At 45.6% G+C, this 57,671-nt stretch carries 58 protein-coding genes (2 of these 58 running past the window's edge); 31 read left to right on the top strand and 27 right to left on the bottom strand.

The annotated features are described in order from the left end of the window. On the bottom strand, positions 1 to 814 hold the 5' portion of the coding sequence (locus tag H9J30_RS15475; RefSeq protein ID WP_240131799.1) for a transglutaminase-like domain-containing protein. The gene continues 326 nt to the left of window position 1, outside the view; only the first 814 of its 1,140 coding nucleotides appear in the window; its start codon is at positions 812 to 814; its stop codon lies off the left edge, out of view. Between the two features lie 711 nt (positions 815 to 1,525). On the opposite strand from H9J30_RS15475, the gene H9J30_RS15470 reads away from it, so the two are divergent. The 3 genes from H9J30_RS15470 to H9J30_RS15460 are packed head-to-tail and all read left to right on the top strand — an operon-like array spanning position 1,526 to position 3,920. Next, positions 1,526 to 1,909 (top strand): RidA family protein, encoded by a 384-nt coding sequence (locus H9J30_RS15470; RefSeq protein ID WP_240131807.1) that lies wholly within the window; start codon positions 1,526 to 1,528, stop codon positions 1,907 to 1,909. A 22-nt stretch (positions 1,910 to 1,931) separates the two neighbouring features. Continuing rightward, positions 1,932 to 3,206 carry an L-cysteine desulfidase family protein gene (locus H9J30_RS15465; RefSeq protein ID WP_240131798.1) on the top strand — a complete coding sequence of 425 codons (1,275 nt, stop codon included), beginning with the start codon at positions 1,932 to 1,934 and terminating at the stop codon, positions 3,204 to 3,206. Between the two features lie 42 nt (positions 3,207 to 3,248). After that, positions 3,249 to 3,920 (top strand): helix-turn-helix transcriptional regulator, encoded by a 672-nt coding sequence (locus H9J30_RS15460; RefSeq protein WP_240131797.1) that lies wholly within the window; start codon positions 3,249 to 3,251, stop codon positions 3,918 to 3,920. A gap of 55 nt (positions 3,921 to 3,975) precedes the next feature. Here the strand turns inward: H9J30_RS15460 and H9J30_RS15455 are convergent, their stop codons facing one another. Both H9J30_RS15455 and H9J30_RS15450 read right to left on the bottom strand, forming a co-directional pair. Continuing rightward, entirely contained in the window at positions 3,976 to 5,550 is a 1,575-nt protein-coding gene (locus H9J30_RS15455; protein WP_240131796.1) for an RCC1 domain-containing protein, read from the bottom strand. Between the two features lie 199 nt (positions 5,551 to 5,749). Beyond that, entirely contained in the window at positions 5,750 to 6,664 is a 915-nt protein-coding gene (locus H9J30_RS15450; protein WP_240131795.1) for a polyprenyl-phosphate transporter, read from the bottom strand. A gap of 234 nt (positions 6,665 to 6,898) precedes the next feature. Between H9J30_RS15450 and H9J30_RS15445 the strand changes: the two genes are divergently transcribed. The 4 genes from H9J30_RS15445 (at position 6,899) to H9J30_RS15430 (ending at position 9,635) form a co-directional block, all read left to right on the top strand. Next, positions 6,899 to 7,396, top strand: coding sequence for a hotdog fold domain-containing protein (locus tag H9J30_RS15445; RefSeq protein WP_240131794.1), 498 nt, complete (start codon positions 6,899 to 6,901; stop codon positions 7,394 to 7,396). Between the two features lie 128 nt (positions 7,397 to 7,524). Beyond that, positions 7,525 to 7,962: a nucleoside deaminase gene (locus H9J30_RS15440; protein WP_240131793.1), complete on the top strand. Its 438-nt coding sequence runs from the start codon at positions 7,525 to 7,527 to the stop codon at positions 7,960 to 7,962. Continuing rightward, entirely contained in the window at positions 7,952 to 9,154 is a 1,203-nt protein-coding gene (locus tag H9J30_RS15435; RefSeq protein ID WP_240131792.1) for a DUF418 domain-containing protein, read from the top strand. Before H9J30_RS15440 ends, H9J30_RS15435 begins: the two co-directional genes overlap by 11 nt. Beyond that, positions 9,132 to 9,635 (top strand): DUF1294 domain-containing protein, encoded by a 504-nt coding sequence (locus tag H9J30_RS15430; RefSeq protein ID WP_240131791.1) that lies wholly within the window; start codon positions 9,132 to 9,134, stop codon positions 9,633 to 9,635. Before H9J30_RS15435 ends, H9J30_RS15430 begins: the two co-directional genes overlap by 23 nt. 223 nt (positions 9,636 to 9,858) lie before the next feature. Here the strand turns inward: H9J30_RS15430 and H9J30_RS15425 are convergent, their stop codons facing one another. Further along, complete coding sequence (locus H9J30_RS15425) at positions 9,859 to 11,190, bottom strand: short-chain fatty acid transporter (protein ID WP_240131790.1); 1,332 nt, start codon at positions 11,188 to 11,190, stop codon at positions 9,859 to 9,861. 221 nt (positions 11,191 to 11,411) lie between these two features. Here H9J30_RS15425 and bamJ point away from each other — a divergent pair, with 221 nt between their 5' ends. After that, the gene (gene bamJ / locus H9J30_RS15420) at positions 11,412 to 11,882 is read left to right on the top strand and encodes a BamJ family beta-barrel-assembly machinery protein (protein ID WP_240131789.1); all 471 of its coding nucleotides are present in this window, start codon (positions 11,412 to 11,414) and stop codon (positions 11,880 to 11,882) included. 60 nt (positions 11,883 to 11,942) lie between these two features. Here bamJ and H9J30_RS15415 read toward each other — a convergent pair whose 3' ends face one another. Next, positions 11,943 to 12,737 (bottom strand): ROK family protein, encoded by a 795-nt coding sequence (locus H9J30_RS15415; protein ID WP_011071596.1) that lies wholly within the window; start codon positions 12,735 to 12,737, stop codon positions 11,943 to 11,945. Between the two features lie 360 nt (positions 12,738 to 13,097). Between H9J30_RS15415 and H9J30_RS15410 the strand changes: the two genes are divergently transcribed. After that, a complete protein-coding gene (locus H9J30_RS15410) occupies positions 13,098 to 14,903 on the top strand; it encodes an aminopeptidase P family protein (protein ID WP_240131788.1) in 1,806 nt (601 codons plus the stop codon). 76 nt (positions 14,904 to 14,979) lie between these two features. Here H9J30_RS15410 and H9J30_RS15405 read toward each other — a convergent pair whose 3' ends face one another. After that, on the bottom strand, positions 14,980 to 16,227 hold the full coding sequence (locus tag H9J30_RS15405) for an HD-GYP domain-containing protein (RefSeq protein ID WP_240131787.1): 1,248 nt from the start codon (positions 16,225 to 16,227) through the stop codon (positions 14,980 to 14,982). Positions 16,228 to 16,724: 497 nt separating this feature from the next. On the opposite strand from H9J30_RS15405, the gene H9J30_RS15400 reads away from it, so the two are divergent. Both H9J30_RS15400 and H9J30_RS15395 read left to right on the top strand, forming a co-directional pair. Beyond that, positions 16,725 to 18,287: a methyl-accepting chemotaxis protein gene (locus H9J30_RS15400; protein WP_240131786.1), complete on the top strand. Its 1,563-nt coding sequence runs from the start codon at positions 16,725 to 16,727 to the stop codon at positions 18,285 to 18,287. A 311-nt stretch (positions 18,288 to 18,598) separates the two neighbouring features. Next, the gene (locus tag H9J30_RS15395; protein ID WP_240131785.1) at positions 18,599 to 19,900 is read left to right on the top strand and encodes a DEAD/DEAH box helicase; all 1,302 of its coding nucleotides are present in this window, start codon (positions 18,599 to 18,601) and stop codon (positions 19,898 to 19,900) included. A gap of 102 nt (positions 19,901 to 20,002) precedes the next feature. Here H9J30_RS15395 and H9J30_RS15390 read toward each other — a convergent pair whose 3' ends face one another. Continuing rightward, on the bottom strand, positions 20,003 to 20,908 hold the full coding sequence (locus H9J30_RS15390; protein WP_240131784.1) for a hypothetical protein: 906 nt from the start codon (positions 20,906 to 20,908) through the stop codon (positions 20,003 to 20,005). A 462-nt stretch (positions 20,909 to 21,370) separates the two neighbouring features. On the opposite strand from H9J30_RS15390, the gene H9J30_RS15385 reads away from it, so the two are divergent. The 3 genes from H9J30_RS15385 (at position 21,371) to H9J30_RS15375 (ending at position 23,684) form a co-directional block, all read left to right on the top strand. Beyond that, positions 21,371 to 22,018 carry a peroxiredoxin-like family protein gene (locus tag H9J30_RS15385; RefSeq protein ID WP_240131783.1) on the top strand — a complete coding sequence of 216 codons (648 nt, stop codon included), beginning with the start codon at positions 21,371 to 21,373 and terminating at the stop codon, positions 22,016 to 22,018. A 131-nt stretch (positions 22,019 to 22,149) separates the two neighbouring features. Further along, positions 22,150 to 22,785: a DUF2913 family protein gene (locus H9J30_RS15380; protein ID WP_240131782.1), complete on the top strand. Its 636-nt coding sequence runs from the start codon at positions 22,150 to 22,152 to the stop codon at positions 22,783 to 22,785. Positions 22,786 to 22,928: 143 nt separating this feature from the next. After that, a complete protein-coding gene (locus H9J30_RS15375; protein ID WP_240131781.1) occupies positions 22,929 to 23,684 on the top strand; it encodes a substrate-binding periplasmic protein in 756 nt (251 codons plus the stop codon). A gap of 21 nt (positions 23,685 to 23,705) precedes the next feature. On the opposite strand, the gene H9J30_RS15370 is transcribed toward H9J30_RS15375, so the two are convergent. After that, positions 23,706 to 24,014 carry a ribbon-helix-helix domain-containing protein gene (locus H9J30_RS15370; RefSeq protein WP_240131780.1) on the bottom strand — a complete coding sequence of 103 codons (309 nt, stop codon included), beginning with the start codon at positions 24,012 to 24,014 and terminating at the stop codon, positions 23,706 to 23,708. Positions 24,015 to 24,102: 88 nt separating this feature from the next. Further along, positions 24,103 to 24,663 carry a DJ-1/PfpI family protein gene (locus H9J30_RS15365; protein WP_240131779.1) on the bottom strand — a complete coding sequence of 187 codons (561 nt, stop codon included), beginning with the start codon at positions 24,661 to 24,663 and terminating at the stop codon, positions 24,103 to 24,105. Between the two features lie 216 nt (positions 24,664 to 24,879). On the opposite strand from H9J30_RS15365, the gene H9J30_RS15360 reads away from it, so the two are divergent. Continuing rightward, positions 24,880 to 25,671: an IS4 family transposase gene (locus H9J30_RS15360; RefSeq protein WP_275679638.1), complete on the top strand. Its 792-nt coding sequence runs from the start codon at positions 24,880 to 24,882 to the stop codon at positions 25,669 to 25,671. Positions 25,672 to 25,726: 55 nt separating this feature from the next. Further along, positions 25,727 to 26,035: a transposase gene (locus H9J30_RS21650; RefSeq protein ID WP_345796063.1), complete on the top strand. Its 309-nt coding sequence runs from the start codon at positions 25,727 to 25,729 to the stop codon at positions 26,033 to 26,035. Between the two features lie 484 nt (positions 26,036 to 26,519). On the opposite strand, the gene der is transcribed toward H9J30_RS21650, so the two are convergent. From der to rlmN, 8 genes are all read right to left on the bottom strand, one after another. Then, on the bottom strand, positions 26,520 to 27,986 hold the full coding sequence (gene der, locus H9J30_RS15350; protein WP_037420678.1) for a ribosome biogenesis GTPase Der: 1,467 nt from the start codon (positions 27,984 to 27,986) through the stop codon (positions 26,520 to 26,522). Positions 27,987 to 28,065: 79 nt separating this feature from the next. Further along, a complete protein-coding gene (gene bamB / locus H9J30_RS15345) occupies positions 28,066 to 29,253 on the bottom strand; it encodes an outer membrane protein assembly factor BamB (RefSeq protein ID WP_240131778.1) in 1,188 nt (395 codons plus the stop codon). Between the two features lie 11 nt (positions 29,254 to 29,264). Next, the gene (locus H9J30_RS15340) at positions 29,265 to 29,885 is read right to left on the bottom strand and encodes a tetratricopeptide repeat protein (RefSeq protein WP_240131777.1); all 621 of its coding nucleotides are present in this window, start codon (positions 29,883 to 29,885) and stop codon (positions 29,265 to 29,267) included. 12 nt (positions 29,886 to 29,897) lie between these two features. Next, a complete protein-coding gene (hisS, locus tag H9J30_RS15335; protein ID WP_240131776.1) occupies positions 29,898 to 31,175 on the bottom strand; it encodes a histidine--tRNA ligase in 1,278 nt (425 codons plus the stop codon). Positions 31,176 to 31,333: 158 nt separating this feature from the next. After that, positions 31,334 to 32,449, bottom strand: a complete 1,116-nt coding sequence (gene ispG, locus H9J30_RS15330) for a flavodoxin-dependent (E)-4-hydroxy-3-methylbut-2-enyl-diphosphate synthase (protein ID WP_011073188.1) — start codon at positions 32,447 to 32,449, stop codon at positions 31,334 to 31,336. Between the two features lie 42 nt (positions 32,450 to 32,491). Next, positions 32,492 to 33,628 (bottom strand): RodZ domain-containing protein, encoded by a 1,137-nt coding sequence (locus H9J30_RS15325; RefSeq protein WP_240131775.1) that lies wholly within the window; start codon positions 33,626 to 33,628, stop codon positions 32,492 to 32,494. Then, positions 33,625 to 34,413, bottom strand: a complete 789-nt coding sequence (pilW, locus tag H9J30_RS15320; RefSeq protein ID WP_240131774.1) for a type IV pilus biogenesis/stability protein PilW — start codon at positions 34,411 to 34,413, stop codon at positions 33,625 to 33,627. Before pilW ends, H9J30_RS15325 begins: the two co-directional genes overlap by 4 nt. Before the next feature lie 32 nt (positions 34,414 to 34,445). After that, on the bottom strand, positions 34,446 to 35,567 hold the full coding sequence (rlmN, locus tag H9J30_RS15315) for a dual-specificity RNA methyltransferase RlmN (protein ID WP_240131773.1): 1,122 nt from the start codon (positions 35,565 to 35,567) through the stop codon (positions 34,446 to 34,448). A 144-nt stretch (positions 35,568 to 35,711) separates the two neighbouring features. On the opposite strand from rlmN, the gene H9J30_RS15310 reads away from it, so the two are divergent. Further along, entirely contained in the window at positions 35,712 to 36,803 is a 1,092-nt protein-coding gene (locus H9J30_RS15310; protein WP_240131772.1) for a CNNM domain-containing protein, read from the top strand. A gap of 97 nt (positions 36,804 to 36,900) precedes the next feature. Next, the gene (locus H9J30_RS15305; RefSeq protein ID WP_240131771.1) at positions 36,901 to 38,652 is read left to right on the top strand and encodes a bifunctional metallophosphatase/5'-nucleotidase; all 1,752 of its coding nucleotides are present in this window, start codon (positions 36,901 to 36,903) and stop codon (positions 38,650 to 38,652) included. Between the two features lie 67 nt (positions 38,653 to 38,719). Here H9J30_RS15305 and H9J30_RS15300 read toward each other — a convergent pair whose 3' ends face one another. Next, positions 38,720 to 39,613 (bottom strand): LysR family transcriptional regulator, encoded by an 894-nt coding sequence (locus tag H9J30_RS15300; RefSeq protein WP_240131770.1) that lies wholly within the window; start codon positions 39,611 to 39,613, stop codon positions 38,720 to 38,722. A 162-nt stretch (positions 39,614 to 39,775) separates the two neighbouring features. On the opposite strand from H9J30_RS15300, the gene H9J30_RS15295 reads away from it, so the two are divergent. Both H9J30_RS15295 and H9J30_RS15290 read left to right on the top strand, forming a co-directional pair. Beyond that, positions 39,776 to 40,219 carry a DoxX family protein gene (locus H9J30_RS15295; RefSeq protein WP_240131769.1) on the top strand — a complete coding sequence of 148 codons (444 nt, stop codon included), beginning with the start codon at positions 39,776 to 39,778 and terminating at the stop codon, positions 40,217 to 40,219. Between the two features lie 10 nt (positions 40,220 to 40,229). Further along, positions 40,230 to 40,925 (top strand): pirin family protein, encoded by a 696-nt coding sequence (locus tag H9J30_RS15290; RefSeq protein ID WP_240131768.1) that lies wholly within the window; start codon positions 40,230 to 40,232, stop codon positions 40,923 to 40,925. A gap of 111 nt (positions 40,926 to 41,036) precedes the next feature. On the opposite strand, the gene H9J30_RS15285 is transcribed toward H9J30_RS15290, so the two are convergent. The 5 genes from H9J30_RS15285 to H9J30_RS15265 form a co-directional block, all read right to left on the bottom strand. Continuing rightward, the gene (locus H9J30_RS15285) at positions 41,037 to 41,567 is read right to left on the bottom strand and encodes a GNAT family N-acetyltransferase (RefSeq protein ID WP_240131767.1); all 531 of its coding nucleotides are present in this window, start codon (positions 41,565 to 41,567) and stop codon (positions 41,037 to 41,039) included. Between the two features lie 63 nt (positions 41,568 to 41,630). Continuing rightward, positions 41,631 to 42,176 carry a GNAT family N-acetyltransferase gene (locus H9J30_RS15280; protein WP_240131766.1) on the bottom strand — a complete coding sequence of 182 codons (546 nt, stop codon included), beginning with the start codon at positions 42,174 to 42,176 and terminating at the stop codon, positions 41,631 to 41,633. A gap of 145 nt (positions 42,177 to 42,321) precedes the next feature. Then, positions 42,322 to 42,624 carry a hypothetical protein gene (locus H9J30_RS15275; RefSeq protein WP_011073198.1) on the bottom strand — a complete coding sequence of 101 codons (303 nt, stop codon included), beginning with the start codon at positions 42,622 to 42,624 and terminating at the stop codon, positions 42,322 to 42,324. Between the two features lie 126 nt (positions 42,625 to 42,750). Continuing rightward, on the bottom strand, positions 42,751 to 42,960 hold the full coding sequence (locus H9J30_RS15270) for a DUF3820 family protein (RefSeq protein ID WP_240131765.1): 210 nt from the start codon (positions 42,958 to 42,960) through the stop codon (positions 42,751 to 42,753). Between the two features lie 302 nt (positions 42,961 to 43,262). Beyond that, positions 43,263 to 43,721, bottom strand: a complete 459-nt coding sequence (locus H9J30_RS15265; protein WP_240131764.1) for a GNAT family N-acetyltransferase — start codon at positions 43,719 to 43,721, stop codon at positions 43,263 to 43,265. Between the two features lie 530 nt (positions 43,722 to 44,251). Between H9J30_RS15265 and H9J30_RS15260 the strand changes: the two genes are divergently transcribed. The 6 genes from H9J30_RS15260 (at position 44,252) to H9J30_RS15235 (ending at position 50,318) form a co-directional block, all read left to right on the top strand. Then, the gene (locus tag H9J30_RS15260; protein ID WP_240131763.1) at positions 44,252 to 45,034 is read left to right on the top strand and encodes an AAA family ATPase; all 783 of its coding nucleotides are present in this window, start codon (positions 44,252 to 44,254) and stop codon (positions 45,032 to 45,034) included. Further along, positions 44,994 to 45,422 carry a CopG family transcriptional regulator gene (locus H9J30_RS15255; protein WP_240131762.1) on the top strand — a complete coding sequence of 143 codons (429 nt, stop codon included), beginning with the start codon at positions 44,994 to 44,996 and terminating at the stop codon, positions 45,420 to 45,422. Before H9J30_RS15260 ends, H9J30_RS15255 begins: the two co-directional genes overlap by 41 nt. A gap of 178 nt (positions 45,423 to 45,600) precedes the next feature. After that, the gene (locus H9J30_RS15250) at positions 45,601 to 47,046 is read left to right on the top strand and encodes an ABC transporter substrate-binding protein (RefSeq protein ID WP_427915921.1); all 1,446 of its coding nucleotides are present in this window, start codon (positions 45,601 to 45,603) and stop codon (positions 47,044 to 47,046) included. Beyond that, positions 47,043 to 48,767 carry a GGDEF domain-containing protein gene (locus H9J30_RS15245; protein WP_240131761.1) on the top strand — a complete coding sequence of 575 codons (1,725 nt, stop codon included), beginning with the start codon at positions 47,043 to 47,045 and terminating at the stop codon, positions 48,765 to 48,767. Before H9J30_RS15250 ends, H9J30_RS15245 begins: the two co-directional genes overlap by 4 nt. A 119-nt stretch (positions 48,768 to 48,886) precedes the next feature. Beyond that, positions 48,887 to 49,711: a M90 family metallopeptidase gene (locus H9J30_RS15240; RefSeq protein WP_240131760.1), complete on the top strand. Its 825-nt coding sequence runs from the start codon at positions 48,887 to 48,889 to the stop codon at positions 49,709 to 49,711. Positions 49,712 to 49,745: 34 nt separating this feature from the next. Then, positions 49,746 to 50,318 carry a nuclear transport factor 2 family protein gene (locus H9J30_RS15235; protein ID WP_240131759.1) on the top strand — a complete coding sequence of 191 codons (573 nt, stop codon included), beginning with the start codon at positions 49,746 to 49,748 and terminating at the stop codon, positions 50,316 to 50,318. A 4-nt stretch (positions 50,319 to 50,322) separates the two neighbouring features. Here the strand turns inward: H9J30_RS15235 and H9J30_RS15230 are convergent, their stop codons facing one another. Together H9J30_RS15230 and ltaE are read right to left on the bottom strand one after the other, a co-directional pair. Then, positions 50,323 to 51,786 carry an HDOD domain-containing protein gene (locus H9J30_RS15230; protein WP_240131758.1) on the bottom strand — a complete coding sequence of 488 codons (1,464 nt, stop codon included), beginning with the start codon at positions 51,784 to 51,786 and terminating at the stop codon, positions 50,323 to 50,325. A 169-nt stretch (positions 51,787 to 51,955) separates the two neighbouring features. Continuing rightward, the gene (gene ltaE, locus H9J30_RS15225) at positions 51,956 to 52,969 is read right to left on the bottom strand and encodes a low-specificity L-threonine aldolase (protein WP_240131757.1); all 1,014 of its coding nucleotides are present in this window, start codon (positions 52,967 to 52,969) and stop codon (positions 51,956 to 51,958) included. A 300-nt stretch (positions 52,970 to 53,269) separates the two neighbouring features. Here ltaE and H9J30_RS15220 point away from each other — a divergent pair, with 300 nt between their 5' ends. The 3 genes from H9J30_RS15220 (at position 53,270) to tpx (ending at position 55,410) form a co-directional block, all read left to right on the top strand. Further along, positions 53,270 to 53,845 (top strand): OmpA family protein, encoded by a 576-nt coding sequence (locus H9J30_RS15220; RefSeq protein ID WP_240131756.1) that lies wholly within the window; start codon positions 53,270 to 53,272, stop codon positions 53,843 to 53,845. Between the two features lie 31 nt (positions 53,846 to 53,876). Further along, positions 53,877 to 54,704 carry a mechanosensitive ion channel family protein gene (locus H9J30_RS15215; protein WP_240131755.1) on the top strand — a complete coding sequence of 276 codons (828 nt, stop codon included), beginning with the start codon at positions 53,877 to 53,879 and terminating at the stop codon, positions 54,702 to 54,704. Between the two features lie 112 nt (positions 54,705 to 54,816). Further along, entirely contained in the window at positions 54,817 to 55,410 is a 594-nt protein-coding gene (gene tpx / locus H9J30_RS15210; protein ID WP_240131754.1) for a thiol peroxidase, read from the top strand. A gap of 36 nt (positions 55,411 to 55,446) precedes the next feature. On the opposite strand, the gene H9J30_RS15205 is transcribed toward tpx, so the two are convergent. Continuing rightward, entirely contained in the window at positions 55,447 to 56,088 is a 642-nt protein-coding gene (locus H9J30_RS15205; protein ID WP_240131753.1) for a trimeric intracellular cation channel family protein, read from the bottom strand. A gap of 353 nt (positions 56,089 to 56,441) precedes the next feature. Then, complete coding sequence (locus tag H9J30_RS15200; protein ID WP_011073213.1) at positions 56,442 to 57,002, bottom strand: DUF4136 domain-containing protein; 561 nt, start codon at positions 57,000 to 57,002, stop codon at positions 56,442 to 56,444. A 180-nt stretch (positions 57,003 to 57,182) separates the two neighbouring features. On the opposite strand from H9J30_RS15200, the gene H9J30_RS15195 reads away from it, so the two are divergent. Together H9J30_RS15195 and yciH are read left to right on the top strand one after the other, a co-directional pair. Then, the gene (locus H9J30_RS15195; RefSeq protein WP_240131752.1) at positions 57,183 to 57,497 is read left to right on the top strand and encodes a hypothetical protein; all 315 of its coding nucleotides are present in this window, start codon (positions 57,183 to 57,185) and stop codon (positions 57,495 to 57,497) included. A 152-nt stretch (positions 57,498 to 57,649) separates the two neighbouring features. Beyond that, on the top strand, positions 57,650 to 57,671 hold the beginning of the coding sequence (gene yciH, locus H9J30_RS15190) for a stress response translation initiation inhibitor YciH (RefSeq protein ID WP_240131751.1). 308 nt of this gene lie beyond the right edge of the window; only the first 22 of its 330 coding nucleotides appear in the window; it begins with the start codon at positions 57,650 to 57,652; the stop codon falls past the right edge of the window.

Genomic DNA, 57,671 nt, shown 5'->3' with positions numbered 1-57,671 from the left:
CAGTAACATCGGCAACCCCTTTCTCGTCGGCACTGCCAAAGGCTTTTTTGGAGTATTTACCCATTTTGATGGCTTGGCCTAAACGAATGCCAAACATTTCACGGGCTGGCACACCCACTGCGCGCATCAGCGCCACAAACACTGAGTTGATATCAGTACATTTTCCACCGAGTTTGCCACTTTCAAGAATCGCAGCCACATCACCATTACCGCAACCTATCACACTGTTATCACGGTACATATTGGCACTCACCCAGTTATAAATGAGTTGTGCTTGTTTGAGTGGTTCGGTCTCTTTACCCACAATCTTATCGGCGGTTTGCTTCACAATACCATCGACGGGCATATGCTTGGTTGGCTTAAGGTAGATGGCCACTTCAGCAGGATACTCAGGTTTTGCTGGCGCGCGATAATGGCTTAACTCGCCGCTTTTAAGGGGTTCCCAATCTTGGGTTTCAATCACTAGCTCTAGCGTTAGGGTCATCTCGCCCTTGGCATCGGGCCACGTGGCAAACAGGGTTTTGGCGCCATAATGGTTATTGGCACTGATATAAGCATCTTGATAAGTGCCGCTAAAGTTAAGTTTTTCAACCTGTTGAAAAGCCGTATTTTCGGGCAATGGCACCCATAACTTCACCACGCCTGATGAGCCTTCTGGCGCTGCTAATTGATAGGTATTAGTTAAGGTAAAACGGCGACGGCCAACACTTTTATCTGTCACGGCACTCGTCTGTGTTAAGGCAGCCAATACTGGCATAACGGTTCCTGCTGCCGAGAGAATTGCTGCACCTTTTAAAAAATCACGTCTTTGCATTCGGTATTCCTTCCTTATTCGGGCGTGTTGACGTTTCGAGATTAAATTTTGTTCGTTCTAGCAAGCTCGTGCTCGCGAAACGAGGAATGATGTGTCGTTATACTACTCAAATGAGGAGCTGCTCTTATGACAGAAAGTAAGAGCAAGGGCTTGCCAGACGCCCCCTGAAACGTCAACACGCCCTAGCATTAGCAAAAAAGAGACAACTAAAGTAATTGGCAAGCATTATAGAAACTCCCATCCGGACCTCAAGAGCACAGAGAATGAGAATGAAATCGAGATGTGAGAAATCCATTCGCAAGCACATAAAAGCGTGAAACAACGCACGAGATTGCGACATTTTGTCACAATCAAGTTAAAAAAAGCCTGAAAGCACATCGTTTAACTCGTTATAAAGCCATACAGATTGAGCACATCGCAATATGGTCGATGGGATTTTACTTATTTATCACTTACCACGTACTCACTTGTCAGCAGCGCCCAACTGTTGAACTGCAAAAATCAACATGCGCTAACATCGGATGCAAATTCAGTTGAGTCCAATATCAAGTGGCAAATCGTCAACAGTTACCGCAGATAAGTTCAAGTAATTGATAAATTGAAAATAAAATCAAAGCCACATATCGCGCGCTAAAAAATAGTTGTAATAACGATTGCTCTATCGACTAAAAATGCAAATAATGTTGCAAATTTAGACTTTGGTAATTCATGATGAAAAACATTATTCATGCAGAGCGCGCTCCTACCGCTATCGGTCCGTATTCCCACGGGACTCGCTATGGCAATCTTATTTTCACCTCTGGGCAACTGCCAGTATGCAAAGACAAAGGTGGCGTGGTTGACGGTGGCATTAGCGAGCAATCGGTGCAATGCCTTGAGAATCTTAAATACGTACTCGAAGCTGGCGGCGGCAGCCTTGACACAGTGCTTAAAACCACTTGTTATTTAAGCGAAATCAGTGACTTTGCCGCCTTTAATGAAGTCTATAAAACTTATTTTAAAACCGACTGCCCTGCGCGCAGCTGTTTTGCGGTGAAGGATCTTCCACTGGGTGTCAAAGTGGAAATCGAAGCCATCGCTCACGTTAACGATTAAGCATCTGTAAGGTTGTAGCCCGATGAAACCCCAATGGCAGCAGTATATTCAAATCATCAATCAAGTCGTTAAACCCGCTTTAGGCTGCACTGAGCCCATTGCTGCGGCTTACGCAGCCGCGGTAGCACGTACATTGTTAAATGATGATCCTGATTCAATTGCGGTGCAGGTCTCTGATAATCTTTATAAAAACTCAATGGGCGTATATGTGCCTGGCACGGGTAAAATCGGCCTAGCGATTGCTGCGGCAGCGGGCGCTCTAGCCGGGAATGCCGATGCTGGCTTAGAAGTGCTTGCCAGCGTTACCCCCGAGCAAGTTGCACAGGCTCAGGCCTTGATTGATGCTGCAAAGGTAAAAGTTGAGCGTACCGAGACCGATGAGTTTATTTATTGCTGCGTGACCTTAACCTCCGGAGAGCAAGAGGCCATGGTGAAAATCTGTGGCGGACATACCTTAATTGCAGAAAAACGCTTAAATGGTGAGTTAGTGTTCACTGCGGATAACGCTCAAGCGAAGGCGACGGGGTCTATCTGTGATGGTGTCGATATCAACATTGAATCGATTTACCGTTTCGCCCAAGAAGTGCCCTTCGAAGAAATCCAATTTATCCTCAAAGCCTCTGAGTTAAATAGCAAATTATCCGATGAAGGTATGTCCAAACCCTATGGATTGGAAGTCGGCCGCACCATGAAAAACGGTATTGCCGCGGGGATTATTGGCGAAGACTTACTCAATAAAATAGTGATGCTGACTGCGGCGGCTTCAGATGCACGTATGGGCGGCGCGAATCTGCCCGCCATGAGCAATTTAGGCAGTGGTAACCAAGGGATTGCGGCCACGATTCCGGTGGTGATCACCGCTCAGTGTTATAAAGTCAGTGAAGAAAAACTGGCGCGCGCCTTAATTATGAGCCATTTAGGGGCGATTTATATTAAGTCCCACTACCCGCCATTATCGGCATTTTGTGGTAATACGGTGACCAGCGCAGCGGCCTCTATGGCGATGGTGTATTTAGCAGGCGGCAGCTTCGAGCAATCCTGTTTTGCGATTCAAAACGTGATCAGCGATAGCTCAGGCATGGTGTGTGATGGCGCCAAAGCCTCCTGCGCCATGAAGGTGAGCACCTCTTCAAGTGCGGCAGTTCGTTCGTTCTTAATGGCGCTCAACAGCCAGAACGTGTCAGGACAAGGCATCATCGCCAATCATGTTGAAAAAACCATTAAGAACATTGGCAAAATGGTACTTAACGGCATGTCATCCACGGATGTCACCATTATCAACATCATGTCGGAATAAAATGCTTATCCGTGATAAGTACTTGATGAAAAGGCCAAAAGAGTGAAATTGCAAGAATTAACCCAAAGCGATCTGGATATACTCAAATCCATCGAAAATATCGTCGATGGGATTGCTGCCATGTATGGCGAGCACACTGAGGTGGTGCTGCACAGTTTAGATGCTAAACATCCTTCGGTAATAAAAATCGCCAATGGCCATGTCACAGGCCGTGAAGTGGGTGCGCCCATTACCAACCTTGCCTTGATCAAGCTCAAAACTGGTCAGGATATTTCGAACTCATATCTCACAAAATGCGCCAATGGCAAGACATTAAGATCGATCACCACGGTGATCCGTAACCCCAAAAATCTGCCGATTGGGCTACTGTGCATTAATACCGATATGGACGCGCCACTGCAGTCAGTACTGCGCAGCATGATGCCAGAGCAACTCCTTGGCAGTGAACTCACCAGTTCGCCCGAGGTGTTTGCCCGCAATATCGATGAGGCACTCCATAGCACCATCGACAGTGTCAACCATGAGGTGCGCGCTAATCCCGCGATTTCAGCTTCACAAAAGAGCCGCGAAATCGTCAATCAACTCCATGAATTAGGTATTTTTGAACTCAAGGACAGCGCCCAAGTGGCCGCCACTCGATTGGGGATTTCAGTGCATTCGATTTATCGGTACTTGCGGGAAATCAAAGCTAATCAAGCTGAAAGCTTCGCTTGACTAGGGCTAAGGAGTAAATAACCTTAGCCCTTTGGTTTTATTGTGTTTGTGCTGGTTATTGCGCAGCTTGCCCGCTAAAGCCCATCATATTCCATGCCTGCACTGTGCCATCGGCCATTAACGCAATGGCATCAAGCAAATTGCTACGAATGTCGCGCATTTGGCTCAAATCAACGGCTTGTTTATCAATTGTCAGCGCTGGATTATCTCCCATCCACACCGCAACCGAGCCATCTTGGCGCTTAGCCGTAAACCCTAAGCCTGTCGGGAAAATATCCGTTGCTTGGGTGATTTTAGTTTTGGGTCCTGAGTGGCCATCGACTACAGTGCCATCCTGCTTTAAAAAGGCAAACTCCCGCTCATAGGTCACCACTTTGTTTACCTGAGTGACTTCTTGATAACGCGGTTGCTTGCCTACCAATTCCCAGCCTTCCCAAGCAATCGCGGTATTATCCCTGCGTAGTGCGACAAAGCCTTCCTCAAAGGGATAAACCTTTTGCACATCTTGCAACTTATTCTGTAGGACTGACGTATCAGCACCATTGAATTTACTGCCCCATACGTACAATTGACGACTGATGGTTAAGGCGGCAAACGCACCATGATTTGCATAAATATCAATCACTTTATTGGCGCGGTTTGTGGTAGACAATCGAGCTGGAAACGCGACATGATGCTCAGTCAATTCGCCTTCACCCCACGAATATACACTACCATCCGCCAGCAACGCCGCAAACCCATAATCAGTGTTGACAACTTTCACGGCAGGCGCTAATTGGCTGAGCTTTGCCAGTTGTTCGCGGCCTTTTTGATCATCGCTAAGCCCGCCCCAAGACACTAATTTCCCTGTCGCCGTCCTCGCGGTAAAGGCATTATTGTTGGCATAGAGCAAATCGACATGGTTAAGCTCAGAGGCCACGTGGCGACTATCGCCACCATAAGCAGCATCGCCCCAGGTCACTACTGCTCCCCCCTGCTTTAAGGCAGCAAAGGCACCTTTGTTAATCAACACAGTGTCAATATTGGTCATTGCAGGCGCAGCATATTGACCCGAGATCAGTTCAGCAGGAGTTGAATCCAGGTTAGACCAACTGACGACACTACCATCTTGTTTGATGGCCGCATAAAGCCCCTCTGCCAACACAAAAGAACGAACACCAGTCAGCACTAGCTTCATCCCTATCCCCCAGGGTATAAGTTTGTCATCACGGGTTAAGGCCGCAAAACCACAGGTATTCTCCGACGCGTATAGCTGCTTTACATTGACTAGAGGCTCTGCGGCATTATTGATATCACCACCACAATCAGGATCGCCCCACGCCACCACAGTGCCATCTTGCTTGAGCGCCGCAAATGCACCGAGATTACTGTAGATTTGACTCACTTGGGCTAACTGAGCCGGCATAGGAATTTTGGTCGACTCGTCAGTTACCTGAAGATTATTCGGAGTAGTCGTTAATACATTATTCGCGGCGGATGGTGGTCTGTGCGCCAATATCGTGTCGGAAATTTGCTGTTTTAATTCGGGAGATATTTCAGCATCCTGTTTATCGATGAGTAAGTTAACCACATGCCCTAAGGCAAAAATTGCCAGCGCCACGCCAACCCACGAGACCTGTTTTTTTTCCACAACTATATCCTTATCGTAACGACAAACTCTCACTGAGTTTTAACTAGAACATAACGCGACTGAGTACGCTAAAGGGGATTGTAACCAAAGCGGGGATAAAATGACATTGCCCTAAAGTCGAGACATTCCATCAGCCTTAAAACATAAAAGCAGCGATATTCGCTGCTTTTATTGAATTTGATGGTGAAATGATAAAAGGCTAATCTCGTCTACCGACCTTTTCCAAACCCCAGACTAAGGCGATAGCCGCTAACATACAGACAATGGCGAACAGCAGTTGTGAAGGCTGACCTGTAACCTGTTCAAAATTAAGCGGCGAAATATTTTGTTCCAGCAAAGGTACTTGTTCGCCATGGGAGTTAGTCTGCCAAGTTAAGGTTTGTTTCCAAGGCCAAATTTTGCCCAAGGTGCCAAGCATCAATCCGGTTAAAAATATCACTGTCGCATCGTGGTATTTACGCAGCAATGCCGAGAGTAAATGGCTGAAAGTTAACAGGCCAAGCACCGCCCCTGCGGCGAAACAAACCAAAATATCGAGTTGGATATTTTTCGCTGCTGCTAACACGACTGGATATAACCCCAGTAATAATAAGATAAAACTGCCAGAGATCCCCGGTAGCACCATGGCACAAATTGCAATCGCACCGCCAAAAAAGATATTAAGGTAACTGGCTTCAACTGCGACCGGATTAAGTACAGTAATTGCCCAAGCAGCCAACACGCCGAGCACAAATAAACCTAAACGCGCCAGCGTAAAACCACTAACCTGCTTGAGCATATGCACGACGGAGATAATGATTAAGCCAAAGAAGAACGACCAAATCGGGATAGGATGTGCCACCAGCAACCAAGAAATTAGCTTAGCGAAGGTAAAAATACTGGTCAGGATCCCCGCCAATAAACTCACTAAAAATCCACCATTGATATGCACAAAGGCGCCTTTTAGCCCCTGCGACTTAATCACCCCCCAAAGGGATGGATTGATGCGCTTAACGCTTTCAAGCAAGGTATCGAGAATACCAGTAATGAAGGCGATAGTGCCGCCCGAAACCCCTGGCACCACGTCGGCCGCGCCCATGGCCATTCCCTTAAAATAGGTCAGCAAATAGTTCACTGTGAGTCCTTGTTGTTAAATCAATATGATTTGTCTGTAATAACAAATTGTCGCGATTATACGGTGTTAGCGCAAAAACCGCGAAATGAAGTTTGCTTAATCCAGTCGACTGGCAATGATTGTTATCTCAATGTTACACTCATCCGACCAGGAAAGATAAGCCAGCCATAAGACCTCACATCATCGCTGGCCTAAGATTAGCGACCTAAGTTTGCACTCCGATGAAGGATAAACATGAGTACCCATACAGAAGCTAGCATCAAGCCCAATAAAGTCCTTGCGCTTTACCACAAGACCCAAGGATTACCCTTTGGCCAGAAAATATTCTCAATGATGGTGTCACGCATGGCGCCTTATTTTGGCAGCATCAAACCATTGATTACTGAATTACAGCTTAACCGCTGCGCCTGCCTGATAAAAAAACGTCATGCCGTTCATAATCATATAAAAACCGTGCATGTGATCGCGATTTGTAATGGTCTCGAAATGGCGATGGGCGTGATGGCCGAAGCCTCGATACCTGCCCATTTACGTTGGATCCCTAAGGGCATGAGTGTGGATTACACCGCCAAAGCGGGCAGCGACATTTTATGTGTTGCCCAAGTCACGCCCGAGCAATGGGCGCCTGGCGATATGCTGGTCCCCGTCACCGCCTACGACACCCAAGGAGTCGTAGTCGTGAAGGGACATATCAAATTATGGATTTCAGAAAAGCCGCAAAAAGTAAGTTAGCGCTAGCGATCCAAGATTAGTCGTCAAGTAGCCAAGGTTAATGGTTAAGCAAAATAGCAACTTAAGTTGTCTTGCCCAAACCTTGCGCACTGCTATGCTAAGCCAAACAACCTAAATTGGGGTGCAAGATGGATGAATTTTTACAGGCCGCCATTGATGAAGCCAAACAAGGATTAGCCGAAGGCGGTATTCCCATTGGCTCGGTATTAGTGATTGACGGTAAAATTGTCGCTCGTGGCCACAATAAGCGCGTTCAGCAAGGCAGCGCTGTGCTCCATGCAGAAATGGATTGCCTTGAAAACGCAGGCCGCCTCTGCGCTGCGGATTATCAAAAAGCCACCTTATATTCGACCCTATCTCCCTGCGATATGTGCAGTGGCGCTATTTTGCTCTACGGCATCCCCAAAGTAGTGGTGGGTGAAAATGTCACCTTCCAAGGCCCTGAAGCTTATGTCCAGTCCCGTGGCGTTGATGTAACTGTGGTCGATAATGCTGAGTGTAAACAACTGATGCGCGATTTTATCGCAGCCAAACCCCAACTGTGGAATGAAGATATTGGCGAATAACCAACCCGTTTATAACGCCGCCCCTCTGCCCATCCCAAGTACTCGCAATGCCAACCTCGATGCGATTCGGGGCTTAGCCGTCTTGGGGATATTTTTTATGAATATCTACTTTATGGGGATTAGTTTTTATGGCTATGCGCCCCACCAAATTCCCTTGCTCTGGGATCAAATCCTCCAAACCTTTAGCAATTTTTTTATTGAAGGTCGCTTTATTAGCTTGTTTTCAATGCTATTTGGTGTGGGACTTTACATCCAGTATCAGAAATTTACAGCCAAGGGCTTGGCCGCCTATCCCCTGCTGCGCTCACGTTTGAAATGGTTAATTATCTTTGGCTTAATCCACGGTATTTTCATTTGGTCGGGCGATATTTTACTGACCTATGGCATCAGTGGTTTTTTAGCGCTCTGTTACCGCGACGCCACCATTGCTGAGCAAAAGCGTAAGGCGAACATATTTATTTTCATGGCGTTAGTAATTACCTGCTTGCTCGCCCTCAGCGGTAGTGACGAACTCTTTACCCGCGAATCGGCGTTTTTTGCCGAGCAATACAGTGCTTGGACATCAAGTTACCCTAATCAACTGCTGTTGCATTTAATTCAAGTGGGCTATACGGCGTTGGCGCTCCCTTTTACCTTAATGTGGTTTACGGCGGGCTTAATGTTGCTGGGCATGGCACTTTATCGACAGGGCATCTTTGAACAGGGATTTAACCGTAATACCTTACTCAAACTCACTTTAGCCAGCTTAGTTTTATCCACAATGGATACCCTTTTAGGTTTGACCGAAAACCCCATGCTGGTGATGTTTTCAGACATTATTGTCATGCTGAGTGCCATTCCAATGGCACTGATTTATATCCATATCCTAGTTAGCATCTGCCAAAACCGCTCGAGCGTGCTAAAACCACTACAAAATGTCGGCAAACTCGCCTTTAGTCTGTATATATTGCAATCCATTGTCGGGGTGTTTATCTTTCGCCACTTTGCCCCCGAGTTACTATTAACACTCGATAGAAGCGGCTATATGGCGATAGCGCTGGGTTACTCGCTACTGCAATTGCTACTCGCAAGCTTGTATTTACGCTATTTTAACCAAGGGCCACTCGAAAAACTCTGGCGCCAACTCGCCTTTAAGTCCATCAACGCAAGTAGCCATGTAAACTCAAACAATGAACAACAAAAGAGCCAGTAAAACGTCATCAGCTCCAGTACATGAACGAAGAGCGACTAAACCAAGAGTTGCGCAGGCAAGAACCGCTAAACCCAAAGCGACTAAATCGAGAACGGCTAAGCCAAGTGCTTCACGCTCGCATCAGAGTTCGATGCCTTTGTTATTAGCACTGGTTTTTCTGGCGATGTTATTCGGCGCCGCTTGGTGGCATATGCTGCCGCTTTCGATTGTGGGTTTATATCTGCTGCTGAGTTCATGCACCTTTATCGCCTACGCCTTCGACAAATCGGCGGCACGAAAAGGTCGCTGGCGCACCAAAGAGAGCACCCTGCATCTGATGTCTCTCTTCGGTGGTTGGCCCGGCGCACTGTTTGCCCAGCATTTACTACGGCATAAATCGGTCAAAGCCGCCTTTCGCCAATTGTTTTGGCTTACAGTGGTAACCAATTTGGCTTTGCTCGGATATGGGATCCAAACCGGAGTAATGAATAGATTGATTTAAAGCGCGCATATCTCCAATCAACCCGAAGATATGAGTTTTAGAGCGCCTACGAGCTTCAAAGCACTGAGCAGTTCCAAAGCTCTTGGGTGCGCCAATTCAAGGCGCATACATAACAAAATGTCGGCCACATGTTAAATTGATAAAACACGGACGTCGCAATAAAAAAATTAGCCCCGTTAACAGTTACTTCTTTTAACGGGGAAATTTTGAGCTATATCAGTACTTAAAACCAGCTTAGGGCAATACTGATAATGATCCCTGTGATAATCAACTGCATTAAACAGAATCCCATGATATCCCGCGCTTTTAATCCGGCAATGGCCAGCACAGGCAACGCCCAAAAAGGCTGAATAAGATTGGTCCACGCATCGCCCCAAGCCACGGCCATGGCAACACGTGCCACATCGGCGCCCAAAGCTTCAGCAGCGGGCAACATAATCGGCGCCTGCACCGCCCATTGTCCGCCGCCCGAAGGCACAAAAATATTCACAATGCCTGCACTGATAAAGCTCCAAAATGGCAGGCTTTCAGCACTGGCAATGGCCACGAATCCTTCGGAGATACTTTGGGCTAATCCCGATTGCATCATCACCGCCATAATGCCCGCGTAGAAAGGAAACTGAATCACAATGCCCGCGCCGCCTTTAATCGCTTCGTTAAGGCTAAGCAGTAAACTGCGTGGCGTTTGATGCAACACTATGGCAAGGAACAAAAATAAAAAGTTAACTAAATTAAGGTTTAAACTGCCGCCCTGCACCGCAAAATAATAACCTAAGTACACCAGCCCTGCACCGCCTACACTCCAGCCCAGTAAACGGCTGTTTTCTAATTTATCCGCGGGACGCATCATCGCGTTTGACGCATGTCCTGTGTTGCTCTCTTCACTGCTCACATCTTCAAGCGCCTTAGGGTCGATATAGATGCTGTCTTTATCCTCTGGCAACATAAAGCGGTTCACCAGCGGCATCACCACAAATAAAATCAACACTAACAGCAAGTTAAAACTTGCAAAAATGGTCTCACTGGTAGGGATAATGCCAATCTGTGCTTCTGCAAAGTGCCCAGCAGTGGCAATGGTTAACGGAATCGAACCCGCAAGACCACCGTGCCAAACCACAAACCCCGAGTACGCACTGGCAACCAACAAACGGTAATCCACTCGTACCTTACGGGCCAACGCTTTGGCAAATAACGCGCCGACTACCAAACCAAAGCCCCAGTTAATCCAACTGGCAGCGAGGGAAACCAATGTCACTAAGATAATCGCCTGCGGAGCAGACTTAGCGAATCCAGCAATCGCATCAAGCAATTTTTTTATCGGTGGCGAGCTGGCGAGCATAAATCCAGCCACCAGCACTAACAGCATCTGCATCGAAAAACTCAGCAGTGCCCAAAAACCATCGCCCCAGTAGCTGATGACGTCCAGGGGTGTTTTTTGCTCGGCCACCACGGCCGATATCATCACGACCAACGTGAGGAGTAAGACAAAAATATAGGGATCGGGTAAATAACGGTCGACCAGCTTGACCAGAGGTTTTGCTGCTTTGGTTAACATAGGACTGTCCTTGTTTATTCTTTTTATCTGTTTTTATTGAGTTTTTGTCGAGTCTAATGCCACAGGTTAAGCGATATCTAAAGCGGGATAAAGCCTTTAGGTGCTTTTAAAGCGTGAGAAAATGTAACGCGAAGCATCCACTGCTGCGAACGAGATCATCGCTAGCCTCGCATGCTAAAAAACTGATAACATGACCAAAATTGACTGAGGTACTCTTTAAAATGAAAATGTTACTTGCCGTTGTTGTGATTGCTGGGGTGATTTTTTACTTCTTTACCTCGATGAACAACCAAAAAGCAGCGCAGGAAAATATCCGTTTAGGTAATGAATTTTTAGCGCAAAACAAAACCAAAGAAGGTGTGGTTACCACAGCTTCAGGTTTGCAATATCAAGTGTTAAATCAAGGCTCTGGCACTATTCATCCTAAGGCGAGCGATACCGTAACTGTGCATTACCATGGCACTTTAATTGATGGCACAGTGTTTGATAGCTCGGTCGAGCGCGGTGAGCCGATAGCCTTCTCGCTGAATCGGGTGATTAAAGGTTGGACCGAAGGGGTGCAACTGATGGTTGAAGGCGACAAGTATCGCTTCTTTATTCCCAGCGATCTTGCCTACGGCAATCGCAGCACGGGTAAAATTGGTGGCGGCTCAGTGCTGATTTTTGATGTGGAACTGTTGAAGATTAATTAATTTTGCATTAAAAACAAAGCCCTGCATTGCAGGGCTTTCGTTTATTTCCATCTCTACTTTTTACAAATCAGCCTTATCCGAAAAATCCCTTGCCAAGATCACTGATAAACCACGGCAAACCAAGGTTTCCATATCATCAACGCGATTAATCTTCATTTCGGCTAATGGCGCACTTAAGGCCATGCGTCTTAAGCTATCCAGACACCCTTTATAGTAGGGCGCACTGTTCATCATGCCGCCTGCTAACCAGATCCGATTGGGATTAAAGAGATTTACTGCCCACGCCAATCCCATACCGAGATAGGTGCCAGAACGGTATAAATCATCGGCAGTGGAAATCTTACGACTACGGATAGAATCACCACTGGCGAGTTGCTCTAAACTAAACTCACCCGACTCAGTCATCACCCGGCAATGCCCTAATTCACCTGCGACCCCAGTTGCACCAGTAAATGCTTTGCCGTTAAACGCAATCGACATACCGATACCGGTGCCACACATGACTAACAACTCACAGGCATATTTTTCGTCACAGGTTGCCTGCATTCCCGCGTCAATATCATTGCAGATAAACTTAAGTTGACCTTGGGTTTTCAAGGTATCAAAACTCAGTCCATTCAGACCAGGCAAGGATTTACAGGATACCAAACGATTCTGTTGTACAAGTCCTGGTACAGCGATCGCTAAATGGTAATGCTGTAAATCATAATCCCGTTCTAGTGCCGCGATTTGATTATTTAAGTCTTCAATTTTAAAGCCTTCACCCGTGGGGATTTTATATTGTTCTGTATGCCCCTTGAGTTGAAGTTCGAACAGGGCTTTGCTACCGCCCACGTCTATTGTTAATGTTTGCATCGCCAACTCCACTGATACATGTGCTCCCCTCTGACCCCGAGCGGAGATGGCGAATGTTAGCATAATGGGCCAATATTGGCGATTGAATAAAAGTTAAGTATCTAATTTGTAAGAATTAGTAACGACTTTTGAGTGATAAAGCTAACAGTTCAATTTAATTGTTTGCGAAAGATCACAGCCATTTTGCTCACAAAATGTCGGCTAAAACACAAAATTGTATACAAAATCCTTTATTCCATATCTTGCATCTTAGTTGCTGAGCTTGCGATAATCGCCGTCAATTTGCATCCTTTTTGCCAGCATTACCCATGATAATTTGGCAGCCTACCTCTGTAGTCAATGCCATCATTTGGAGCCCCTATGTCGTTACCATCGTCGTCACACAATAAGATTGCCAACCGTCTTGCCGCTATTCGTAGTGAGCTAGCAAACGCCAACCTAGATGCCTTTATCATCCCCCGCGCTGATGAATATTTAGGGGAATATGTGCCAGAACACAACGAGCGTCTTTACTGGGCGACGGATTTTACGGGTTCGGCGGGCATGGCGATTGTCCTAAAAGACAAAGCCGCCATTTTTACCGATGGTCGTTATACGGTACAAGTGCGTTTACAAGTCGATGCTAACCTTTTTAGCTATGAAAGCCTGACCGACACGCCGCAAGTCGAATGGCTATGCGACACGTTACCCGCAGGTGCACGCGTTGGATTTGATGCCCGTTTACACACTTTAGCCTGGTTTGAAAACGCCAAAGCCACACTTGCCAAAGCACAAATAGAGTTAGTGGCCGTAGAGCAAAATCCTATTGATAAGCACTGGCAAAATCGACCTGCGCCGTCGAGCGCAGCTATCACCTTATTTAGTAACGACAGTGCTGGCAAAACCAGCTTGCAAAAGCGTACCGAGATTGGTGCCTTAGTCAAAAAAGCGGGCGCCGATGTCGCGCTGATCGCCGCATTAGATTCCTTCTGCTGGCTGCTCAATATCCGTGGCAATGATGTACCTCGCCTCCCTGTCGTGCTCGGCTGCGCCCTGCTTCATGCCAATGGTGATATGCAACTGTTTACCGATTTAAGCAAACTCCCTGAAGGCATTGAGGAACACGTTGGAGCGGGTGTGAGCTTTAACAGCGAAGCTGCCCTTGCAGATACCTTGGCAAGTTTGCAGGGCGTGAAACTGCTGGCCGATCCCAACTCTGCTAACGCTTGGGCGCAAAATCTCGCCCGCGATGCAGGCGCCAAATTGATTGCCGGTATCGACCCCGTCTCTCTGCCTAAAGCCCAAAAAAATGCCGCCGAATTAGCAGGTATGCGTGCCAGCCACATCCGTGATGGTGTTGCGGTCAGTCGTTTTCTTGCTTGGCTCGATGCCGAAGTCGCGGCTAATCGTCTGCACGATGAAGCCACTCTTGCCGACAAGTTAGAAAGTTTCCGCCTCGAAGATCCCAAGTATCGCGAGCCAAGCTTCGACACCATCTCCGCTGCTGGCGCCAATGCGGCCATGTGTCACTATAACCATAACAATGGCACGCCTGCGCTGATGACGATGAACAGCATCTACTTAGTGGATTCTGGTGCTCAGTATATTGATGGCACCACGGACGTAACCCGAACTATCGCCATTGGCGAAGTGAGTGATGAACAGAAAAAGATGGTGACACTGGTACTTAAAGGCCATATCGCCTTGGACCAAGCCCGCTATCCTAAAGGCACGACAGGCCAACAACTCGATGCCTTTGCCCGCCAATATCTGTGGCAACATGGATTTGATTACGACCACGGCACAGGCCATGGCGTCGGCCATTTCCTAAGTGTGCATGAAGGTCCGCAGCGCATCGGTAAAAACCTCAATGCCATCGCCTTAATACCTGGCATGGTGTTATCCAACGAACCCGGTTATTACCGCGCCGACAGCTTCGGCATTCGCTTAGAAAACCTAGTGGTGGTGCAGCATTGTGAAGCATTAAAGGGCGCCGAACGTGAAATGTATGAATTTGATGCCTTAACACTGATCCCAATGGATGCACGCCTTATCGATAAGAGCTTGTTAACCCAAGGCGAAATCGACTGGTTTAATACTTACCATCAGAAAGTGTTTAATACCCTGTCGCCTTTGATGTCTGGCAGTGAACTTGAGTGGCTCACACAGGCGACAAAAGCCATTTAATCACTCATCGTTAAAAACCCAAACCACATAAGCCCAAGACAATCAGTCTTGGGTTTATTGTTTTAGCGTATTGAGGTTACAACGTTTTAGGTTGTGCCACCGTTAACTGAGGATCATCATGTAACGACGCTTTTGACAACACCTCAAACTCAGTATGAATTTGCATAAAACAATCGACTAAGGCTGGGTCAAAATGTTTCGCACGCCCCTCAAGGATCAAGGCGAGTGCTTCTTCATGGCTAAAGGGTCGCTTGTAACAGCGTGGTGACGTTAACGCATCATACACATCAACAAGTGCGACTATCCTTGCCGACAATGGGATATTTTCTTCTTTTAATCCGAGTGGATAACCACTTCCATCCCATTTCTCATGGTGGCCAGAAGCAATGTCCCTCCCCATCGTAATAAACGTACATCGGGGAGCATATTCTAATAAACTGGCTAGCACCTGCCCACCGATCATGGGGTGTGCTTTTATTTGTTCGAACTCTTCGGGTGTTAATCGACCTGGCTTTAGCAAAATCGCATCGGCTATGCCCACTTTGCCGATATCATGCAAAATTGCCGAGAGACTAATGTCTTGAATAAAATCTTCGTCTAACTCTGGTGGTGGATTTTCGGCCAACATACGCTGGGCCGCTAACATTTTAGAGTATTGCCGCATCCTTAATAAATGCGCCCCAGTTTCATTATCACGATACTCGGCAAGCTTTGCTAAGCCGAGCACGGTCGCTTGCCGAGAGGCCAACGTTGAATCAAGAGAAGAGCTTAACTTACCGAGCAGATAAGCCACGGTTAAGGTAACCATCGCATTGGTCACTAAAAAATTGATTGCGACCACAGCCCAAATACCAAGGTGATAACCTTCCGTGACAGGCCAAATCAGCCACTCCAGATGATAAGCCACACCAATCAAAATTAAGCTTATCCCATTAATTACTTGGGCATAGATACTCGCCTTAGCACCTAAAAAAATGCTACTGAGTGGAGGAAAAATAAATAACCAGAAAAACCCAGCCCCAGACGGTCCTATCGCAATAAGAAACCCAACGCCAATGGCGTAGGTAAGCACGCATCCACAGCCCAAACGCATCCGATCTGAAAAATGCGGGTACAACAGCAATAACATTAAAAACAGATACGCGATGGTATCAAAAATCACCATGCCCCATAAATTGGCAACAATACAAAGGTAAACACTGGTGATGTACACAGGCACACAGAGAATGGCAAGAAACCAAAATAACCGCTTAAAAATCAATCTGCGCCAATGGGAAAGACCGGATGTATAACGGGTAAATTCTCTCGGCTCTGCTCTAGCCATAAAAATCCTTTTGCAATCCAATACTACCTTGTAAATGGTCTAAAGCCCTTAATCGTCTTACCTTTAGAACTCTCGAGCTTATCTATCTGAAAACATTTTTGTCTTGCGTAAGCCCAATAAAAACCATGTAAACCCATATGACTTAGCAATATTCCCAATGTGTTAAAAAGCTTAGTAAAAAATTTTAGGGCGCGTTGTGAATCTAGCGTTATTTTTCCTGAAAAAAAATCGCTAACACTAAAGTAGATATCACACTAAATTTGGCAATAGACAGGATAAACACTCGTTTAAACCATAATAAAAAACTAATATTTTTAAAAAGTTAGAAAAATAAAAATGCATTACTTTTCTTATGGGTAACGCTAAAAACCACTCTCCAACACCCACACAAAATGATACCATTGTCACATAACTAGCCGACACCAATGAGAGTCGGCGCAAGCTTTACCATTACATTTACCCTAATTCATAGCATCGGCCCTGAATGGACACACTAAATGAGCCTGAGTAACACTAGCCGCAGTAAAATTACCCACAGCAATGCACAGGAAATCCGCCTAACGCCTCAAGATGAGTTAATTTCCACAACCAATACTCGCGGGATTATTACCTATGTTAACCAACGCTTTGCAGAAGTCTCAGGCTACAGTGCTGACGAATTAATTGGACATCCCCACAACAAAGTACGCCACCCCGATATGCCCAGTGCCGCCTTTAAAGAGATGTGGGAAAAGCTAAAATCGGGCCAATCTTGGCGTGGTATAGTTAAAAATCGCTGTAAAAATGGCGATTTTTATTGGGTCGATGCCTTTGTGTCTCCTATCTTTGAGAATGGCACTATCGTTGGTTACCAGTCGGTGCGTCTGCAGCCACAGGCGGCCTATGTATCTAAAGCCACAGCGATTTACCGCCGGTTATTACACAACAAACCAATCCCCAAACCACTAAGTTTGATGCAAAAACGTGCTGTATCAGCCGTTGTCGCCTCGACAGGATTACTGATTGCGGGTTACTTTTGGGGTTGGGGTGTGATTATCGCAGGCGCGATTTTAATGGGCCTTAACTTAGCCATCTTCTACGATGAGGCCTTTCGTATTCCGGCTAAGTTGATTGATATGCAAACAAAATACGACTCGATTAGTCGCTATATCTACTCGGGAGCAGATACTTCATCGATTCTCGATTTTCAATTAATTTTATTACAAGCCAAGATGAATGGCGTGCTTGGCCGCACTCAAGATCAAGCTAATCAATTGCATGCGATAGCCGATCAACTGGTTGTCACCACAGAACAAACTTATGCCAGCCTAGATCAAGAGAAAAACCAGCTCGAACAACTGGCAAGTGCAATGGAAGAAATGAGTTCGACGATTACCGAAGTCGCTCAAAACACCCAACGAACCTCCACCAGCATTAATACCGCCTATGAGCTCTGCCTAAAGAGCAGCGCGAATATGAAGGCCAATACCCAAAAGGTCGAACTGCTGGCTAAATCCGTCGCCAATGCCGCAAATAATGCCAATCTGCTTAATAAAGAAGCTGAACGGGTTGCCAGTGCCATGGGTGAGATTGATTCGATTGCCGAGCAAACTAACCTGCTTGCCCTCAATGCCGCCATTGAAGCTGCTAGGGCGGGTGAACAAGGACGAGGCTTTGCGGTAGTGGCCGATGAAGTGCGTGCCCTGTCGAGCCGCACTCAATTATCAACCAACAGTATTTCGCAGAGTGTCGACAAAATGTTCAGCATGTTAAATGCGTGGGCAAAGGAAATGGAGCAAAGCCGCCAACATGCAGAGCTCTGCGCTAACGACATTCAAACCTCTGCAGAAAACGTCAACACCATTTACCAAGAAGTCAGCGAGATCCACACCTTTGCTCAGCAAAATGCGGTGGCCGCCGATCAGCAGCGCCAAGTGGTGCATGAAATCACCAACAATATTCATTTCATCACCCAAAGTAGCAGTGAAAACCTCGCGGCAACGCATCAGATTGGCGATGCCGCCAATCACTTAAAACACAGTGCTGAAAAAGCACTTGGCCTACGCCGAGCCTTTGGCTAATCCCACGGCTGCGCCATTGCCTACAAACAATGGCGCGGTATCCTCTATCCACACCACGCCCTAAGTTAATCCGCTGATTATCAGCAAAACAGCAGCAATATCGGCATAAACCGCCAAAGGGTTAAAAAGTACAGGTTTTAACCGAAAATTTTGCTATACTCCGCGCCCGCCATTTTTCTGACCGCTAAGTGTTAGAAAGGCACAAACAAGTGCGTTAACGTTCGCCTGTAGCAGAATACTTTGCGTTAAAAAGTGTCTGCAATAGGGTGAGGCGCTTGAATGATTGAATTAGTGAATGACAGGAATCCAAAATGAGATTTGAATCTTTTAGTTTTTGCCCCGAGATTTTACGCGCTATCTCAGATTGCGGTTATCAAAAAATGACACCTATTCAGCAGCAAGCGATCCCCGCCATCCGCCGCGGCCAAGATGTGCTCGCCAGCGCGCAAACCGGCACGGGTAAAACCGCCGCCTTCGCTCTGCCGATACTGCAGAAGATGGTTGAAAACCCAAGTGAAACCTTAAAATCTAATACTCGGGTACTCATACTCACCCCAACCCGTGAACTTGCAGCCCAAGTAGCAGAAAACGTTGAAGCCTACAGCAAATATTTAAATTTCAGCGTATTAACAATTTACGGCGGCGTAAAAGTTGAGACTCAAGCCCAAAAGTTAAAACGCGGCGCCGATATTATTGTCGCGACCCCAGGCCGTTTACTCGAGCACCTCACCGCCTGTAACTTAAGTCTGTCTAGCGTTGACTTTTTAGTGCTCGATGAAGCCGATCGCATGCTGGATATGGGCTTTAGTGCCGACATCCAAAAAATCCTCCAAGCGGTCAATAAGAAGCGTCAAAACCTACTGTTTTCGGCCACCTTCTCCAGCGCAGTGAAAAAACTGGCCAACGAAATGATGGCCAAACCCCAAGTGATCAGCGCCGATAAACAAAACACCACCGCCGATACTGTAAGCCAAGTGGTGTATCCAGTAGAGCAGCGTCGTAAACGCGAGCTGTTATCTGAGTTGATTGGTAAAAAGAACTGGCAACAAGTGTTAGTGTTTACCGCAACGCGCGATGCGGCGGATACTCTGGTTAAAGAATTAAACTTAGACGGTATTCCCTCTGAAGTGGTACACGGTGAAAAGGCCCAAGGTAGCCGTCGCCGTGCGCTGCGTGAATTTGTGTCCGGTAAAGTGCGCGTATTAGTCGCGACCGAAGTGGCCGCCCGCGGTTTAGATATTCCCAGCCTTGAGTATGTGGTGAACTTCGACTTACCCTTCCTTGCCGAAGATTATGTTCACCGTATCGGCCGTACAGGTCGTGCAGGTAAAAGTGGCGTGGCAATCTCATTTGTAAGCCGTGAAGAAGAACGCACCCTTGCGGATATTGAAAAACTTATCGGCCAAAAAATTCGCCGCATTACCGTGCCTGGATATGAGGTGGGTAGCCGTGACTTGTTGTTAAAGCAGCTACAAACCCGCCGCAGTTTCGCTAAGAAACAACAGCGACTCGACAATGTCAGCGAGCAAATTATTGCCGAGAAAAGCATGCAGGGCCGCCGCGTTAAAGTGAAAGTAGGCCAAGCACCAAGCAAAGGTAAAAAACTCAAATAATGTCGCGTTGATAACTATCTTAACGCGCTGATTTAATATACTAATAGTAATGTTAAAGCGTCCTTAAACGGACGCTTTTTTATTCCCCCTTTAACACTCACCTTACTCACAGTGCTTTTCAGGCATCATGCTACCGAATAAGGTTTTAAACCTTGTCTCATTGATACTGTTTTCACCGCGCCAACCTGCGAGTGGCAAAATAATATCAGAGCGGACACAGCCGGGATATTTGGTATTACAAATCTCATCAAATGGGGTAAAAGCCTCATAGAGCGGTGCGATATAGGAATTTGGCATCACACCAAGCTCAGCCAGAACCATCAACTGGCCACGAAAACTGTACTTTTCAAATTGAGGCAGGATTTTTGCTTTTTTTACCCTTTGCTCCAACTTACCGGGCGTTTCATCCAAAGGCGCTTGGCGGATAGTGTCGATTAAGGCTGAAAAAATCGCTAAATCATCTGCACTAGGTTTGCGTGGGGGCAGTGTACAAAACTCCTCTAATTCTATGAGGTTACCCACCCAACGTTCGTTCCACACACTGCCCGCATAACAGCTAAAGATTTTGTAACCCTTCTCTAACCAATTAACGTCTTTAATTGAACACACAGGGCAAATCTCACCATGGTTGTTCATCGAGTGTTCCGGCAAGGCTTTGGCAAATAAATAGCTCAGTATCGGCTGCCTACCGCGAGGGAAACTCGAAAAACCACATACATAGGCAGCTAATAGATTCTCCAGCGACAAATTATGCTGTGTGAGTAATGCTTTATAGGCAAGCACGACCTCATCATGGGTGAATCTAACACGCTCGTTGACTGGATATTGACTCTGTTCAATTAGCTTAATTTCAGCAGCAGACAACCCTTGGTAAGAATAAAATGTTGTGCCTGTCTTAACATCAAACACATCGCCATTATCTATTCTTTGTTGGTAGCCATTTTCATCTGTTCGGTATGATTTTTTATAATAGACTTTCTTTAATGCCTTAAATAATCCCTTATCCATTAACCTCTTTCCTATTAGATATGTTCAAATTAACAAGATAAAACCAAACCTTAATAGAGGTCACAATAGTATCACTTCGACAAACACAGGCATAACAGACAGTAAAATTGATCCAATAACGGGCTATCTATTAAGGCGTATTGAGGTTTCGAGCTTAGATTTTTCGTTTTGCCATATCGAGCCAGCGAAACAAGGAGTGAGCGGTGGTTATTCCAAGCAAATTAAACGCGGCTCTTTTAAAGGAAAAAGAACAGGCTTGCCAAACGCCTGGTCAGTCAACACTGGAAAAACTACACCAAAAAAATAACAACAAATACTGCAATAAATTTCGCATCTCGCCGTTCTTATTTATGAGTGTACCACCTATGCTCAGTCCCCCAAGTACACAGGCTAATGGCGGTTTACCGTTAATAGGAAAATATTTAATTGAAACAATAACTAATTACGAAGAGAGATGTTCTAATGCAGTCCACACTACCGCGCTTTTTACTGGCAACCACCCTATTACTCAGCAGTTTAACGACCTTAGCCCAACCTATTGCTCAAGATGAATATTCCATTAGCCCGCTGCTAAATGGCGAGCAGATCCCCGCGATCACCTTGCAAGATTTGAATGGCAAAGAGGTCGAATTAACTAAGTTAACTGAGCAAAAACCCACGATTTTCTTCTTTTACCGCGGCGGCTGGTGCCCGTTTTGCAATAACCAAATGGGACAATTAAAGGCGATCGAGCCAAAACTGATTGAAATGGGCTTTCAGTTAGTAGGAATTTCTCCGGATACGCCCGCGCAGCTTAAGGCGTCTGCGGCCAAAAACGAGCTGAAATACTTATTACTTTCAGATGAAAAAATGCTTGCATCTCAAGCCTTTGGAATTGCATTTTACACCAGCAAACAAGTCACTGAGTCCTACACCAATCGTTTACAACTGGAGAATCCTCTTTGGACAACGCCCGAAGGCGATAAACGGTTAGTTCTGCCAGTGCCTGCTATTTATATTGCTGATAAAAAAGGATTAATTCACTTTCAATATTTGAACCCTAACTACAAGGTCAGGCCCGCGCCTAAATTGATTTTAACCGCAGCAAGCCTAGTAGGCTCGCCAGAATAAACCACAATACGGCATCGCAGTTGGTAAGAATCGTTATCGATTTAGCGGCTGCTTTGCTAAACTACTTCCGCCGCAATGAACATCGCCCAAGTTTTATCAGATCAATCCCTTTAGCCCGCGGCGGAGCCACAATGAATTCTCAAACCTATAATCAAGCCATACTCGAACTCGCGCTAGCAGGGCTTGCCGATTTAACAACCTCAGCTCAAGCCAAAAAAGCTCAACGCACTCCCGCACAGGAAAGCCATTTTTTATGCAACTGGATGGTTGAAGCGCTAAAAGAAAAACGCTTTTCTAAACTGGTTGCGGATGATCTGACCACGTGGATCCGTATGGCCCGTAGCCAAGGGGCTGGCGCTGAACTTAAGCGGTTATTGGAGAGAATCGTTTATCAATATCAAACTGCTGAGAATTCACCACTCGAATTAGGCACAGCCTTAAATGCCATGATTACCGAGTTAACTGAGTGCGAGTGGTTAGTGTTTACCGATACTGAAATTAACACAAAACTGAAGTTAGATGGCGATGGCCAATCTAGTTTAGTCATTGATGTAAAAGAATTTACCCAGCATATTCAAGATAATAAGTTGATCAACCCCATCAACTTATATGTCCGTGCCGATGAGCAGTTATTCACCAGAATTGCCCTTTCCCATGGATTGCTTGTCAGCCAAGGTAATAAGAAAACAAGCCTCATCAAACACCATAAAACCTATCAGATTTATCCACGGAATCAGCTTCCAGCCCTATGTCTGCTATTGGCTTAAAGTGTAATAGCAAAAAGCGTAAAACAGTTTGAATATGTAGATGTGGCTTATTTTGACCCAATCAACATTTGTTCATCCAGTTTCGGAAAAATGACCATCGGATAGACTTTGGCTAACGCAGAGACAACTAGGATAAAGGCAATATGATTAAGCAATGTTGGCAGTATAAACACTTAGTTCGATTTGCCTTGTTCGCCCTTTGTTTAACTTCGCAGCAAAGCACCTTTGCAGAACCTCTCAAATACAATATCACTGGGTCCTATTCTTGGTATCCCTATTTTATCGGTAATCAAGCTGAGGATCCGGGGATAATCACTGAGCTTATCCCGATGATTTTAGATATGGCTGAAATCAAAGCTGAAATTCTCACCCTGTCGCCAAAACGCACCAATCATGCGCTAGAAACAGGGTTATTGGATTTTGACATCGTCAGTCCGAGCTGGTTTGAAAAACAGGATTTAGGGCCACTGTTTGTTAAATCGGCCCCAATAATGCAAATCACTGAATATGTGGTCACATTGCCAGAGAATGCCAGTAAATATAACGAGATAAGCCAGATAAAAGGCAAAGAAATAGGTACAGTACGCGGTTATTTATATCATGACGATCAGGATTTTATCCGTGCAGACTTTACCTCAGAGCAAGAACTGATCAAAGCCTTAGATAAACACAGAGTCGATGCCATTATTGCCGGTAATTACCCCGCATTGTATTGGTCTACTCAGCTGCGGATCCCCGTTGTGCTGGCAGCAGTGCATTCCGATGGCGAACTGGTAATAAGGCTGCGTAAGGAGCATGCCAACTTGCTTCCCGCGCTCAACCAAGCGATAGCCCAACTAAAAGCCAATGGCAAAGTGGAGCAAATCATCCAAAAATATACACAAAGCTTGGCGAGCTAAGCGTATTTGCAGGTCATAGCTTTACGATGATTTAGCGTTTAATGCCATCTTAGGTTTAAGCACCAAGCGCTGGCCTTGATTGAGATGGGTTGTGCAGGCAACCCGCAGTAAAGAGGCAAAATTGGCCACCTCTCCTTGGCGCGCTAACACCTCGCGGTAAATTCGGGTTAAAAATACCGCCACACTGAGCTCTGCATCCTCGGCAATCTCTTCAATAATCTGCCAAAAAATCGCCTCGAGGCGCACGCTCGTCACCACACCATCGATCCTAATAGAGCGGGTTTTGAGCTCAAACAGTTCAGGTTCAGCACCGGAATAAATTTCACACACAATATCACTCCCCTAGCACAACTTAAGTGTTAAACCACTTAAGCCCGACCCGAACTGTTATGCCATAAATTACGCTGGATGAGTATCGTTAATTCAATAACTTGTTAAACTGCGCCAACCATGCAGGATGCGCTGGCCATGCGGGTGCGGTAACTAATTTGCCATCGGTAATCGCCGCAGTGACTTCAATATCACAATACTCGGCTCCAGCTTGTTTCACTTCAGGCGCACAGGCTGGATAAGCTGACACTTTTTTACCTCGAATAACATCGGCCGCCGTCAGTAACTGTGCTCCATGGCAAATAGCCGCAATTGGTTTATCCTGCGCCGAAAAATCTGCAACAAGGGCAATCACGGCAGGATTTAGGCGTAAATACTCAGGCGCCCTACCACCGGGAAGCAACAGTGCATCAAAATCACTCGCGTTAGCGCCTGCAAAATTGCCATTAAGCGCAAACAAGTGGCCCGGTTTTTCGGTATAGGTTTGGTCGCCTTCAAAGTCATGAATTGCCGTTTTAATAGTTTGTCCCGCCACTTTATCGGGGCAAACGACAGTGACACAGTGCCCCACCATTTGTAAGGCTTGAAACGGCACCATTAACTCATAATCTTCAACAAAATCACCGGCGATGATTAAAATATTGGCCATGAAAAACTCCTTTTACTCAGTAAGGGAAAACACTACAGCGGATTTCACTCTACTCCGGCCATTAAATTTAGGGTAACAGTGGAATACTACACAGCAGCATGACGGTTTATGGCACAAAAAACCGCCCTAAGGTTAACACCGATCAGTTAAGCAACTTTCTATGCTGATCGGTTGAGTCAGAATGCCCTCATCACCGTCCGGTCATGAAGGTATTTTTTGCTGCAACATTGGTTACTTGATACGGATTCATTCGCAGTCCCCGAATCACTCTGTACGTTTCAGCAATCCATTCCGCTGGAATGGGTTCAGCAAGCGTTTGAACTGACAAATAAATCCAGCATTCGCCGACGTAAATTGCCTGCCAAACTCGTTGTTTGGCTGGTCGTCGCGATGGGACTGTTTCGCGACCGCTCGATTGCTGAAGTTGTCTCTAAACTGGATTTGAGTGTGCAAAACGCCGCAGGTGATACCGTCGCACCGAGTGCAATTTCGCAGGCACGCCAACGACTGACGTATGAACCGTTGGCAAAACTCTTTGGCATTACCGCTCAGCATTGGGCTTTGCAGGAAGACAGTCATGATACTTGGCATGGTCTTAACCTTTTCTCCGTTGATGGTACCCTGTTCAGAACCGCCGATACCGATGAGCTGGCAACACATTTCGGCAGGATAAAACATAGCGCAACACGCAGCACTGTGTATCCAGTTGCCCGCTTGTGTGCACTGAGTTCCCTGCGAAGTCGCTTAATCCCCGATGTAGTCTTTGGTCCAAGCACAGAGGGTGAAGTGACCTATGCAAAACAGTTAGTCGGCAAAGTCCCCAACCATTCACTGACCATCTTTGACCGCTGTTATTTAAGTGCCGAGTTGCTGGTTAACTGGCAACGGGCGCAGAGTGGCAGCCACTGGATGGTGCCGTTGAAAAGCAACACGAAGTACAACATCCTTCATCGCTATAGCGACCATGATTTTTTTAGTGGAAATGGCTGTATCTGCGCATGTCCATAAGCTTGTCCCAAGCCTGCCAGAGCATTGAACCGCACGGTTAGTTCTTTACCCGCCAGTGACTAGCAAGCGTCATATCCAAGGCGTGCTGAGTTCACTGACAGATACGAGTGTTTATCCTGCTCAAGATATTCTGGATGTGTATTTTGAACGCTGGGAAATCGAGAACAGCTACGCCGAACTCAAGCACCAGATGCTCGAAGATAGTATTTTACTGCGAAGTCAATCTGTGGATGGTGTGTACCAGGAAATCTGGGGCGTGTTGCTGGCATATAATACCAATCACATTAAATATCTAATCAGTTCAGAGCCTCACAGGCATCTCAATCCAAGGCGCATTGACGAAGAAATGGTTATTCCCTTTTAAGTCAATTTAACACGGGAGTGAGATGCCTGTGAGGCTCCCGAAGGGCGGGGTTGAACGGGCTTTATACTGCGTTTAAGGCTTTCGACAGAGCGCCACTATGCCTTCAAGCCTTCGCCTTGTCTAAAGCCCGTTTAACTCCCGCTGAATGAACAGATATTTAATACGATTGGTATAATCTGGTTCGCGTTGAAATCAGTCGAATCGCGACAGAAGCGAAGGTATCGCCACTTCGCATCAGTTTTGTGATGGCGTTACGCGATATTCAGGACGAAATTTTATGGTGTGCTATCGCAGCCCCGGGTTCTATTCCAACCAAGCTGAAGGTCATGCGGGAACGAGTCAAACGTTACATTCTGCCTGAAAAAAGAAAACGGCCCAAAGAAAGGACCGTTCGTTCAAAACATTCTTAAGTGAATGGTGTTAACCCTAGGGTTCCTTTTCTATTGATTCACTTAAATAAATGACTCGGTTTTTCGCTTGAGTCTTATTTGGCCTTGCGGTCTTTAATATGACTCAGGGCGCGTTTACGGCGACGCTCTTGACTCATAGTCAGCTTTTCAACTTTGTTTTCAAACGGGTTATCACCCTCTTGGAAACGCAGTTGGATTGGCGTACCGACCACTTTTAATGAACGGCGGAAGTAGTTCATCATGTAGCGCTTGTAAGAATCCGGTAGCTTACTGACTTGGTTACCGTGAATAACCACAATTGGTGGGTTATAACCACCGGCGTGGGCGTATTTCAGTTTCACGCGGCGACCGTTCACCAATGGCGGCTGATGGTCATCCTGCGACATTTGCATGATGCGGGTCAGCATTGAGGTACTTACGCGGCGAGTCGCGCTGTCGTAAGCTTCTTCAATCGACTCAAACAGATGGCCAACACCCGTGCCATGCAGCGCCGAAATAAAATGAATACGAGCAAAGTCGATAAAGCCTAAACGGCGGTCAAGTTCACTCTTAACGCGGTCTTTAATGCCCTGGTCGATACCATCCCACTTGTTAACGGCAATCACTAACGCGCGGCCTGCGTTTAGGGCAAACCCTAATAGGCCAAGATCTTGCTCGGCAACGCCTTCACGGGCGTCGATGATAAGCAACACCACGTTAGCATCTTCAACCGCTTTGAGGGTTTTAATCACCGAGAACTTTTCGATCACTTCATGGACTTTACTGCGGCGGCGAACCCCAGCAGTATCAATAATCACATATTCGCGACCATCGCGTTCCATCGGAATATAAATACTGTCGCGGGTTGTGCCAGGCTCGTCGTAAACCACCACACGCTCTTCACCTAAGATACGGTTGGTCAGGGTCGATTTACCTACGTTAGGTTTACCAATGATGGCGAGTTTGATCGGTAAGTCCTGCAGACGTTTTTGCTCGGCTTCGGCTTCTTCTTCAGTGTACTGACGCTCATCGACCTCTTCCTCTTCACCTTGGCGCTCAATGCCCATGGCTTCAGCGTAAGGAGTTAAGGCGTACTCAATCATATTGGTTACACCGCGGCCTTGGGCGGCAGCCATTTGATAGACTTCACCTAACCCCAAAGACCAAAATTCGGCACAGGCAGAATCGGCGTCAATACCGTCAATCTTGTTAGCAACCACAAAGGTGGTTTTTTGGCGGCTACGCAGATGCTGGGCGATAGACAAATCCGCCGCGGTTAACCCGGCACGCGCATCGGTCATAAATAACACCACATCGGCTTCTTCGATAGCGGCAAGGGACTGCTCGGCCATCTTAGTTTCGATCCCCTCTTCAGTGCCGTCGATACCGCCGGTATCCACCACGATAAACTCATAGCCGGATAGGAATGCTCGACCATATTTACGGTCACGTGTTAGGCCAGGAAAGTCAGCAACCAGCGCATCACGCGTACGCGTAAGGCGGTTAAATAAGGTGGATTTACCGACGTTCGGCCGACCAACAAGGGCCACTACAGGGATCATGATTTTGCCTCTAAAAAACTTTTCAATAAAAAGCCCCCGGAACACACTTCCAGGGGCTCTACAAGGATAACACTTTTAACTAGGGAAGTGTTACAACAGCCAAGTTTCCGCTGCGACCTTGCACGTAGATTTTATCATCCACCACTAATGGCTGGCTGAATAATCCAGCGCTGTCCACTTGGATGCGACCAACAATGCTACCAGTGCTGCGGTCGATAAAGTGTAGATAACCTTCAAAATCGCCCACGACTAAATAGTCTTTATACACCTCTGGTGAAGTGAGCGTGCGATTAACCAGCTCAGAGTTGCTCCACAGTTCTAAGCCGTTACGTCTATCAACCGAGTAGATACGACTGTGGTCATCAACCAAGAACAAACTTAAACCCGCAGTAGCTAACTCATTGAAGCTTGAATACTTACGTGACCAAACAACTCGTCCCGAACGTAATTCCATCGAGGCTAAGTTACCGTTATAGCTGACGGCATATAAGTTGTCGCCAAGGATCAGCGGCGTCATATCCACATCAGCCATACGGGTAAACTCACTGCCACCCGTTGGATTATAGATGGCTTGTTCCCATGCAGCTTGACCATTGTTTTTCACTACAACAGCCACTTTGCCATCGGCGGTACCAATAAAGAAACCACCCGCTTCATAGGCTGCTGATCCTGTACCTCGGAGCGTCAGATTAGGTAACTGCATGTCATAGACCCACAGTTTTGCACCTGTATCAACGTTATAGGCTTCAAGTGAACCAGAACTAGTACTCACCACCACAACATCATCAGCCACGGTTGGCTTAGATAATAATTCACCACCCGCAATCACATGCCATAGCACTTGGCCATCTTCGGCATTCAGAGCAGCCAATAGACCACTCTCACCGCCGATAAAGAGTTTATTGCGTGCGGCAGTGATACCCGCCGCTAAGCGTGCGCCTTTGTTTTTGGCTAAGGCATTATCACGAAACTCTTCGCTAAAATCTTTTTTCCAAACCTGTTCACCCGTGGCTTCGTCAAAGGCCACGACTTCACCATAACGGTCGGCTGCAAAAATTTTACCGTAACGAACTGCAGGGGTAAGGCGAGAATAGTAATCACCGACACCGTCACCTACAGAGGCGCTCCAACTTACTTCAGGAAACACTGTCGCCTGAATCGCAGTTAACTCACTTACCGGTTCTTCTTCCACATCGCTAGAAGAACAGGCGGATAACATAGCTAGGCTTAACCCAGCGGCTAGCAGGTTCTTGCACCAAGACTTCATCAAGGGATCCCTTATGCTTGATTTAGGTTATCAAGTTTGATTTTAAGTGCAGGGCTAGTGACAACACCACCGTTATCCATTGCAGCTTGATAAGCTGTTTTAGCTTTATCAGCTTGGCCTTGACGTACAAAGAAGTCGCCTTTGAGTTCTTCACGTTGTGCTAAAAAGGCTTTATCAGTCACTTGCTCTAGTGTGGCTAACGCAGTGTCAACTTGACCTTGTTCAGCCTGAATACGCGCCAAACGCAGCGTTGCAATGGTGTCTAATCCGGCGCCTGGCTTAGCGGCAATCACTTTCTTTAACGCTTCTTCCGCTTTAGGGAAATCTTTCGCTTCCACCGCGGTTTTCGCAACGATCAAGTCCAGCAGCGCTTGATAGCCCTTTTGGTCGTAATTTTTCGAAAACTCAGCCACACCCGCGAGCATGGCAGCTTCATCGCTTGATTTGGTGGTTAATGCTTGGAACGCCTGTGAAGCTTCTTCAGCCTTCTCGATTTTCATGTCGGAATAAGTGTTCCAACCGTACAGGCCGCCTAAACCAACAACCGCACCGATCCCAATCGAGATCCCATAGTCTTTCCAGAACTGCTTGATAGCATCAACTTGTTGTTCTTCTGTGCTATAAATTTCCACGCGCACGTCCCCTTATTTGCTAAGTTCAGCTAAAAATGCGCTTAATGCATTTCGAGCGACCCGTTGTTGTTCGTTGTCATTGCGTAAGTATTTCACCGTAACCACACCTTCGGCGAGTTCTTCTTCGCCAATCAGTAAGGCTACTTGAGCGCCGCTTTTATCGGCACGCTTCATTTGTTTCTTCAGATTGCCACCACCACAGTGACTCATGACTCGCAGAGTGGGCAATGCAGAGCGCAGTTCTTGAGCCACTTTAATGGCTTCAACTAGGCAGTTATCCCCCATAGCGGCAACATAAACATCCACTTCTGCTGGGATATCCTGTGTCAGCGCTAAGGTTTCGAGTAGTAGGACGATGCGCTCTAATCCCATAGCAAAACCCACTGCAGGTGTTTCTTTACCACCCAGCTGCGCGACTAAACCATCATAGCGACCACCCGCAAGCACAGTGCCTTGAGAGCCTAAGCTATTGGTAACCCATTCAAAAACCGTACGATTATAGTAATCCAAACCACGGACTAAGCGAGGGTTAACTCGGTATTGGATGCCAACCGCATCGAGGAGTTCACGCAATTGTGCAAAATGTTGTGAAGATTCTTCGCCTAAGTAATCCATCAGCGCAGGCGCATCGGCTAAGATGCTTTGTACTTGTGGATCTTTCGAGTCCAGTACGCGCAGTGGATTACTGTACATACGGCGCTGGCTATCTTCGTCTAATTTGTCTTTATGTTGTTCTAAGAAGGCAATTAACGCTTCACGGTAAGCGGCGCGCTCGGCAGGATCGCCTAAGGTATTGAGCTCAAGCGTCACATGCTCAGTGATCCCTAGCTTTTCCCAAAGACGGGCGGATAACATCAACACTTCAGCGTCGATATCGGCGCTACCAATACCATAAACTTCCACACCAAATTGATGGAATTGACGGTAACGGCCTTTTTGCGGGCGCTCATGGCGGAACATGGGGCCCATGTACCACAAACGTTGTTCTTGGTTATACAGCAGACCATGCTCATTGCCAGCACGCACGGTTGAAGCAGTACCTTCGGGGCGCAACGTCAGACTATCGCCATTACGGTCTTCGAAGGTATACATTTCTTTTTCAACAATATCAGTCACTTCACCGATAGAGCGTTTAAAAAGATCGGTATTTTCCACTATTGGAGTGCGGATCTCGCTGTAACCGTAAGCAGCAACGCTTGAACGTAATACCGCTTCCACTTTTTGCCATAGAGGACTTTGAGTTGGCAGAATGTCATTCATTCCGCGAATCGCTTGGATCTGTTTTGCCACTGTATCGACTCGTCCGATTTCGCTAAATTAATAAAAAATGTCAGGCATTATAGGCTGTTCAACACAAAACGTAAAATGACCCCGTCGGTTTCGAGGTCTAGCTCAAGCCTTGAGTGTTTTTATAACGCTTAACCTGTAGAGTTACTCGGCTGCGTCAGTTACTCAGTCGTGTCTTTAACTTGAATGCGATTAGCCATCTGGCTTGCTTTAGCGCGAATTTTCGCCTCTAGAGAATCAACTAAGTTGTCATTGTCGAAACGCTCTTTTTGACGCTCGCCCTCATCGTAATAACCACTCTTACGATGACCACCTGTCAAGCCAATATGGGACACTAAGGCTTCACCAGGACCATTGACGACACAGCCGATGATCGACACATCCATCGCGGTGGTCACATCTTCGAGGCGACGTTCTAGCTCGTTAACTGTGCTTATCACATCAAACTCTTGGCGCGAGCACGAAGGACAAGCGATAAAGTTAATGCCACGGCTACGAATACGCAGTGATTTTAAAATATCAAAGCCGACTTTGATTTCTTCCACCGGATCGGCCGCTAAGGAAATACGCAAGGTATCACCAATACCTTCGGCGAGCAGCATGCCTAAACCGACGGCTGATTTCACCGCCCCCGCACGCGCGCCACCCGCTTCGGTAATGCCTAGGTGTAATGGCTGACGAATTTGCTTAGCTAATAAACGGTAGGATTCAACCGCTAAGAACACATCGGAGGCTTTGACGCTGACCTTGAATTGATCAAAGTTCAAACGGTCCAGAATATCCACATGGCGCATGGCCGATTCGAGCAGGGCTTCTGGCGTGGGTTCTTTGTATTTGTCCATCAGATCTTTCTCTAATGAACCGCCATTAACACCGATACGAATTGGAATGTTTTTATCACGAGCGCACTCAACAACACTGCGAATACGTTCTTCGTTGCCAATGTTTCCGGGATTAATGCGCAAACAATCCACACCGTACTCCGCCACTTTTAAGGCGATGCGGTAATCAAAATGGATATCCGCAACTAAGGGTACAGAGACAGATTGCTTAATCAGTTTAAAGGCTTCAGCAGCGTCCATCGTTGGCACAGACACACGCACAATATCGGCCCCAACTTTCTCTAAGGCGCGAATTTGGGCAACAGTCGCCTCAACGTCGGTGGTCTTAGTGTTAGTCATTGACTGCACAGCAATCGGTGCACCATCACCGATGGGCACATTACCCACATAAATGCGGGTTGAAGGACGTCTCTTTATGGGTGTTTCGTTATACATACTCAATACGCTCTTTTCGGTACTCTGCGTTAGGTGCCAGACTTAAGCCTGTGGAATAGTCAAACGCGCAACGCGACCCTTAGGAAATTCAGCAAGACTAATGGCTTTTCCATCAACAGTAAAACTCGAAACGACTGTCGGCGCACCAAGGATCACTTTAAAAGGCAGCACACCACTAGCTTGAATATTTGCCCCTGCACCACGAACGCCATCAACAATCGCCTTACCGTTTGCATCGACAATGTTGATCCAACAATCGCCCGTCAGTTGAATATTGAGCGTTGATTGCCCAGCTACAGCAGGCATATTTTGCGCGTTCGTCGTTGAGCTGGTGACATTGGTCGCACTGGCATTAGCTGTTACTTGAGTTTGTGCAGCAGCGGTGTTTGGCACCGGAACGGTTGCAGTCGAAGCGTTGGATGGCGTTTGCACCGCACCTGATGCAGTTACAGTCTGCTTAGGCTCGTTAGCATTATTTGCAACACTATTGCGACTAGCTTCGCTGCTTGAGTTAGCCGTTTGCTCGCCTTCCATTACCGTCATAACGTTGGTGTTGGGATCAATAGAGCTAACATCGGTATCTTTTACCGGACCATCGGTCGCCATTGAGCCGTTGACTGCAATCTCACTTAAACGTGCACTTGCATCCGTTTCAGTTAGCAAGACATCACCTGGCAGGGTTTGATTCGCTGCGGCTACCTCTTCAGCAGTGGGTTTTGAGATGTCCACATGGGTAACGAGTGTCGCTCTCTGCATCCACCAAACCACGAACAGACCAAGCAAAACAATGACGATAAAAAAGCTCAGCCACTTTAATTTTGTGTCTCGAGCTTGATAAGTCGTCTTACGGGAAAAGCTTTGCATCGGAGGCTGTGTCACAAGGGGCACTTGTCTTGCAAGACATGCCTCAATCAGGGCGTTGTCGACCCCCAGCATACGCGCATAATTTTTAACATAGCCGCGAACATAGGTCGATGAGGCAATATTGGAAAAATCATCGGCTTCGAGATTTTCAACAATACCAGGGCGCAAATGCAGCTTCACCGCGGTCTGCGCAATACTTAATCCCATCTGCTCACGGGCCGATTTAAGTACACTTCCGAGTGTTACATCAGGCGTCGACTCAGCTTCATTTGCTGTAACAGGTTCTACTGACGCGTTTATTTCGTTATCTTTCATTGATGCAAATTAACTCTGTATTGCTTGGCTTGAGACGATGCGGGGAATTTGGCAAGCAATAAAATGCCAAATCGCTTCATAGCCGCATCATCATTCAAGGCCTGCTCAATTTTTATTCCGAGCGTTAAACTCTCCGGAGTCTGGGCTGCCACTTGGTGATAACGCGCTAATTGGTTACGCGCGTCGATATAATCACCTTTATTCATCCCAAGCTCAACCAGTTCCAGTAACGACACCGAGCGTCTCGGGTCATACTTTAACGCCATCTGAAAATACTGTCGTGCCTTTTCTGCTCGTCCCGCGTCTCGGCTGCAAAGGCCTAAGTTTTCATAACTGGATGCGGTACGTGTATATTTGGGCATTTCTATTGCAGCCAAAAACATTTTTTCAGCTTTGTCGTATTGCTTTTGTTGGCACAAAAACACCCCAAAGTTATTCATGGAATCGCCAGAGGCGTCCTTGGTATTAATGGCGTCTTGATACGCCTGTTCGGTACGTACTAAATCGCCCACGGTTTGGTAGTAATAGGCCATTGCCACATGAACATCTTCGAGCTCTGGCGCATATTCTATTGCTTTATCAAGATTGTACTTGGCTTGTTCCGAGTTACCTCGATTAAGATAGGTTAAACCGAGCTGCATACGCTCCCGGGCGGCCGCGACTTTATCGAGTTTTCGCTCCGACACCGGAATATCAGTCCCTGTATAGGTACGCTCAGTTACGCACCCCGTCACTGTTAATGACAGGGCTATTGCTAATGAAAACCCTGACAATCCATGCTTCATGGGCAAGCCTATAAATCTGTGCAAACAAAGAGTTAATTCATTGTGACCGAAATCTGATTTTCTTGCATGCGTTTTTTTGCTAAACGTTTGGTTCGATCGCGAATATCTCCTGCCAGCTGTCCACAGGCGGCGTCAATATCGTCTCCACGAGTCTTACGCACAATCACCGTCAAACCATATTCCATCAATACTTTAGAAAAACGGTCGATGCGCGAGTTCGATGAACGGCCATAGGGCGAACCTGGGTATGGGTTAAACGGGATCAGGTTTACCTTACAAGGCGTATCCTTCATTAATTGTGCTAATTCATGGGCTTGTTCAGTGCTGTCGTTGATGTGATCGAGCATCACATATTCCACAGTTACGCGGCCACGGTTAGCATTCGATTTAGCAATATAACGGCGGATCCCCGCAAGGAACTCCTGCAGCGGATACTTTTTATTAACGGGAACGAGAATATCGCGCAGCTCATCATTTGGTGCGTGGATACTCACGGCTAACGCCACATCGAGGGCATCACCCAGTTTATCGAGGGCTGGCACAACGCCAGAGGTCGATAGGGTTACGCGACGCTTTGACAGGCTAAAACCAAAGTCGTCTAACATGATGTCCATTGCAGGGATCACGTTTGCAAGGTTCAGAAGAGGCTCACCCATACCCATCATAACGACGTTAGTGATGGGGCGCTCGCCAGTATCTTTCGCAAAACCTAAGAAATGAGAAACTCGCCAAATTTGGCCAACAATTTCAGAAACGGTTAAGTTGCGGTTAAAGCCTTGCTGTGCGGTAGAGCAAAAAGTACATTCAAGGGCACAGCCCACTTGAGACGACACGCATAACGTGGCGCGGTCATCTTCAGGAATATAAACGGTTTCGACTTCTTGGCCTTCGCCGACATGGATGGCGAATTTAATGGTGCCATCGGCGGATTTTTGATAACTCGAAATTTCGGGGGCAACAATCTCACAGCGCGCCGCCAGTTTTTGGCGTAACACTTTGTTGATGTTAGTCATCTCTTCGAAGTCACTGACACCGAAATGATAGATCCACTTCATCAGTTGATCGGCACGGAAAGGCTTTTCGCCAAGTTCGGCAAATAATGCGCGCATCGCCTTACGATCAAGGTCTAATAAATTGATCTTTTTTTCACTCATAGGACTAACCTCAACACCAAAACCTGCAACAGGGCGGCGAATTATACAGACGCAGAAAAATTTTAGCCAGCAACTCCATTCTCCTATGCTAGAATCGCCGAGGGTCAATGTTGGCCTAAATTATGGAGTTGTAATACCACCTATATGTTAACCCTCATCATTATAGTGCTTGTCGCTGTCGCAGTTTCTTTTCTGTGCAGTGTATTCGAAGCCGTGTTGCTCTCGGTTACCCCTAGTTATATCGCTACGCTCGACCAAACTGACAGTGCTGCGGCGGCAAGGTTGCGTAAACTGAAAGAGAACATTGAAGCGCCACTCGTGTCTATTTTGACCCTCAATACTGTCGCCCATACCGTAGGTGCAGCGGTTGCAGGTGCGCAAGCCGCCAAGGTCTTTGGGGATGATATGCTCGGCGTTTTCTCCGGAGTGTTAACCTTTATTATTCTGTTTTTCTCAGAAATTATTCCTAAATCTGTGGGAGCAAATCACTGGCGCCGTTTAGCCCCAAGCGTATCGATTGCTATCACCTGGATGAAGCGTGCTACCCTGCCATTGATTTGGATGTCACAGCAAGTGACTCGCCTACTCGGTAAAGGTGAAGAAGGCCAATATATTCGCCAAGAAATGAGCGCCATGGCCAAAATCGGTCAAGAATCCGGTGAGCTGGATGAACAAGAATCCAAGATTTTGACCCAAATGCTTAAGGTGCGTGATGTGCCCGTTACCGCCATTATGACGCCGCGCACCGTGATGTTCTCTTTACCTATCTCGCTGACTCAAAATGAGTTTGTGCAAGAATATCGCGACAAACCTTTTACGCGCATTCCAGTTTATGACCAAGACCACGACGATGTTATCGGCTATATCACCCGCACCGATGTGTTGCTAGCAGAGCGTTACACCCCTGACGCGCCGATTGGTGAACTCAAGCGTAGCCTGTTTGTGGTGCCCGAAACGGCCAAAATTCTGCCGTTATTTGAGCGAATGATTAAGCGCAATACCCAAATTGCCATGGTAGTTGATGAATACGGCAGCAGCCAAGGCATTGTTACTCAAGAAGATATTATTGAATCGCTCCTCGGCTTAGAAATTGTTGATGTCAATGACCCTGCAACCGACATGCAGCAATTGGCGCGTAAACTCTGGACCAAGCGCATGAAACAGAAAGGCATTCGCCTCTCCGATGATGGCGACTTTGAAGCCGCCGCCGAAGATGACGAAGCACGCTCGGGTTAATGACATTATTTAGTCATTGTTAAAGTAAAGGGAGCTTAGCTCCCTTTCTTGTTTTTGGAGAGAAGGTTATAATCTCCCGCCGTAAAAGAGGTAAGTTATGACACAGGGATACACACTCTCACTCGCGCACATCAACGATACCCATTCGAATTTTCAGCCAAGCCGCGTACATTTTTCCGTAAATTTTGGGCTTAAATCCCTCGATATCACCAGTCACAGTGGTGGCTATGCCCGTCTTGGTTATCACATTAGCAAGGCGCGTGAGCAAGCAGATCAAAGCAAGACGCCGTTTTTGTTTTTACATGGGGGCGACAGTTTCCAAGGTACGCTTTATTTCAGTCATTTTAAGGGGAAGGCCAACGCCCACCTGCTGAATTTACTTGCCCCCGATGCCATGGTGATTGGTAATCACGATATCGACGAAGGTAACGCACGGCTCGCCGAATTTGCCAAGCAAATCGATTTCCCGCTACTGGCAGGCAATATGGACTTGAGCCAAGAGGATACCCGCAAACTAGGTAACCTACGCACAGTGGCCAATATTCTGGCCTATGATGAAAAAACGCAGCTCGCCAGTTACCTTGTAAAGCCCTTCTATGACAAAAAGCTCGCTGTCATCGGCATCACTCTGGATCAGATGAAAGACATCGCCAGACCCGATCCCGATACTCACTTTGTCGATGCCATTGCGACCACAGCGCGAACCGTCGAGCATCTGCATGCCAAAGGCATCAAACACATCATTGTGCTGAGTCACTTAGGTTTAGATCAGGATAAACGGCTTGCAGAACAAGTCGATGGCATAAGCCTTATCGTAGGCGGCCATACCCATACCCTCCAGGGCGATTTTACGGCGCTCGGACTCAGTCACTTGCCTTACGGTGAAAGGGTTAACGGCACTCCAATAGTACATGCGGGAAAATACGCCGAAACCCTAGGCTTGGCAGAGGTTGAATTTGATATCGAAGGCCGCGTTACCAAGCTAAGTGGTGGCAACTACTTTATGCTCGATAAGCAATTTATCTTAAGTTCGAGTGAACTAGTGGATGACACCGACTATCAAGCCGTGCGCCAGCGCTTTGACGCGCATCCCTTTATTCTTGGGGACGATGCCGATGAAGACATTCACGGCGTGATCCACGATATCTATCGCCCTGCGATTGCCGAAATGGAAAACAAAGTCTTAGCCCTAGTACCTAAAAACCTTGTGCATACCAGACTGCCTTCTAAAACGCTGCCCCATGGCAGTGAAATCGCGCCTTGGGTCAGCCGCAGTATGTTCCAAGAGGCGAGGATTGAAGATCCCCGAATTCATTTTGCGCTGCATAACGCGGGCGGGGTGCGCCAATCAGTCGCACAAGGCCAACTCACACTTGCCGATGTATTGGGCCAATTATTGCCCTTTGAACTGCCGTTAGTGAAATATGAAATCCAAGGTGAGTATTTATACCAGGCGTTAGAGTCAGCAATTAATGCCGCCACCAATAATAGCGTGAGAGGCACAGGCGCTGGCAGTTTCCCCTACACCTATGGATTACGTTATTACTACGATGGCAGACGTCCATTGGGTGAGCGCTTATTTAAGCTCGAAATGATGCCGCAGGATGGGCAATCGCTCTGGTATCCGGTCAAACAAGACGCTTTATATGTTGGCGTATCGACCTCTTATACTGCAGCAGGTAAAGAAGGTTATCATCCGCTGTTACAAGCTCGCTGGCAGGAATCGATTGATACCCTCACGCTACCGCAAGCCTTTATTCGCTTCCTCAATCGGGCGCCTAACCCCAATTTAGCGGATCTGCTCTCGCCCCATGTGCATTACACCAGCCACTTAAAGCGCTCAGTGTAATCGCATCGCCGTGACCGTACTTAGCTGCGGTGACGGCGACTTGTTATCATATTTGGACTATCTGTTGTTAAAACAACCAGTCGCAATTGGGCAAACGCTCGGCAAACCACGCCTGCGCTTTCCCCAGATTCCCCTTGCGCCACGCGAGAAACACTGGCTGCGCAGGTCTTGGGATCTCAACCTGACATGCGACTAATGTTCCTGAAGCCAATTCATCGACAATCAAATGCTTAGGAAGATAGCCCACACCTAACCCTAGCTGCTGGGCTTTAATCTTGGTCTGCATATTGGGCACGCGGATCACTTGCCTGCTATCAAACAAACCACTGGATCGCTGCGCCAAGGCGGTCGAACTATCGGCCACTACCACGGACGGAAATTGTAATAACGCTTCAGTCGCAATGGGGTGATCAAACTGCGATAAAGGATGATTGGGCGCAAGGGCAAAGACGAATTCAAGCATGCCGATTTCAACTAAATGATATTGCCCCTTAGGTAACTCTCCAGTGACCCCAATAGCAATATCGGCTCGGCCCGAATACAGCGCATCCCAGCCGCCACCCAGTGATTCCTCAGTGATATTAATAGTCACCTGTTTACCTAATTCGGTAAATTCGCCGATGAGTTTTAGCAGAGGTAAATCGGGCACCACAGTATCGATAGCTAAGGTTAATGTCGACTCCCACCCCGTTTCGAGTTGCCGGACGGCCGCTTCAAGCCTTGAGGTTGCTGCAAGGATCTCCCGCCCTTGGCGCAGCACAAGTTGGCCAACTAAGGTCAGCTCAGCACGCTGGCCCTTACGTTCAAATAATTTTACCCCTAAATCGCTCTCTAATTTCTGGACTGTGTAGGTCAGCGCCGACGGCACCCGAAACAAGGATTCAGCCGCTGCCGAAAAACTACCTTTCTTATCAATAGCATCGAGCACTATTAATCCGTCAAGACTTATCGCTGGCAACATAGCCGCCTCATATTCAAATTATTTGAAGTATCAATTGAAAATGTTCCGATTTTCTTTGGGTAAGGTCAAGACTAAACTCTAAATCAATCGAGATTACTGACAAATCTCTAACGACTGCCAGATTAAATACTTAGTTAAAAAATTTGAAATAAGGAAGATCCTATGAAAGCACTCATCACCAAATTACTGACATCAGCTCCCAGTTTCGCCCCATTGGCCCTACGTATTCCCATCGGAATTATTTTAATGGCCCACGGCGCGCAAAAACTCTTCGGCTGGTTTGGTGGCTACGGCCTAGAAGGTACAGGACAATGGATGGCCTCCATCGGCTTAACTCCGGGCTACTTAATGGCATTGATGGCAGGTTCAAGTGAATTCTTTGGTGGTTTACTGCTCATCATCGGCTTACTCACTCGCCCTACGGCGCTGGTATTGTCCTTTACTATGGTGGTCGCAATTTTCTCGGTGCACATAGGTAACGGCTTATTCCTTAGCAATAACGGTTATGAATTTGGTTTAGCCCTGTTAGCTGCCACACTGTCACTGACTATTTCTGGCGCGGGAAAACTCAGTGCTGATAACTTGTTAACCGCACGCTTAAAATAAGGAGTTAACCATGATCCGTATACGTAAAGCGCAGGACCGAGGACAGGCAAACTTAGGCTGGTTAAAGAGTCAGCATACCTTCTCGTTTGCGAGCTACTACGATCCACAACATATGGGTGTGTCATCCTTACGAGTCATAAACGATGACAGAGTCGCACCGGGCGCTGGGTTTGAAACCCATGGTCATAAAGACATGGAAATCATCAGCTATGTGATTTCAGGCACCATTGCCCACAAGGATAGCTTTGGTAATATCAAAACCTTACCTGCGGGGGAGTTTCAGTTAATGTCTGCCGGCAAAGGGATTTATCACAGCGAATTTAATGCATCAAATACGGAGCCATTGCACTTTTTGCAGATCTGGATCCAACCAGACACCTTAGGCATTGATGCTGGCTATCAACAAAAAGCCTTTACACAAACGGCGGCACTGACAGCCGTAGTCACCCCTACAGGTGAACATGGCACCTTAAAAGTACAGCAGGATGCCATCTTATATCGCCTGCAACTTTCGCCCAATGAGCAAGTGCAGATGCCAACGCGAGATATGAGTCGTCAGTTATACGTACAACTGGTAGAAGGGACGCTTAAGGTGAATGACGTTGAATTAACCCCAGGAGATGGCGCACATATTACTGCCGAGCAAGCCGTTCTATTTAGCGCATACCAAGGCCCAGTTACCGCACTGGTGTTTGATTTAGCCTGACGATGCATTAGGACCAATAAAAAACCGCCAAAGTAACGAGGCGGTTTTTTATGACATAGATGACCCGAACGAAATCGCTAGGATTAAATCAACTGGCTATATAGCGCTAATTTATGATAACGACATGATTAAGCTAAAGTTAACTAACACCTGCGCCTTATCATTTTGCTTATCTTCCGCGGTTAAATAACGACGCAGTTCATTACGGCGAATGCTATTAAAACCTTGTTTCTCAAAGAAAGGCCTCGCCAGATAGGAGGCTTCCACCGTAAGTCGTTTAAGGTTTAGCCTTTTGGCCTCTTCGAGTAGTGCCAAATATAAATGTGTCGCGACGCCAGCACGGCCGTATTCAGGATGAACAAACAGGCAATCAACTTCGCCGACTAAGCAATCCAGCTCTTTATCGGGGCACAACCTTAAACTGATAAAACCGACCAACTTATCGTCTTCAAGTGCAACCCACGTAGTTGTGTCTGCCAATTTTGCAAGCCAGTAGGCGTCACTGCGCGCCTCGCCTTGATTTTGCGCCCACGCTAAACGTTCGGTCAGCGAATAGTATTCCTGTGCGCCCTCCATGATACTGGCGTTAAATACCGCTGCCAGTTGCGCTACATCATGGGGAGAAAATAAGCGTATCTGCATTGGAGTCCACTCCTATGGGTTAATCATGACCAATGGGCATACTTAGAGTGTATCCCCATTCAGTTACAGTTGTTTAGTCATATAAAAACTCGGCAACACCTGCCCCAGTTTTTGTTGATAGCTTCGTTGCTGCTGGATGAATCCGAGCTTAGTAAATAATCCACGCGAAAGATAAGACGCATCGGCACTTAATTGGCTATAACCTTGTGCTCTTGCCCATTGTTCTAATTGACGATAAGCAAGTTCACCCAAACCTTGCCGCTGCCAATCAGGATGAATATACAGGCTATCGATATATCCCCTATGGCGAAAATCCGTTTCAACATTGATAAAACCTGCACAAATCTTAGTTAAGCTCGCCCCATCTGTCACCAAAATAATCCAAGCTTGGGAACGACTTAAACGTAAATGCCAGTGTTTACTCGAACGGGGCGCCTGTGACCAAGCCATTAGTTGCACCGCATTGTAACGCTCATGCTGTATTTGCTGAACGCAGTGATGAAAGAGCTGACTAACCGCACTCGCATAACGGCGATGGTAAGCGACAACTTCTATTTGTTTATCGGTTTGTTTAAATGTTGGCAAGGTATGCTCAACCATAATTGGCATTATTTGCCGTATTTTGCAGTTATTTATAGAGAAGTGATAGCCTAGCCGTTTATTGAATCCTAACATCGCCCAAAACAAAACCGCCTCGAATTCAGCGAGGCGGTTTAGGCATTCTTGGCAACATCGAGGTTGCGCTGAGAAAACATTATTTCTTTTCGATTTTTCCAACGAACAACAGTTTGTCGAAGGTACGATTTAAGGTCTTGCTAGTGAATTGGTTCATCCACATTTGTTCAACCACAGCCACTTTATCGCCTTTTTTGACTTCAGCTTCTGGGCCAGCTGCCCAAAACGTGCTGTCAGCTTCTTTAATTTGAACATAGGTGTAACCGCCACCATTCATAGTATCAACCACAGTACCTTCATGAACGACGCCCTGTGCCCAAGCACTTGACATACCTAACGCTAATGTTGCTACTGCTGCTAATTTTACCAATTTTGCCATCATGCTGTTGTTCCTTGTGTTTTACTAATATGCGGCATTAAAACATGCCATAGGCAATAAATCGCCAATCTCTATCACGAAATACAACACTTATCGCAAAAGTAGGATTTTTATCCCTACGTAGGGAACTCATTTTAAAAGCGGTTTTAACATTGCTTCGAGACCGTTAAGTTTAACCTCATAGATCAATGCCAATTGCTCTCCTAACTTGCTCTTGGGGAATCCCTGTTGGTGGAACCAAACTAAATAGGGCTCGGGTAACTCGAGTAAACGTCGACCGGCATATTTACCAAAGGGCATCACCTGATTGACCGCGTCGATAAGCTGTTGTTGATCCATAGCGTAACCACTTCAAACAATAAAACTGACTCAAGGCTGGATGCTACTCCATTGATGGAGAAATACCTAAAGTTAACTGATGAAGACACAGGCGTTGACATTTTGAGATGAGATATTGTTCATTCAGGCAAGCTGATACTCAGAGAACGGGAGTGAGGAGCCTAATTCCAATCAAATGACGGAGCAGTTCTTACGTTATAGGTAGAGTAAGGGCTTGCGAAACGCCTTATTCGGGCTGAATTAAGCCGCACAATTCCCCCGAAACCTCAACACGCCCTAACTTATCCTAAATATCCGCACTGTTATGCATACACTTTTCGCATATTAGGCCCTAGATTGGCACAATGAGAATGGGCAAAACCATAGTCGGTACAAAGCTTTTCCTCCTCACCATGGGCATTAATACTGACGTAAGTCCCAAGCGTTGCGCGATCATCCACAAACGCCATCACCCGCTCTAAGATAATCTTGCCCAAGCCAATATGGCGATACTCAGGTAGAACAATAAAATCCTCTATAGCAAAATGGTTAGCGTTATCACCATAAACACAGGCTGTCGCAACTATGGTTGATGTATTTTTATCCTGCTTAGCCGTTAAATGAATCGATACCCAATATAGCGGTTGTAAAGGATGGCCATCTGCCATTTCGACACCGATAGAAGGCAGCCCAACCGCATCCCGCAGATGCAGCAGCTCATGAAATAACGGCGCAGATTCAACCAGTTCAAATTCAATAGGCATTAGCATTTTAATATCCATTTAGGCATCCCTTCACGAATGGTAGAAAAATCAAGGTGATTAGACGGCATAATAGGAGAATACTAACCCAACTAGGTGGCAGTTTGATGACACTCAAGCTCCCTACAAGACAACTTTCGATTGAAAAACGATAATGAGAGACGCCGAGTTCAATAATATTTTGAAATAAGAAAATAAAATTAATCGATAAAATGAAATAAAGAAAACCTAGCGACCGATGTTATTCCAACGATCAAGCGCTATCGCTTTCGATGCACCACTGCAAAAAATAAATAACCTTTATAAAATCAAATAACTAATCGCAAAACACTTGAGTTCAGCTTGATCTTAAGAAGAGTCAAATTAACGGCATATATTGCTGTAACGTCAAATATTAATCCTGCGACATTTTATGAAAAAACGTCAAAATTCAGCTAATTGACCGCTATTAACATAGGGTTTACATTCGTTCGTGACTACTCGGCGCGGTAACAAATCAACGAGCAATAAACCGCCGCCCAAGTGATACCCTAAGCATTGAGGAATTCGTCATGATAGTGTTAATCGGCGGCGAAAAAGGCGGCAGCGGCAAAAGTTGCCTCGCACAAAATATCGCAGTATTTCTCACCACTGAATGTGGTGCCTCTGTAATAATGGTCGACTGCGATCCGCAGCGCACCACATCAGATTGGATCCAAGCCAGAAACAATAATCCTAAACTTGCAAGTATCAATTGCGTGCAGCTTTATGGAAAAATCCGTAATGATCTTCTGAGCTTAGAACAACATTATGACTTCGTCATTGTAGACTGTGGCGGGCAGGATAACCTCGCATTAAGAGCGACCATGTCTGTCGCATCCCATATCTTGATGCCACTCAGGCCCAAACGCCGAGATTTAAAAACCGTGAGTCATATGGATGATATCGTCGCGACCTGTAAAATGATTAATCCCAAATTACATGCCTCTTTCGTTATCACTCAATGCCCCAATCTTCCTAATCAAGCAAATCGGATCTTGGAGGCGAAAGAGGTCTGTAAAACATATGATATCAATGTATTAGATGCGATTACTTATAGTCGAAATATCTATGATGACAGCGAAGAATCCGGATTATCTGTACTCGAAATAGAACCCAAAGGTAAGGCTGCTGCCGAGATCCGTGCCATTGCCTGTGAAATGTTTCAAGTTGATTGCGCAGCCTCATTAACAGCTTTACTCAAGCCAAGCACATCCATAGCCGGACACCACAGTCAAATTAACCAAAATCAGTCGAATCATCTGAGAGGACAATATGGGACTCAGCGACCTCAAGAAAAACGCTATGCCATCTAGGGGAGGCACAAAGCCCCTTTCCCTTGATGAGTTTATTGATGCCGCGACCCTCTATGCAATGGGAGAGACTTGTCTGCCAACGGCACAAAATGCTATGGCGGAGTTAGTGATAGAATTCCCCGTGGAATGTACTCAGGATTCATCTAATGTAGTGACCTTGCAACGCCCTAAAACGTCGCCGATATTGCTTGATATAAGCCAAGAAGAACGCCCACATTACCGTAAAGCTACGTTTTCATTGAGTGAGGCAGCAATCGCTCATTTAGCCTCACTCTCTGAGGAAAGTGACATTTCGAAATCTAAATTGGTCCGTTTTTTAATTGAACAACATTATGCTTTGCCCACCGCCTTACGGCAGATGTGCGAGCTGCAGATAAAAAAATCTTAGTCCCGCACCATCTCCCACCTTTTCCGGTGTTCTACATTAATTTAGAACACCGGATTTTTTTGCCTAAAATATTTGATACAACGCCATTAACTTTATTAACAACCCCATCCACAATGTACAGCTGAGTTGATTAATGATATTGATTAATATGTAAACACTCGTATTTAAGGAGTTATTCTTGTCAAAACGTTTGTCGCTCTTATTATTCGGACTTGGATTAACGCTCACGCCCCCAGCCTTAGCGGAATTCTCCTTGGCCCAAATTCCGCCATTGTCTAATAAGACTCCAATCACCTTGGTTGCCGAAAAGGGATTTTGGACTGACTACCTCACCCAAGAAATGCTGCCTAAATTTACCGAAAAAACCGGTGTCAAAGTCAATGTAATTAGTACCGAGCTTGAGAGTATGTTCGAACTCCAGACCCAAGCATTACTAATGGGGGAAGGAAAATACGATCTGCTCACGATGGAGGCTGGCTGGGCAAAAGAATGGGCGGCAAACGGTTATACTGTACCACTGCTTGAATTAGCCAAGCTGTACGATCCAGATGGTGAAAAAGCGATGGAAAGCTATCTCGAACCCTACTATCCATCGTTACTTAATATTTTGTCCTATAACAGAGAGTTGCACGCCATACCCTACAATAACTATGTAATGGGAAGTCATTATCGAGCCGATCTATTTGAAAATAAAACCGAACAGGCTCACTTTCAACAACGCTTTGGCTACCCACTAAAACCCGCGACCAATGTTGAAGAATTAGCAGATCAAGCCGTTTTTTTTACGCGAAAAGCGGGGGAACTGCTTGCCGAAAAACCATTAACCCATGATTTTTACGGTTTGGCATTAATGTCGGGTAATAAGCCCCATATCAACGATGAGTTCTCAAGCATTATTTGGAGTTTAGGCGGCGCTTGGATGTGGCCAATCTATAATCAACAAAAAAAACTGACTCATTTTGAAGTACCTACCGTCAATCAAGAGGCCATAAAGGCTGGAATTGCTTATCGTAAACTCATGCCTTATGCCTACCCTGCTGATGATAAGTTTGCCTTCAATGAGGCAGCAGATGCCATGGCGACTGGACAGGTAGCGATTTGGCCCTTTGCTTACAACAACCTTTGGCACGCTTCCTTTAAAGTCGAAGCCAATATACCGGGGGCTCGACTTGGTGTGTCTCAAGTGCCGGGCGGAACCCCCTATAATGGTGCTTATGCCTTTGCGGTAAGCTACGACAGTAAAAACCCTCAAGCCGCCTATTGGTTACTTAAGTATATGGGCACCTTTGAGGCTCAATATGCCTATGCTCTTGGTGGCGGAAATCCTTGCCGTATGGATGTAGTCACAGCGCCCGAATTTAAAAATGCCTCCAAAAAAGCGATTGCGGGTGCATTTGAGGCCAGTCACGTTGCTAACTTATTCTGGTCTACTAAAGTATTGGAACTAGGACACTTTACCTCTACTGCTATGGGACAGATTTATCCTGAGTTAAGCCGTGCTTGCTATGCAGCCAGCCAGCACGAAGCCAATATTACGGATATTTTTATCGAGTTAAGTACCAAAATTAAACAGTTGCAGAATACCCATGGGGAAGTCCCTGCAATAGACAAGAAAAACAAATGAACTCAAAACGACTCACCAGTCTTAAATATAAAATTACGCTAGCCTTCTACATCATCCTCGGCATGGCGATAGTCAATGGCATTATCGCTATCCTATTGTCACAACAATTAAAAACTGAAATTGAACAACTGGTAAATAGCGAGGCAGTCAAAGTGACGACTGCACTGCAATTGGCTAAAAATAGTGAAAGATTGCAAATTATTACCACTGAGTTAAATCATTATGATACTGAGGAGCAACGACTTACTCTTCTTAAGGAATTGACCACCCAATGGGAATATTTGTTAAAAGACACCAAAGTATTATTTAGTCTCGAAACCACCCCCAATATCCATCAAGCATTAAATCGTACGATTGATACTCAGCTTTATTTTCAGCAGCAACTCCCCTTACTTGACAACCTGACAGATAGCGCATTACAAGCCAAGTTACAGGCACAAAATATTCAAGCTAATTTAGCCGGAATGTCATCTGCATTTTCCGATGAGATGCAAGCTCAACTCAACCTGACTCACGAGCACTTCCACCTGTTACTCGAACAAAAAAATCTTGCTGGAATTTCCGATAACCTTAACCAACATCAAGCACTCTCCGTATATTTTCATCACGGTGAGCATCTCTTTGCCTTATTAGAAGAGGTAAAAAATTCCCAGAATGTTGTGGAAATAAATCGACTCCAACGGGAAGCTATGCGTCTACTGATCCAGATGGAAGAGATCGTCGCCTCAATGCATACAAGCGATAGTATTTACCTTAATTGGCTATCTCAAATAAAACAAAATATGGCGGGTAATGACAACCTATTTGGATTGTCTCGTAATGCCCTAAAAAGCACTCAAATTGCCAATGCCCACTTTGACTATCAAGCCAGGGCCGCACAAGAAATAGCGACATTCACCCAAGAGTTAGTCGACCATGTTGAAGATGAAATTCAGATCGCAGGCACCAATCTTAAGAGTGATAGCACCTCCTTTGTGATTCTGATTTTTTGTGGCGGTATTCTCTATTGCTTTTTTATCTGGCTCACCAGTTGGCATTTTATTGCGAAGGGCATCATCAAACCCGTTATTGCAACCCGTGATGCAATGAATGCTATCGCCAATGAAAAACTAGACGCCCAAATGCCCATCACCGACAACCTAGAGCTTCAACAAATGGTGAGCTCGCTTGAGACACTTAAAACCTACGCGGCTCAGGTTAAAGCGATGGCAGAAACCGATGGATTAACAGGTTGCTATAATCGCCGCTATTTGGACAGTCAAATACTAAAGGAATTGAGTTACGCAAACGATCACAATATGCCCTTGAGTATTGTGATGTTCGATTTAGATAACTTTAAAGAATTTAATGATCAATACGGCCATGTCAACGGCGATCAGTGTTTAAGACAAATCGTCAACGCGGCCAAATCAATTCTACAAAGACCAACGGATATTCTCGCACGCTATGGCGGTGAAGAGTTTATGCTACTTTTGCCCTCAAGCCATATTGAAGATGCCTACAAAATTGCTGAGCGCCTGCGCGAAACTGTTATCGACTTGCATATTATCCACCAAGGCTCATCGCATTCGGGAATTGTCACCATCAGTTTAGGAGTGGCCTGCTGGCAACCGCCAGAATCATTCGATGTTAATAAGCTTATAAGCCATGTTGACGAAGCGCTCTATCGTGCCAAACTGGCCGGACGAAATCGCACTGAAGTCTTTATCGACGCTCGATAACCTTGCCAATGACAACCCAATCAGTTTGCTAAGTCTTTTATTTCAATGGAGGGATTGAGTTCAACAAGTAGAACCCCCATTAGCTAATATAGCCAATATCAATTCTGCACTGAGGGATCATGCTTGCCACTTTAACCATTCTGCTATTTGGCCTCAGTGCAATGGCTTGGCTGGGGTCCAGTCGTTGGCGCAAAACTCGCCATCGAAACCGGGTATTGGCCAGTCCCTTTCCTAAGGCTTGGCGAGCAATACTAAAAAGAAGACTCCCTTTCTTTCACGCATTACCAGCTGATCTCCAACTACAACTGAAACGTCACATTCAAGTGTTTTTGGCTGAAAAGCATTTTATTGGCTGCGACGGTTTACAAATAACCGATGAAATTAGAGTGACCATTGCAGCCCAAGCGTGCCTGCTATTGCTCAATCGCAAGACTGATTTTTACCCCAAACTAAGACAGATATTGGTCTATCCCGATGCATTTATCGTCGACAGTCAGCGACAGGATCCCGCTGGCTTAATCAGTGAACAGCGCAATGTACTCGCCGGAGAATCTTGGGAGCATGGGCAAGTAATACTATCATGGAAAAACACCCTCGAAGGCGCCGCCAATCCCCATGATGGCAATAATGTCGTTATCCATGAATTTGCCCATCAATTAGATCAAGAAGATGGCTACGCCAATGGCGCACCGATTTTGCAACGTCGTCAGGATTATCTTTCTTGGTCCAGCGTATTCAATCAAGCATTTAATGAATTAGTCCATGATGCTGCTATGGGTAAGCCGTCCCTATTTGATTACTATGGAGCGACTAACCCTGCAGAATTTTTTGCGGTGGTGACTGAGGTGTTTTTTGAAAAACCAGAAGCACTTAATCTCGAGCATCCTGCACTTTATCGCGAATTGAGTCATTTCTATCAAGTCGATCCGATAAACTGGCGCTAATGTATTTGTTAAGTAATAAATAAAGGAATTCCCTATGACAATAATAACAACTCAACCTAAAACCCTTTCTAGCTGTTTGCATCACGTCACTCGATATAGCCTTAGTAAATTGACTACCACACTGTTGATGGTTGCAGGATTGATACTTAGTGTGCCAAGCGCCAGCGCCAGTGATACCCCCTCTACACCCGTAACAACAGCCATATCAACTGCAACTGCCGATGAGCAAGCGGCTGCTCAAGTTCTTGATAAGTTGAACCAATATTCTAGTAGTGCCGATTGGGATAAGTATTTTGCACTGTATCGACAGGATGGTATTTTTATTGGAACAGATGCGAGTGAGCGTTGGGGAATGGCGGAATTTGAACGCTATTCCCGCCCGACAAAAGGCTGGCGTTACGATTTAACGAGCCGCCATTTAGTCCAACATGGCGATGTAATCCTCTTCGATGAGCTGCTAAACAGCCCAAGTTACGGCGTGAGCCGAGGCACGGGGACATTAATAAAAACCAAGGGGGAATGGAAAATAGCCCAATATCATTTGAGCTTTCCCATCCCCAATGGCATAGCGAAAAAAATCACGACTGAAATTAAAAACGCTCAGTAAATCGTTATTTTAAGGACAAGGTAAAACACACATTTGCAAGCTGTGAGAAGTGGATAAAAGCTTGAAAATCCACTTCTGCAAAACACCTCTCTGATGGCCCTCTATCGGCGTAATAAAAACCGATCACTTTATTGTCCACCAGCAACGGCGCCACTAAAAAACCCGATTCTGGCAGTTGTACCTTTAACTCTCGGCATTGCTCTTGCCATTTTTTAGTGCAGGGACTGTCGATCCAAAGCGACTCTTTATGCTCCATCGCCATTGGAAATAAGCCTTTTTTATCCCCAAGTTCGATAATAAATTGCCGCTTCATTTCCTCTGCATCTCTGCCAAGCATAATCCTTGGCTGTAACTGTTTACGGCTAGGAGACAACAGCAACACACCACAGCGGTCTACCCCGACGCCTTCTAAAATCCCCTCAAGCACGGTTTGCATAATTTGATTAAAATCTGCTTTATTGATCGCGAAGGCCGTAAGCTCACGTAGTTTTGCTAATTGGACATTTAAATTGGCTTCAAAAATGGGTTGTTCGACTTCAGGTAAGCAAGGCTCAAGCTTATCAATCCTTTTGGGATCAGGCAGATAATCAATCAGCACTTTAGCGCCATAGGCTTCAGCTAATTTATGGGTCGCCTTGGTACAGCGCTGCATTTTTAAGGTGAATTCCGTTTCATCAAGCCCCGTAAAATGGGCTGCCTGATTGATATACTTCTCTAAATCATGTTTATCTGGCACTGCCTCCGAGAGTGTTTCACAAAGCTTATCTGCTAAAAATATAGATCGTATCTCGGGACGAGGGTCATCTGGGTAATTTACCGCTTGGATCAATAATTCTCCTAATCCCCAATGGCGAGCAATACTCTGAGTTAACTGCGAAAAAGAAGTACCTATGGTTTCACGAATAAGGCTTCGCTCATCCGCAGGGGTTTCACATTCTGTTAATTGGCTATCGAGGGTTTCGGTAAATTCCCCCCCGATACTCCAAAATGCGCTCTCACCGATATGAAAAAGTAAACAGGCTATAAAGGCCTCTTCTTGAATGTCATCATCATAATCACTCAACATCATCCGAGTTAGCATCGCGGCTTGAAATGCCTTAGCCATTAATTTGATTAATCTTTGATATACTGAAGGTGCAAGATTTTTACTTTCTAACAGGCTAGATAACAATTGCGCCGTGATACAAATATTACGTACAGCATCAAAACCCAGCACAATAGCAGCTCGGCTTACCGTCGATATTTGCGTACTGCCTTTATGGTAAATCGCACTGTTTGCAACTCTTAAAATACGCGATGTGAGGGCATTATCGTGCATCAGGCTACGGCCCAATAAGGCGAGTGAAGAGACATCATCCTTAGCAAGCTTTTCTAGTGTTTGGACTGTGGAACAAAGTGCTGGCATTTCCAAATCACTGATCCTTTTTGTCCAATAATCAACCCCTTTATTTGTATTATTAGGTTTCAACCTAGCTTTTCCTCGATGATGTGATGTCATTGTTTTTAGTATAGATAAGCTTAAAAAATTCGCCTCGCATCTGGCTCACAATTCAACTTTTGATTTTTAAATCCGCAATATAGTGAACGAAAAACATAAAAAAACCCAAGTCATCACTTAGGCTTAAACTTAAAGTAGATTACGCCTGTAGATGTAATTTAAATACCTGCAATACCTTATCAATATCCTGACGCGAGACATCTTTATGGGTAACAAAACGTAAGGTACGTCCAGGACTAATCAGAATGCCCTCGCCACGACAGCGTTTCACTAAGGCCTGTTCATCGACATGGGATGCCAATGTCGCAAACACCATATTGGTTTGAACCGAGGCTAAGTCAATGTCAAACCCATCCAACTGGTTTAACTGTTGAGCCAGATAAGCCGCATTTTCATGATCTTCTGCAAGTCTTTCAACTTGTTCAGTTAAGGCTAACTTGCCAGCCGCCGCTAAAATACCCGCTTGACGCATACCGCCACCAAGCATTTTTCGCCAACGTGTCGCTTTTTTAATCAGGCGTTCATCCCCTAAGAGTAACGACCCTACTGGCGCACATAATCCTTTTGATAAACAAATGGAAACAGAATCAAAATGCGCAGCTATATCAGCAATAGCAATACCTTGTGCTACCGCAGCATTGGCCACCCTTGCACCATCTAAATGAATTTTTAAACCACGTTGAAAAGCCAACGCCTGCGCATTGGCAAGATAAGCCTGCGGCAACACTTTCCCCCCGATAGTATTTTCTAAACTCAGTAAGCGTGTGCGGGCAAAATGAATATCATCGGGCTTGATGGCTGCTTCAACGTCAGTAAGAGCAATAGTCCCATCTAATTGATTTGTTAGCGGTTGAGGTTGAATACTACCTAACACCGCCGCACCACCACCTTCAAATTTATAGTTATGTGCTTGCTGACCGCATAGATATTCATCCCCGCGCTCACAATGCGACATTAATGCAAGTAGATTGGCTTGGGTACCAGATGCAGTAAAAAGTGCACTTTCAAAACCGAACATCTCAGCGGCCATGTCCTGCAAACTGTTTACTGTTGGATCATCACCATAAACATCATCGCCCACATCTGCCCTAGACATGGCTAAACGCATCGCCTCAGTTGGCTGGGTCACGGTATCACTGCGTAAATCGATCATCTTGTCCTCAACTTCTTCTGTCTAATCCCCTACGCGAACATCAATCGCGCCTAGCGACTCTAGCCTTAACCGAAAAAATTGTATAGCTTGCTGATATCGCTGCCGATAAAACATACAGCCTAATGCACAATTTAATCTGATATAATTGATTTATATCGAATAAATGGCAAAACTTGGCGTTAGAACGTTTAAAAGCTACAATAGCCAACTAGGATGCTCATGCTAAAGCAATGCCAATCTCCTAGTGATTTTGACTGCTAGATATTAAACATAAGGTGATTTGTGGTAAAAATATCCGTAATGCAATGGATTAAACTAGCCTCTTTAGCATTGAGTTTAACCCTAATGCTGCCTGCTTATGCGTGGCAGGATACAGATCAAGATGGCGTGCCCGATATTAAAGATGCCTGCCCCAACACAACCGCTAACACTACAGTGATGGCAAATGGTTGTGTTTATGAAGTTGAGGCCACAGCCACTAATATTCAATGTAATCTCAATGACCCCAGCACCTATTCTGCCTCTGATTGTCATCATATTGAGACAGCCATTGTATATTTTGAGTTTGCCATAGCCGAAGTGGATTTATCGCAGTGGAAAGCATTAGCCTTAGTAAAGGCGTTTTTAGAAGCGAATACTGAGATTAAATTAACCTTAGTGGGACATACAGATATCGTCGGCACACCAGAGTTTAATTATCAGTTATCACTTCAACGGGCACAAAATGTGAAACGAATTTTGGTTGAAGACTATGGATTCAACCCAAATCGCTTTACCGTTGTCGGTAAAGGTATATCTGAGCCTGTCGCGGATAATCGTTCCAGCGAAGGTCGCGGATTAAATCGACGAGTACAATTTATCGTCAATAATATTTAGTTTTGTTAGCGTATTTTTAGGGAGTAATTTAATGGAAAACCTTGAAGGCTTATTAAAGCAGGCTCCGGATCTTATCATGACCTATGGTGTAAAGATCTTATTTGCCCTTGTTATTTTCTTTGTCGGTAAATATTTTTCCGGCGTGGCGCAAAAGGTAGTGCGAAAGCTACTCAACAGCCGCAAAGTTGATCCTACAGTGGTCTCTTTTGTGGCTAACTTATCGTGGGCAGTTGTGTTTGTCTTCACCATTATCGCCACCTTAGGCCAAATTGGTGTGCAAACCGCATCTTTGGTTGCTGTAATTGGTGCTGCTGGTTTGGCGGTAGGTTTAGCACTGCAAGGCTCATTGTCTAACTTTGCCTCAGGCGTATTAATGGTGTTATTCCGCCCATGCCGCGTAGGTGATTATATTGAAGCAGCAGGTATTGCCGGTACTGTTGACGAAATCACTATTTTCTCAACTAAATTACGTACACCAGATAACAAAGTTATCGTTGCACCCAACTCTTCAATCATGAATGGCACAATCACCAACTACTCTGCATCTGAAAATCGTCGCATCGATTTAGTGATTGGCGTGTCTTATTCAGCGGATATTGCGCAAACCAAAAAAGTATTGACTGAGATTTTAGATAACAACCAATACGTACTGAAAGACCCTAACTATACAGTAGGTCTTTCTGAATTGGCGAGTTCTTCAATTAACTTTGTGGTTCGTCCTTGGGTTAAAACAGCCGATTATTGGACAGCCCGTTTCGAAATTTTAGAGCAAATCAAAAATGCGCTTGATGCAGCCAATATTGAAATTCCGTTCCCACAAATGGATATTCATGTGAAGCAACTGCCCGACAGCAAATAATCAACAATAATATTAGAAAGCCGGTGAAATACCGGCTTTTTTTATGGTGATAAAGTAGATTATGGCGTACCTTAACCCAATAGGTACAACATACCTGAGTAAGGGAGAAAATATGCCAAAGTATGTTTCGTTTCTGGCCGCTGGCTGTGCTTTTAGTTTAATGCTTCTCAGTCCAATGGCGATTGCCAACAATAAATCCCAAGTCATGATGGGTGAAAAGACTGTCACCCTAGAAGGTAAATTACCTAAACTTGAGCAAATGGCCCCCAGATTTAAAGTCGTTGATGACAAGTTCAACCCTATCAACTTAACCGACTTTAAAGGAAAGACCATTCTTATCAGTGCAGTACCTAGCTTAGATACAGGTGTCTGTGCGCTACAAACTAAACGTTTTAATAGCGAGGTGGGCCACTTTTCCGATAATGTAATCATGTTGACCATCAGCACGGATTTACCATTCGCGCAAAAACGTTTCTGCAAAGTTGAGAATGTAGAAAATATTAAGGTGTTATCCGATTCTGTTTGGCGCGACTTTGGCGAAAAGTATGGTCTATTAATTGAGGATTACGGCTTGCTTGCTCGGGCAATCTTCATCATCGATGCAGAAGGTAAGCTGAAGTATCAAGAACTCGTACCTAACATTACCGAACACCCAAACTATGACGCGGCGCTGGAAGCGTTAAAAACCATTCAAGTACAGCAATAAGCATAAAAATGGGGCATTTAATGCCCCATTTCTTTATCAGTGTGTATGCTGATCACCACTGGACTGGTAATCAAAGGTAGGCATCGACCAATGATAACGCAATGCCAGCATTCGCAAACTAAATCCAAGACTTAAGCAAATTAGTAGATTAATCCACTCAGCCAATTGATAGGCATTTAGCGTGATGTACAATCCCGCTGTAAAGAGCGAAATCACCGCATAGAGTTCTTTCTTAAAAATTAAAGGCACTTGGTTACAAAGAATATCGCGGATCACCCCACCAAAAACACCAGTGACCAATCCCATGACCACCGCAATCGTAGGGCTAAAACCGAGCATTAGAGTCTTTTGCGCGCCAACAATCGAGAATACCGCTAACCCGAGGGCATCGATTGCCAAAAACAACTTAGACAGATAACGCATAACTGGCGCAATCGCGACCGTCAACAAAGATGCGAATGCAATCGCAATCAGATAATGAACATTTTCGACCCAAACCAAAGGGTAATTTCCGAGTAGCATGTCTCTTAAGGTACCACCACCAATCGCCGTAGCGCAGCCAATAATTACCACACCGAATAAATCCATCTGCTTACGGCCAGCAGCTAAGGCCCCTGTCATTGCTTCGGCCAGAATGCCAATCAGCCATAATAATCCGATAAATTGTGCTTCTTGCATTTAAACTACTTATTACACATGCATAAAGAACGGATTTTGCCTGACAATCCCCATAGGGAATAATGAAATTATTTAAATTTTGCCATTAGAATATATAATCAATCAAAAAAGACCGTGCATTTATCCACTCGACTAACCACTAAAAGCAAGGCACTCTTTCCTTAAGTAACAACAAATTAACCAAAATATGATTTTTAATTTGATTTAACTAACCCTATTTTTTGATAAGTTTTAATAAAACAAAATCAATTAAAGTTGAAATAATTGCGAATATGTCATTCCTAAGTCACCTAAGCCTAAATTTTGGCCACAAAAAAAACGGCCTAACGGCCGTTTTTTGTACTGCATGTAAATTATTTGTTTTCAGGCTTAGGTGGATAGTTCGCCATCACACTGCCTACAGCTTCGTTGATCAACTGCACTCTTTCAGAAGGGGTATTTTTATCACGAATGGTGTCAGCAACCGAACCTCGCCATATCAATTTAGCAGTTTTATTATCAACTAAATCAACAATCAGCGTACCAACTTCGTATTCTCTCACCGTTGTTTGGGTTTGCATATTGCCACCCCATCCCCAACCAGGGCCATAGTAAGGGTTATAACCAAAATTGGTATTGAAGGTGTCTACGTTAATCTTCTTATCGATTTTAGTTAGGTAGTTCACTAGGACATCTGCGTCCTTTGCATCTACTAATGTCATGCCTTTGGCTGAAAGCTGCGAATTGATCGCATCACGTACCCGCTGATCCATCAAACCATCTAAATGGTAACCAGAAGAATCGGTCTTTTGCGCTACCCAAGCATAGGTTTTGTACTGAGTAAAATTAGCACTTGGATCGTAGTCCCAACCAGACTTTAAAGAGCTACATGCACTTAAGGCCAGTACGGCTAAACCTATAATTAAATTTTTCATGATAATTTCCTTGGATGTTCGTACGGAACACAAATAAGCCAACACATAAATTTAGCTTACAGAGCAATGACTAGTTCTACAACTCAATATTATGAAAAAGCAGTATGTTATTCAGCTTGACTTCAGCAACCACTTTAAATGATAATGATTATCAGTTAAAGCGATTAAGGGGGAAATACCATGCTCTGGTTCATTAGCACATTGATTGTGGCATCGGCAATCTTCTGGCTAGCGCCACAAAAGGCTCAAGCGGATACCAATAACAGTAAACTCGCACCTCATTTACCCATAATGCTATTGTTTTTACCTTTGGTAGTAATGAGTTGGCTGGTATTTGAGGCAGTATCAAACGGTGCAGACTATACAACGGTTGCCGCATTTTGCTTTGTTACCACTGCTTGTTTAATTGCAATCCCGAAATTACATCGTTTTATAATGCCCTGCGCTCTACTGACCGCATTGGCATTAATCGCTATGGTTATACAGCGTCTCTAAATCCACGTTTTAAAACATGCTACTTCCCTGCAAAGAGCTAGCATTTTACCTTTGGCCACTTTCAGTCTCTGTCAGTGGCCTTTTTTTTACCTCCCAGAAGCACAATGAATTTGGTAGACTTAAGCAGTTTTAATTCAGTGAAAAGATGACTTATGAGAGTAGATCCCAACGTTT

This window comes from Shewanella cutis, from assembly GCF_022410515.1.
In the GTDB taxonomy this organism is placed as follows: domain Bacteria; phylum Pseudomonadota; class Gammaproteobacteria; order Enterobacterales; family Shewanellaceae; genus Shewanella; species Shewanella cutis.
Note: the sequence above shows the minus strand (reverse complement) of the source record. Positions and strands in the feature narration are given on the sequence as shown.

Coding starts and splice junctions, on each gene's coding strand:
- bamB (WP_240131778.1), bottom strand. CDS start 29,253: ATGAAGTCTTGGTGCAAGAACCTGCTAGCCGCTGGGTTAAGCCTAGCT.
- H9J30_RS15300 (WP_240131770.1), bottom strand. CDS start 39,613: ATGTTGCCAGCGATAAGTCTTGACGGATTAATAGTGCTCGATGCTATT.
- H9J30_RS15290 (WP_240131768.1), top strand. CDS start 40,230: ATGATCCGTATACGTAAAGCGCAGGACCGAGGACAGGCAAACTTAGGC.
- tpx (WP_240131754.1), top strand. CDS start 54,817: ATGCCAAAGTATGTTTCGTTTCTGGCCGCTGGCTGTGCTTTTAGTTTA.
- H9J30_RS15235 (WP_240131759.1), top strand. CDS start 49,746: ATGACAATAATAACAACTCAACCTAAAACCCTTTCTAGCTGTTTGCAT.
- H9J30_RS15325 (WP_240131775.1), bottom strand. CDS start 33,628: ATGAAAGATAACGAAATAAACGCGTCAGTAGAACCTGTTACAGCAAAT.
- H9J30_RS15390 (WP_240131784.1), bottom strand. CDS start 20,908: ATGGATAAGGGATTATTTAAGGCATTAAAGAAAGTCTATTATAAAAAA.
- H9J30_RS15200 (WP_011073213.1), bottom strand. CDS start 57,002: ATGAAAAATTTAATTATAGGTTTAGCCGTACTGGCCTTAAGTGCATGT.
- H9J30_RS15425 (WP_240131790.1), bottom strand. CDS start 11,190: ATGTTAACCAAAGCAGCAAAACCTCTGGTCAAGCTGGTCGACCGTTAT.
- H9J30_RS15245 (WP_240131761.1), top strand. CDS start 47,043: ATGAACTCAAAACGACTCACCAGTCTTAAATATAAAATTACGCTAGCC.
- H9J30_RS15220 (WP_240131756.1), top strand. CDS start 53,270: ATGCAATGGATTAAACTAGCCTCTTTAGCATTGAGTTTAACCCTAATG.
- rlmN (WP_240131773.1), bottom strand. CDS start 35,567: ATGAGTGAAAAAAAGATCAATTTATTAGACCTTGATCGTAAGGCGATG.
- H9J30_RS15440 (WP_240131793.1), top strand. CDS start 7,525: ATGGATGAATTTTTACAGGCCGCCATTGATGAAGCCAAACAAGGATTA.
- pilW (WP_240131774.1), bottom strand. CDS start 34,413: ATGAAGCATGGATTGTCAGGGTTTTCATTAGCAATAGCCCTGTCATTA.
- H9J30_RS15380 (WP_240131782.1), top strand. CDS start 22,150: ATGAATTCTCAAACCTATAATCAAGCCATACTCGAACTCGCGCTAGCA.
- H9J30_RS15405 (WP_240131787.1), bottom strand. CDS start 16,227: ATGGCTAGAGCAGAGCCGAGAGAATTTACCCGTTATACATCCGGTCTT.
- H9J30_RS15305 (WP_240131771.1), top strand. CDS start 36,901: ATGACACAGGGATACACACTCTCACTCGCGCACATCAACGATACCCAT.
- H9J30_RS15385 (WP_240131783.1), top strand. CDS start 21,371: ATGCAGTCCACACTACCGCGCTTTTTACTGGCAACCACCCTATTACTC.
- bamJ (WP_240131789.1), top strand. CDS start 11,412: ATGAAAATGTTACTTGCCGTTGTTGTGATTGCTGGGGTGATTTTTTAC.
- H9J30_RS15430 (WP_240131791.1), top strand. CDS start 9,132: ATGAACAACAAAAGAGCCAGTAAAACGTCATCAGCTCCAGTACATGAA.
- H9J30_RS15375 (WP_240131781.1), top strand. CDS start 22,929: ATGATTAAGCAATGTTGGCAGTATAAACACTTAGTTCGATTTGCCTTG.
- H9J30_RS15285 (WP_240131767.1), bottom strand. CDS start 41,567: ATGCAGATACGCTTATTTTCTCCCCATGATGTAGCGCAACTGGCAGCG.
- H9J30_RS15365 (WP_240131779.1), bottom strand. CDS start 24,663: ATGGCCAATATTTTAATCATCGCCGGTGATTTTGTTGAAGATTATGAG.
- H9J30_RS15310 (WP_240131772.1), top strand. CDS start 35,712: ATGTTAACCCTCATCATTATAGTGCTTGTCGCTGTCGCAGTTTCTTTT.
- H9J30_RS15255 (WP_240131762.1), top strand. CDS start 44,994: ATGGGACTCAGCGACCTCAAGAAAAACGCTATGCCATCTAGGGGAGGC.
- H9J30_RS15260 (WP_240131763.1), top strand. CDS start 44,252: ATGATAGTGTTAATCGGCGGCGAAAAAGGCGGCAGCGGCAAAAGTTGC.
- H9J30_RS15205 (WP_240131753.1), bottom strand. CDS start 56,088: ATGCAAGAAGCACAATTTATCGGATTATTATGGCTGATTGGCATTCTG.
- H9J30_RS15240 (WP_240131760.1), top strand. CDS start 48,887: ATGCTTGCCACTTTAACCATTCTGCTATTTGGCCTCAGTGCAATGGCT.
- H9J30_RS15465 (WP_240131798.1), top strand. CDS start 1,932: ATGAAACCCCAATGGCAGCAGTATATTCAAATCATCAATCAAGTCGTT.
- H9J30_RS15270 (WP_240131765.1), bottom strand. CDS start 42,960: ATGGATCAACAACAGCTTATCGACGCGGTCAATCAGGTGATGCCCTTT.
- H9J30_RS15445 (WP_240131794.1), top strand. CDS start 6,899: ATGAGTACCCATACAGAAGCTAGCATCAAGCCCAATAAAGTCCTTGCG.
- H9J30_RS15470 (WP_240131807.1), top strand. CDS start 1,526: ATGAAAAACATTATTCATGCAGAGCGCGCTCCTACCGCTATCGGTCCG.
- H9J30_RS15275 (WP_011073198.1), bottom strand. CDS start 42,624: ATGATGGCAAAATTGGTAAAATTAGCAGCAGTAGCAACATTAGCGTTA.
- H9J30_RS15280 (WP_240131766.1), bottom strand. CDS start 42,176: ATGCCAATTATGGTTGAGCATACCTTGCCAACATTTAAACAAACCGAT.
- H9J30_RS15265 (WP_240131764.1), bottom strand. CDS start 43,721: ATGGATATTAAAATGCTAATGCCTATTGAATTTGAACTGGTTGAATCT.
- der (WP_037420678.1), bottom strand. CDS start 27,986: ATGATCCCTGTAGTGGCCCTTGTTGGTCGGCCGAACGTCGGTAAATCC.
- H9J30_RS15215 (WP_240131755.1), top strand. CDS start 53,877: ATGGAAAACCTTGAAGGCTTATTAAAGCAGGCTCCGGATCTTATCATG.
- ltaE (WP_240131757.1), bottom strand. CDS start 52,969: ATGATCGATTTACGCAGTGATACCGTGACCCAGCCAACTGAGGCGATG.
- H9J30_RS15395 (WP_240131785.1), top strand. CDS start 18,599: ATGAGATTTGAATCTTTTAGTTTTTGCCCCGAGATTTTACGCGCTATC.
- H9J30_RS15415 (WP_011071596.1), bottom strand. CDS start 12,737: ATGCAAACATTAACAATAGACGTGGGCGGTAGCAAAGCCCTGTTCGAA.
- H9J30_RS15295 (WP_240131769.1), top strand. CDS start 39,776: ATGAAAGCACTCATCACCAAATTACTGACATCAGCTCCCAGTTTCGCC.
- H9J30_RS15410 (WP_240131788.1), top strand. CDS start 13,098: ATGTCGTTACCATCGTCGTCACACAATAAGATTGCCAACCGTCTTGCC.
- H9J30_RS15400 (WP_240131786.1), top strand. CDS start 16,725: ATGAGCCTGAGTAACACTAGCCGCAGTAAAATTACCCACAGCAATGCA.
- H9J30_RS15195 (WP_240131752.1), top strand. CDS start 57,183: ATGCTCTGGTTCATTAGCACATTGATTGTGGCATCGGCAATCTTCTGG.
- ispG (WP_011073188.1), bottom strand. CDS start 32,449: ATGTATAACGAAACACCCATAAAGAGACGTCCTTCAACCCGCATTTAT.